Genomic DNA, 57,671 nt, shown 5'->3' with positions numbered 1-57,671 from the left:
TCGTTGATCCTGATGTCACAAGGTTTTGGCCCCTTACCGGAAAAACTCGCCCCAATCGCCCCATCTATGAGCTTTGCCTTTAATGAAGTCGGCAGTTCACCGCTGGTCGCGGGTAAGAACTCATTGCGCACGTTGGGTCAACGACTGGGCCTGGCAGCGGTTGCAGAGCAGCATATCGCTGACTTCACTCACTTTATGCAGATGGCGCGCCAACGTCTCTCTGGCGGCAGCCATGGGCCGTTACTGATGTTTTCGTTGTTGGACAGTCGCCATGCGCTGGTTATCGGCAAGGGTAGCTTGTTCCAGGATGTATTGAACGAGTTGAATATTGAAAATGCCTGGCAGGGCGCAACCAATCTCTGGGGCAGCACGGTCGTCGGTATTGAACGTTTAGCCACCATAAAACCGGGGCAGGCAATTTGCTTCGGCCATGGCGATGATGAAATTTTACAACAGGTTGCCCGTACCCCCTTGTGGCAATCAATGTCTTTTGTCCGTCAAAACCAATTACGGATACTGCCGCCGGTATGGTTCTACGGTTCGACATTATCCGCTATGCGCTTTGTTCGTCTTTTCGAGCAGGCGTGGGGTAAACCATCATGATGGTAAATACCCGACATAAAGGCTGGCTGTTACCTGCCGGGTTACTGGGCTTGCTACTGGTTATTGCGGTGGTATTGACGCGACATAACTTCAGTCAATTATTACCGCTATCGCTCTGGGCTGAGGCCCTATGGCAACCCGATTATGACGACGTGAACCAGATGTTATTCCATTACAGCCAGTTACCCCGGTTGGTGGTGGCGTTGCTGACCGGTGCTGGTTTGGGGTTGGTTGGGGTTTTGTTCCAGCAAGTGCTACGTAACCCTCTGGCTGAACCTGCCACACTGGGGGTGGCCGCTGGTGCTCAGTTGGGCCTGACTATCGCGACATTGTGGATGCTGCCTGGTGGTGAATTGACCCGCCAACTGGCCGCCATGGCGGGTGGTATCACTATTGGTATGCTGGTTTTTGGCGTGGCCTGGGGCAAACGGATGTCTCCGGTTACGCTGATCCTGGCTGGTCTGGTTCTTGGCCTTTACTGTAGTGCAGTCAGTAACTTGTTGGCATTGTTTAATTATGATCAACTACAAGGGCTGTTCCTGTGGAGTAGCGGTGCCCTGAATCAACAGGATTGGAGTACGGTGCAGTTTCTGCTGCCAAGGCTGCTGGTTACCTGTGTATTGGCCGCTTTATTGATCCGCCCGTTAACCTTGCTGGGGTTAGATGATGGCGTTGCCCGTAATCTGGGGCTAGGGTTGTCACTGGCACGTTTTAGTGCGCTGGGCTTGGCAATTTTATTTAGCGCGATGTTGGTTAATGCGGTGGGAGTGATTGGCTTTATCGGTCTATTTGCCCCTTTGCTGGCGAAAATTATCGGTGCCCGGCGATTATCACAACGCCTGATACTGGCTCCGGTGTTGGGGGCTTTGCTGTTGTGGGTAACCGACCAAGGTATTATTTGGTTGGCGCAAGTATGGCGAGAGATCCCCACCGGTGCAGCGACCGCGCTGATTGGTGCTCCGCTGTTATTATGGTTATTACCCCGCTTACACAGTGGGACTGCGCCGACGATGGATTTTGGTGACAATGTCCCCACTGAACGGCAGCATTTAGCATTATGGATAAGTGCCGGTTTACTGTTACTGCTGGCCGGATTGGCTCTGGCGCTGATGTTTGGTCGCGACCGCCAAGGTTGGCATTGGCTTGCTGGGGATGACATTCAGGCACTGTTACATTGGCGTTGGCCACGGGTAGTGGCGGCATTGGCGGCCGGTATGATGCTGGCGGTGGCGGGGACACTGATTCAAAAGCTGACGGGTAATCCGATGGCTAGCCCGGAAGTCTTGGGTATTAGCTCTGGAGCTTCTTTCGGCGTAGTGATCATGATGTTTATCGTACCGGGTAATACGTTGCTCTGGTTGCTGCCTGCCGGGAGTCTGGGGGCGGCGGTTACGTTATTGCTGATTATAGTTGTTGCCGGGCGGGGCGGGTTCTCTCCTGGCCGCATGCTATTGGCTGGGATTGCACTAAGCACCGCCTTTACCACGGTAATTACCATGTTATTTGCCAGTGGTGACCCGCGTATGCGTGGCTTGCTGGCATGGATTTCAGGTTCTACCTACTCGGTTAATGGGGAGCAGGCTGTGGCTACCGGTTTAATTGCCTTGGTGCTGATCGCATTAGCGCCGCTGTGCCGCCGTTGGTTAATGATCCTACCATTAGGTAGCGTTACCGCCAGAGCATTAGGCATAGCGCTAGCCCCCAGTCGGTTAGTGATTTTACTATTGGCTGCGACGTTAACTGCGGCGGCCACTTTGACCGTCGGGCCGTTAAGTTTTGTTGGGCTGATGGCCCCTCATATGGCCCGCATGTTGGGTTTCCGCCGCGCCATTCCACAACTGTTTATTGCCGCTATCTTAGGTGGTTTACTGATGATATTCGCCGATTGGTGTGGCCGGATGCTGTTGTTCCCAAACCAGATCCCCGCCGGACTGTTAGCGACATTTATCGGTGCACCGTATTTTGTTTATTTATTGCGTAAACAAGGGCGGTAATTCTAGATAGTCGGCAGTTGGAGGGTTGGATGCCCAGAACCTCCGTTTTGAGCGGTTCAGAGCCTCCACGGAGATTAAAGTTTGGCAAAACACCGGCGGGCAGCATCGACCGTCTTCTGAATATCCTCTTTGCTGTGCGCCACTGACATAAAACCGGCTTCAAAAGCAGATGGAGCCAGATAGATACCTTCTTCCAGCATCAAGTGGAAGAAACGCTTGAAGCGTTCAACATCGCAATTCATCACATCCTGATAGCAGGTCACGGTTTCGGCATTCGTAAAGAAAATGCCGAACATGCCGCCGACATGATTAACGACCAATGGGATATTTTCTGCTGTAGCTGCGTGCCGCAGACCGCTGGCCAATGAGTCGGTCAATTCAGTCAGGGTTTCATAGATACCCACCTGTGCAACTTCGGTCAGACAAGCAAAACCGGCAGCCATGGCGATGGGGTTACCGGACAGCGTACCGGCCTGATAAACCGGGCCTGTTGGTGCCAGCGCATCCATCACATCACGACGACCACCGAAAGCGCCTACCGGCATACCGCCACCGATGATTTTACCCAGGCAAGTTAAGTCAGGGATGACATTGTAGTAATCCTGCGCGCCAGCTAATGCAACACGGAAGCCGGTCATGACCTCATCAATAATCAGCAGTGCAGCAAATTCATCACACAGCGCCCGCAGACCTGGTAAGAACTCCGGCAGTGGTGGCACGCAGTTCATGTTACCCGCAACAGGTTCAACGATGATACAGGCGACTTCTTGCGGGTATTGCTCAAAGGCTTCACGCACAGACGCCAGATTGTTATAAGTGCAGGTCAGAGTGTGTTTGGCAAAATCAGCCGGTACGCCTGGAGAGTTTGGTTGACCAAGCGTCAGTGCGCCGGAACCGGCTTTGACCAACAAGCAGTCGGCGTGACCGTGATAGCAGCCTTCAAACTTGATGATTTTATCGCGACCGGTGAAGCCACGGGCCAGGCGAATGGCGCTCATGGTGGCTTCGGTACCGGAGTTAACCATTCGCACCATATCCATGGTGGGGACTAAGTCGGTAACCAACTGAGCCATTTTGACTTCCATCTCAGTAGGTGCACCAAAGCTCAGGCCGCGTTCAACCGCTTCAATGACCGCCTGACGAATTGCCGGGTGATTGTGGCCCAGCACCATCGGCCCCCAAGAACCGACATAGTCGATGTAGGCTGTGCCATCGACATCAAATAAATACGCGCCATCAGCACGTTCAATAAACAATGGGCTGCCACCGACACCGGTGAATGCACGCACTGGAGAGTTAACCCCACCTGGAATTAGCTGTTTTGCCTGGGCATACAGATCTTCGGATTTACTCATAAATAGGCTCCTGAATGGGTATTGGTTTACTTGGACCAAAGAACAAGGCTGTTTATTCTAAAGAACTGGCAGCGGTTATCAAATGATTGGGCATATTTAACTGTTAGCTTGCGGGATGTGCCGCAAATCGGATTTGTCGTAACTTAACGTCCTTTCTGAGTCAGGGAGGTTCATCGCTGTTTAAACAGGCGGATCATGGGGATGTAGACTAGACTCGAGCTATTATTCATTTGTTTTACTTATTATTTAACTGATAAACAGACTCATTATGACTAATGCAAAGCAATCTATGCCTGCTGAAAGTGTTACTGAACTCAAACATGGCCGTTTTATTCAAGCACTGGTTAATCGTGATAAAACGCCATTGGTCATTCTTATCATGGCCGCTGTTGTTGGGGTGGTCACCGGTTTATTGGGCGTGGCTTTTGATAGAGGGGTCGATTGGATCCAGCAACAACGGCTGGCAACCCTGGCCAAGGTGGCGGATTCTGCGATGCTAGTGTGGCCGCTGGCTTTTATCATGTCGGCGCTATTGGCGATGGTGGGGTATTTTCTGGTACGTCGCTTTGCCCCAGAGGCCGGTGGCTCAGGGATACCTGAAATCGAAGGGGCCATGGAAGAGATGCGTCCGGTGCGCTGGTGGCGGGTCATTCCTGTCAAGTTTATTGGCGGCCTTGGCACATTAGGGGCTGGTATGGTGTTAGGCCGCGAAGGGCCAATGGTACAGATGGGGGGCAACAGCGGGCGCATGATTGTCGATATCTTCCGTCTACGCAGCCCTGAAGCACGCCACTCATTATTAGCAACCGGTGCCGCAGCGGGTCTGTCTGCGGCTTTTAATGCCCCGCTGGCGGGGATTTTATTCGTTATAGAAGAGATGCGCTCACAGTTTCGCTACAGTCTGGTATCAATCAAAGCGGTGTTTGTCGGGGTGATTACCTCGACCATTGTCTACCGCTACTTTAATGGCGAACGCGCAATTATTGAGGTGGGTAAACTCAGTGATGTCACGCTCAATACCTTATGGCTTTACCTCTTGCTGGGGGTTATTTTTGGCGCCGTAGGCGTAATATTTAATGCATTAATATTCCGTACGCAGGATATGTTCATGCGTTTCCATGGTGGCGACTGGCGTAAACTGGTGCTGATTGGCGGTTTGCTGGGAGGAATGTGTGGTTTACTGGTACTGATTCATGGCGAGGCTGTGGGCGGTGGCTTTGCATTGATTCCTATTGCAGTGGCCGGTAATTTTAGTATTGGCATGCTGATCTTTATCTTTATTGCCAGGGTTATTACCACGTTACTGTGCTTTGGATCGGGTGCTCCGGGTGGGATATTTGCCCCAATGCTGGCCCTGGGAACCATTCTGGGTACTGCATTTGGTTTAACCTGTGCGCACTTTTTCCCGCAATACGGTATTGAAGCTGGGACTTTTGCGATCGCGGGGATGGGGGCACTGTTTGCCGCCTCGGTACGCGCGCCATTGACCGGATTAGTGCTGGTTCTGGAAATGACCGATAATTATCAACTTATTTTACCGATGATTGTGACCTGCTTGGGGGCAACATTGATAGCCCAGTTTATGGGAGGTAAGCCCTTGTATTCAGCTATTTTAGCGCGCACCTTACAAAGACAAGAGCAGGCCGCAGCAATGGCTGCACCGCCACAACCCGTGGTTGAAAGCGATACTCAAACAGGTAAATAATATATAACATTAGCGAGCAATACTTGAATGAACTACTCAGGTATTGGATAATCGATCCATAGATCAGGCTGCCATTGTAGTAACCTGCAACTCGAACACCGGTTGGGAGAGACGAGTATGAGCGACGAAACAGTACTGCCCCTGCAGTTTACAGAGGCGGCAGCAAAGAAAGTTAAACTGCTGATTTCTGATGAGGAAAACCCGAATCTAAAACTGCGGGTTTACATTACCGGTGGCGGATGCAGCGGGTTCCAGTATGGCTTTACGTTTGATGATAAAATCAACGATGGCGATATGACCATTGAAAAGCAAGGCGTTGAATTGGTGGTTGATCCGATGAGCCTACAATATCTGGTGGGTGGTGCGGTGGATTATACGGAAGGACTGGAAGGTTCGCGTTTTATCGTGACTAATCCGAATGCGAAAAGTACCTGTGGGTGCGGCTCTTCTTTCAGCATCTAGCGACGTTGGGAAAGACTCTCATATCTGGCACTATCGCCGTGTTAGCCGCTCAATCTGCAACTAAAATTTCTATAAAAAAACCGCAGCCTTTTTATATAGCTGCGATTTTTTTCATCTGAAAAAAGAAATGATAGCCTGGCGGCACTACCAATAACGTATTAATGCTCTATTTCAAATGTTGGCAATTTCAAGCGCCAGCGGATAGCGGCAAGTCGGATACCAAGGGTGATTGCCATGCCCAACATCATCGCCTGTTGTAATGGCATACCAAAAGTATAGAACGCCGTCGCATGGACGATGCCGCCAATGATGCAGGCGGTGGCATAAATTTCAGTACGCAGGATCATCGGGATCTCGCGGGCTAAAACATCGCGGATAATCCCGCCGCCGACACCGGTTATAACCCCCATACAGATAGCCACCAGCGGGCTGGCTTCGGCAGCAAAGGCTTTATTGACACCAATACCGACGAACACCGCCAGACCAATCGCATCAAGCACCGGCAGGATCCATTTTGGTGTCCGCCGTGGCTGCCGCACCAATAAAATAGTCGCCAGACAGGTCACCATGGCAACCACCAAATCAGTGGGATCTTTTACCCAAAATACCGGACCATTAGCTAAGGCCATATCGCGAATTGTGCCACCACCTACGGCAGTCACCACCCCCAACACCAGCACGCCAAACGGATCCATTCGTAACTTCCCCGCCAGCAATACACCAGAGATAGCAAATACCGCAGTACCTAAAATATCCAGCCAATAAACCAGCATTAATGTGACTCCGCCACGGGGGATGGAAGGCTGGCCATTTGTTGGCACAACTGTTTAGCGGCTAGCAGAATACGTGGACCAGCACGATTAAACCAGTCCTCATTAAGTGTGATGACCGGTACCGCAAGCTGAGGCCGCCAGAACGCTTTGATATTATCTACCTGAGATGGGTCACCGCTGATCACAATCACCTGTGGTTGACGTGTCATCACTTGCTCACGACTGACTTGCGGCCAGGGTACTCGACTGGCCGCAAAAATATTCTCCCCGCCACACAGGGAAACTATCTCACTTTGCAACGTATGCCCGGAGCTGGTAAACAGCGGCTGAGTACCAAATTGCAAAAAGATCCGTAAGGGCTGACTGCGGGCATTGTGGTGATGTAATTCAGTGACCTGCTGACGGAGTTGCTCAGCGGCCTGATGGGCTTGCTCAGGATGCGGGCTGTATTGCGCCAGCTTATCCAGGTCATTGGCAATCTGATCGATATTAACCGGATCAAAATAGAGGATCGGAATACCAAAGGAGGCCAGTTGATCCAGCGGGCGCTGCGGATTACCACCTCGCCAGGCAAGGATCAGATCCGGCTTTAATGCCAGAATACGCTCGACATTTACCCCTTGCCACGATGCAACATGTTCAAGCTTTTTAGCGGCTTCTGGGTAATCGGAGTAAGCACTTACTGCAACCAGTTTATCGCCTAAACCAGCGGCATAGGCCAGTTCTGTCGTACTGGGTGATAAACTGATAACCCGCTCTGCCGCCAAGGCCCGTGACATCGATAGACCCAGCGAAAATAGACCGAGCAACAATATTATTGCTGCTCTTGGCAGGATGATTGCCGTTGGTGACCGCGAGTTCATACTGAACCGCACCATTAATTGCGCTGAGCCAGTGTGGTTAACATGGCTTCTATCATTAGTGTCGACTGCTGGGCGGCGACCACCAGAAACTCTTCAAAGCTAAGGTGAGATTGCTGGTCGGCGACATCAGAAATGGCGCGAACAACAACAAACGGTGTCTTGAACAGGTAGCAAACATGGCCGATGGCGGCGGCTTCCATTTCTACTGCCGCAACTGACGGGAAGGTCGCGCGGATGCGGGCCAGAGGTGCTGCGCCATTAATAAAGGCATCGCCGCTACAAATCAGGCCGCGTACCGCATTTAAATTTAATTCTTTGATGCAATTTTCTGCTAATGCAATCAGCTCGGCATCTGCGATGAACGCGGGTGGGCACCCCGCCATTTGACCGGGTTCATAGCCAAAAGCAGTGACATCTGCATCGTGATAGCGAACTTCATTAGAAACGACGATATCGCCGACTTTCAGACCAGGGGCCAGGCCACCGGCAGAACCGGTATTGATAACGACGTCAGGCTGGCAATGTTCTAATAACAAAGTGGTTCCCATTGCCGCAGACACTTTACCAATACCCGATTTTAGCAATGCAACGTCCACGCCATTCAGTTGGCCGGTGTAAATTTCACAACCCGCCCGAGTTAAGGTTTGGCGATTTTCAATTTTATCACGTAGCAATGTGACTTCTTGTTCCATTGCACCAATAATGCCTATTTTCATATGGATACCTGCTGATTTTAAAGGATAGATTAAGCTGTAATTATCAATACACAGTTTATCAGCTAAGTGAGATCTTCGGGTAGCTAAGCAAAGATAATGCGTAATGTGCCGCAGTTGGTGCGTAATCAATTGCATCTGTTGGCAGGAGTCGGTATCACTGTTTACAGTAAATACTTAGAGGCAAATATGTCCGGGATCGACTTTAAGCAGAAAATCAGTTTTCAGCGGCCGTTTGGTAAACCCAGTTCGGCGGAAGATGAATATGAGATTACTCGAGTATTCGAAAGTGATCGCGGTCGGATTGTTAATTCTGCCGCCATTCGGCGTTTGCAGCAAAAAACGCAAGTATTTCCGCTGGAGCGCAATGCCGCAGTACGTAGCCGCTTAACTCATTCGTTGGAAGTACAGCAGGTGGGGCGTTATATTGCCAAAGAGATCCTTAATCGATTTAAACAGGATAAAAAAATCACTGCCTATGGGTTGGATAAACTGCTTGATCCCTTTGAAAGTATTGTGGAAATGGCTTGTTTGATGCATGACATCGGTAACCCACCTTTTGGTCATTTTGGTGAGTCAGCGATCAATAATTGGTTCACAAAACAGATGGATCCCAATGGCGGCGGGGCCGAGCCGCGTGGCAAGGATCACTGTCAGGTTAATGTGCTAAAGTTGCACGAGGGAGAAACTGAACTTAATCTTCTGCGCAGTAAAATTCGCCATGATCTGAGCCAGTTTGAAGGTAACGCACAAGCGATTCGTTTGGTTTACAGTTTATTAAAACTGAATCTGACCTATGCTCAGGTGGGCTGTATTCTTAAATACACTAAACCGGCTTATTGGTCCGCCGATATTCCGGCATCCCATAACTATTTGATGAAGAAACCGGGTTTTTACCTTGCTGAAGAAGCCTATGTTAAAAATTTACGCCGCGAGCTCAATATGGCGGAGTTTGACCGTTTCCCACTGACATATATTATGGAAGCCGCCGATGATATTTCTTATTGTATTGCTGATTTGGAGGATGCAGTAGAGAAAAACATTTTCAGCGCTGAGCAGCTTTATGAACATATGATGCAGGAGTGGGGGGATGTTGCTCAGGGCGATTTGTTTGATAAAGTGGTTGGCGGTGCATTTCGTCAATTAGGGCGTGAGCAAGGTCGGCGGAGTTCAGAAGATCAATTCTTCATGTATTTACGGGTCAATACCGTGGGGAAATTGGTTCCTCATGCCGCACAGCGTTTTATTGAGAATCTACCCGCCGTATTCTCCGGCTCGTTTAATCAGGCTTTATTAGAAGATGCCAGTACGGCGTGTAAATTACTGCAAATTTTTAAAAAGGTGGCAGTCAAACACGTATTCAATCATCCGGAAGTAGAACAGCTTGAATTACAAGGATATAGAGTTATTAGTGGGTTGCTTGATATTTATAGTCTACTATTAGCTATGCCACAAACGGCATTTACGCAGTTGGTGGCAGAAGACAGTCACCGTCAGTATCCCATTGAGACTCGGTTGTTCCATAAATTATCAACCAAGCATCGGTTAGCTTATGCTGAATCAGTAGAGCAACTATGTAATTTACCGCCAGAACAACATGAGATATATGAGTATTATTATCGTGCGCGCTTAATTCAGGATTATATCAGTGGCATGACCGATCTTTATGCCTATGATGAATATCGGCGTCTAATGGCTGCGGAATAGTATGTGGGAAAATTGAATTGCCTGTTTAATGAGTTGTAGTTTTGTAAAGACAGACAATATTTTTTACTATTCCGATTATTGGTTGTTTGAACTTCATCCCCCATATTTAATCTTACTGTGCAAGACGACTGTATTATTGTTACTTGGCGTTGCCGCGGCCTCGCAGTCTTGCGACTATGCTAATAACTTTGAGTATAAGTCAGTTATATACCATTTATTAACTTATTATTAATTGTATAGCGAGAATCCAAATACATGAAAAAAACAACTTTAGTGTTAAGTGCATTGGCATTGAGCATCGGTTTAGCCATGGGGCCGGTTTCTTCTGCCATTTCGGCAGAAACGGCGTCTTCCAGCAGCCAGCAGCTCCCTAGCCTGGCGCCAATGCTAGAGAAAGTGATGCCGTCCGTCGTGAGTATCAATGTGGAGGGCACGGCTCAGGTCAGTAACGCAGGTGCCGGTGCGGGGGGGATCCCACCCCAGTTCCAGCAGTTCTTTGGTGATGGCTCACCGCTCTGCCAAGACGGTTCACCGTTCCTGGGCTCCCCGATGTGTCAGGGCGGGCAGGGCGGTAAAGGTGGAGCACCAAGCAAGCAGGATTTCCGTGCGCTCGGTTCGGGGGTAATTATTGATGCTGCTAAAGGTTATGTCGTGACTAATAACCATGTGGTGGATAATGCGACCAAAATCAGCGTTAAACTGAGCGACGGCCGCAGCTATGAAGCGAAAGTGATTGGTAAAGATCCGCGTACTGATATTGCGTTATTGCAGTTGAAAGATTTTAAAAACTTGACTGCGATTAAAATTGCAGATTCCGATCAACTGCGCGTAGGTGATTATACCGTCGCTATCGGTAACCCATATGGCCTGGGTGAAACCGTAACATCAGGTATTGTGTCGGCTTTGGGCCGTAGTGGTCTGAACGTGGAAAACTACGAAAACTTTATCCAGACTGATGCCGCGATTAACCGGGGTAATTCAGGTGGTGCATTGATCAACCTGAACGGTGAACTGATCGGGATTAACACGGCGATCCTGGCACCGGACGGTGGTAACATCGGTATCGGGTTTGCTATCCCAAGTAACATGGTGAAAAACCTGACATCTCAGATGGTTGAATTTGGTCAGGTGAAACGCGGTGAACTGGGCATTATGGGCACAGAGTTGAACTCTGAGCTGGCAAAAGCCATGAATGTAGATGCACAGAAAGGGGCTTTTATCAGTCAGGTAATGCCAAAATCTGCGGCCGCCAAAGCGGGTATTAAGGCAGGTGATGTGATTGTCAGTATGAATGGTAAAGCAATCAACAGCTTCGCCGGCTTCCGTGCCGAGATTGGTACTCTGCCCGTTGGCAGTAAAATGACCTTAGGTCTGTTGCGTGATGGTAAGCCTGTCAATGTAGAAGTGACATTGGAGCAGAGCAGCCAGGCTCAGGTTGATTCCGGTAATATCTACACGGGTATTGAAGGTGCGGAACTGAGTAACTCTGATGTTAACGGTAAGAAAGGGGTGAAAATTGATAGCGTAAAAGCCGGTACCGCGGCTGCGCGCATCGGCCTGAAAAAAGGCGATATTATCATTGGGATTAACCAGCAGCCGGTTCAGAATTTGGGTGAGCTGCGGAAAATCCTCGATAGCAAACCGTCGGTATTGGCATTGAACATTCAGCGTGGTGATACTTCACTCTATTTATTGATGCAGTAACCGGCATTAATACCGTCCAAGGGGCACCGCTGTTTATCGCTGTGCCCCTTTTTATTTTCGCTGATCTACCCTAAATCGTATCCGTGTTACGCGGTTTCTAAATAGGTTTTGGCGGCATAGCGGACATTCTCTATTTCATCTAACAATTCAAGCCATTCAGGTTGTAGATCTTGTAAGTCTGCTTGCTGACGCAATTGCTGCTCAATCGTCATGCAGAGCTGCTTCAAACGTGGCACTCCGCTACATGCGCAGCTACCATGGAATTTATGGATCAGGCTCAGAATATCTGTGTCATTGCTACCGGCGAGAATAGCCTGCGTACGAGCTGTCACTTGTGGCATAAATTCTAACAACATAGTTAAGAGATCTTTGGCGAGATCCTCTTTATTTGCTGCTTGCCTGACTGCCAGTGACCAATCTATTGCCTCCTCACATTCCGATTGCGTTATCAGTTGGATATCCGCCTCCACATTGAGTGGTGGAGAACTATCAGGTTGATAACGAGATAGCGCTTGTAGCAGCCGAGCTTCATCAATGGGTTTTGCCAGATAGTCCGCCATACCCAGTTTTAATAGTTGTTCTTGCTGCCCTCTGACAGCATGAGCCGTCACGGCAATGATCGGGGTATCCAGATGATGCGACATCTGATGAATCACTTCACTGGCACGGATACCGTCAATTTCCGGCATTTGGATATCCATTAAAATGATATCCAGTGTGTTTTCGCGGGCATAGGCGATGGCTTTTGCACCACTGTCACATAACACCGTTTGTTCGACTTGCTCTTCAAGCAGGGTACCCATTAATTTCAGGTTAGCCGGGTTGTCGTCAACTGCCATCACTTTAAAGGGCAACTTAGGCAATTTATCGGGTTGCTCTGCCATCGGTAATTCACAGAGAGGTTCTTCTGATAGTAATAAAGGAATCAATCGATTAGATGATAATGGTTTGATCAGGCAGGCTTTGGCCCCTATCTGTTTAAGTTGTTCGGCCTCTACCTGTGACTGACTTGGCAATGCCAGAATAACCCGTTCAGCGATTTTCAGTGCCGCTACCAATTTATCCTGATGGACTGCCATATTATTGCGGAACGGAATAGGCACCCCAACCAGCAGGAAATCATAATGCTGTCGCGGCAGTTGCGCTAACGTCGGGCTATGGGTCACCTGCAAGGGGGTGATGCTCAGAATATCCAATGCTGCTTTTGCCGCAGAGGTATTGCGCTCAATATAGGCCAGCGTTTTCCCCTCTAAGTACGACATATCCGGATGGCGATAAGAGAGTGTTTCGTTAAGATCCAGTGTGAGGTGAAATCTAAAGGTTGAACCGCGATCTACCTGGCTGTGGAAGCTGATATCACCCCCCATCTCTTTGACCAATCTTTCGGTAATGACCAACCCAAGCCCGGTACCACCATGACGGCGGGATATACTGGCATCTGCCTGACGAAAAGCTTGGAATAACTGCGCCTGTTGGGATTCGGAAATACCGATACCAGTATCGTGAATTTCGACTACCAGTGTGACTTGTTGTGCCGTTTTTGCCTGCACGGTGATCAGAATATCGATATTGCCCTGTTCGGTGAATTTAATCGCATTACCGAGCAAGTTCGTGACAATTTGCTGCAAACGCATCGCGTCGCCGATCACCTGCTCAGGGACATCATTGTTAACCTGCAGGGTCAACTCCAGCCCTTTCTCATGGGCGGTGTGTGCCAGCAGGATCATCACTTCATCCAGAGCGCCTCGGAGTGGAAAGGGAATGTGCTCAAGGATCAGTTTTTCGGCCTCCAACTTAGAGAAGTCCAGAACATCATTAATAATACATAACAAGCTGTTGGCTGAACGCTGGATGGTTTGTAAATAGTCGATTTGCGTTGGTGTCAGTGAGGTTTTCAAGGTTTGGCGAGTAAAGCCAATCACGCCATTCAGTGGGGTTCGCAGCTCATGGGACATATTGGCCAAAAACTCAGATTTAATGCGTGCGGCTTCCTGAGCGCGCTTTTTCGCCAACCCCAGTTCGACGTTTTGTATCTCCATCTGTTCCAGGGTTTCGCGCAAGTCTGATGTGGCTTGATCGATATTTTGCTGCATCTCTTCGTGATAGGCCGTCAGCGACATGGCCATTGAGTTGATGCCGTTTTTCAGAATATTCAGCTCACCGAGCATATGCCCTTCGACCCGGCTATCTAATTGCCCACGGCGAATACGGTCCACCGTATTCACCATATTACGGATTGGACCGGTGACATCACGCATCAGACGATAAGCAAACAAAATAGCCACACACATACAGAACAGCAGTAGCAGGGTTGAAATGAAGATTTCTTTATATTGCTGCAAGCGCACGGATTGTAAATCCAAATCCATGGCGATATAGCCTAATGGCCGCTGGGTTATATCTGAGTCTGAGGCCCGGTCATTGGATAGATAGGATTCAGAAATAATAGGCATACGCATAACCAGAGAGTCGCCGCGATAAGACAGCATCAACGAATTGGGAATGGGTTCGCCTTTGGGCAACCTTAATTGTGAGGAATTGTAATTATAGTTAGATGTGACAAAAAGATTATTATCTGCGTCAAAAACTGATATTGACCGAACAATATTTGAGTGTCGGCGGTGAAGCAGATTAATCAACTGACGGACAGTATCGCGGTTGCGGAAGGTCATTCCGTATTCACTGGCGACAGCCAGCGGTTCAATAATATTAGCGCCCGAATTAACTATTTGATTTTGCAATTCATTATAACGATTAACCATAAAGGAAGTACTGAGTAACAGCCCAAGAAGCAGTGTGGGGGCCAGGATTAAAATCATCATGCGCGCGCGAAGACTGTATTTGGTCATGGTATTCCAATGTGGGAGAATTAGCCGCTGACTAAGCCGATGCTTGATCAATCAATATGACGCAATTCTACTCTCCAAACTGACGTGTGACGACCCGGCAAACGATAACAGCGATAGTTAACTCTCTTGATCCTTCAAACCGAGTCGGTCGCCAACAAGGCAACGCTATCTTTGTGCTATCAGTGTTTGTCTGCCTGTCAGTTAGGGGCATGTGGACAGGTGTTGGTCGATAATGGGTCATTGCTGGTTTTACGTCACCTTGATACATTAGACTGCCCACATCGGGCATCTTGAATCTATGGCGCTGTTGATGCAGGAGCCAGGGGTCGTAAAGTAGGGAGAAGTTATGGTTGCGGTACGAAGTGCACATTTGAATCCGGCGGGCGAGTTTGCTCTCGACGATTGGATTGCCAGTTTGGGGCTTCCCAATCCGCAGTCATGTGAGCGATTAGCCGAAACCTGGCGTTACTGTGAGCAGCAGACGCAAAACCACCCTAATGCCTCGTTGTTGTTGTGGCGCGGCCTTGAAATGGTTGAGATCCTCTCTACTCTGAGCATGGATAACGACAGTATGCGCGCGGCGCTGCTGTTCCCGTTGGTTGATGCCAATGTGGTGGACGAAGTAACTTTGACCGAGCAATTTGGCAAAGGGATTACCTATCTGGTGCACGGTGTGCGCGATATGGACGCCATCCGTCAGTTAAAGGCCACCCACAATGATTCCATGAGCTCTGAGCAAGTGGATAACGTGCGGCGTATGCTGTTGGCGATGGTGGAAGATTTCCGCTGCGTGGTCATCAAGTTGGCAGAGCGTATCGCTCATCTGCGTGAAGTGAAAGATGCACCGGAAGATGAACGGGTGCTGGCCGCCAAAGAGTGCTCCAATATTTATGCTCCGCTGGCTAACCGGCTGGGTATCGGTCAGATCAAGTGGGAGTTAGAAGACTTCTGCTTCCGCTATCTGCATCCCGATGAATATAAGCAAATTGCCAAATTACTCCACGAGCGTCGTATCGATCGTGAACAATTCATTGATGATTTCGTCGCTTCATTGCATAAAGCTATGGCGGCTGAGGGCATCAAAGCCGATATTTATGGTCGGCCGAAGCATATCTACAGTATCTGGCGCAAAATGCAGAAGAAGTCGCTGGCCTTCGATGAGCTGTTTGATGTGCGTGCCGTGCGGGTAGTGGTCGAGCGCTTACAAGATTGTTATGCCGCATTGGGGATCGTTCATACCCATTTCCGTCATTTGCCTGATGAATTCGATGATTACGTCGCTAACCCTAAACCCAATGGTTATCAGTCGATCCATACGGTAGTACTTGGCCCTAACGGGAAAACGCTGGAAATTCAAATCCGTACTCGTCAGATGCATGAAGATGCCGAACTGGGGGTCGCAGCACACTGGAAGTATAAAGAAGGTGCTGTAGCGGCGGGCCGCTCCGGCTATGAAGGGCGCATTGCCTGGTTACGTAAGCTGATTGCCTGGCAGGAAGAGATGGCCGATTCCGGCGAGATGCTGGATGAAGTGCGCAGTCAGGTATTTGACGACCGGGTGTATGTGTTTACCCCGAAAGGCGATGTTATTGATTTACCTGCCGGTTCTACACCGCTGGACTTTGCTTACCATATCCACAGTGATGTGGGGCACCGTTGCATTGGTGCCAAAATCAGTGGCCGAATTGTCCCCTTTACCTATCAGTTGCAGATGGGTGATCAGATTGAAATTATCACTCAGAAAGAGCCTAATCCAAGCCGTGATTGGCTGAATCCTAACCTCGGTTATGTCACCACCAGTCGTGGGCGCTCCAAAATACATAACTGGTTCAGAAAACAAGATAGAGACAAGAATATTCTTGCTGGCCGGCAGATGCTGGATGACGAACTGCAACATCTGGATATCAGCCTGAAAGAGGCCGAAAAGCTGCTGGTTCCGCGCTATAACATGAATTCGATGGATGAAGTGTTGGCGGCCATTGGTGGTGGTGATATCCGTCTTAATCAGATGGTGAACTTCCTGCAAGGGAAACTGAATAAGCCGACGGCAGAAGAGGCTGATTTACAAGCATTACGTCATCTGAATAATAAGCACCAATCCGCGCCACGTAACGCGAGTAAAGACAGTGGGCGTATTGTGGTCGAAGGTGTTGGTAATCTAATGCACCATATTGCTCGCTGCTGCCAGCCAATCCCTGGTGATGAAATTATTGGTTTTATTACTCAAGGGCGAGGGATATCCATTCATCGCACCGATTGTGAGCAATTGGCTGAATTGCAGTCACATGCGCCAGAGCGAATTGTTGATGCAGTCTGGGGGGAAAGTTACTCCAGCGGTTATTCTCTGGTGGTGCGGGTGACCGCGAATGACCGCAGTGGCCTGTTGCGTGATATCACCACCATTTTGGCGAACGAAAAAGTCAATGTACTGGGTGTTGCCAGTCGCAGTGATACCAAAAAGATGGTCGCAACCATCGATATGGACATTGAAATCTATAACTTGCAGGTGTTGGGCAGGGTGTTGGCCAAGCTGAATCAGTTGCCGGATGTTATTGACGCCCGTCGGCTCCACGGCAATTAAAACTATCTATAGCCAAAGTCATTGGAGTTGCAGGTAGGCGGCAAGTAAACGAATCCCGATGAGCTTACTCCGGTAAGTCATTCGGGTGAGTGAGCGCCGCTAACAACCCAGCAGCTTCAAGGACGAAGGATATAAACGGCTACTGCGCTTTGGTATATTGATATTGGGCAGTGCTCGCCCTCCTCACGTACCGGTTTTTATAAGATCAGGTGTTCGCTCCGGGGGCTGTGCGCTGGCCGCAATCAATCTGCCTGCGCTCGCTACGCCTCGAATTTTAAAAAGCAAAAAAAGTGAATGAATTCAGATGAACCAGCCAATAACTACCCCTGATACCACCGCCTTAGCTCTGCAACGTTTGCTGGATATTATGCGTACTCTGCGTGATCCGGAGCATGGCTGCCCGTGGGATCGTAAACAGACTTTTGACACGATCGCTCCCTATACATTAGAAGAAACTTACGAGGTGCTTGACGCGATTCAGCGTAAGGATTTTGACGATCTGCGTGATGAACTGGGCGATTTGCTGTTCCAGGTGGTGTTTTATGCCCAAATGGGGCAGGAGCAAGGGTTGTTTGCGTTTGACGATGTTTGCCATGCTATCAGCGATAAGCTGGTACGCCGTCATCCACATGTGTTCCCTGATGCGCCGCAAAACGCCGCAGAGGTAGCCATCGGCGGTGAGGCCGCACTGGCGGGCTGGGAATCTCGTAAAGCCGAAGAAAGGGCGGAGAAAGCGCTGTATTCGGCATTGGATGATATTCCTGATGCACTGCCGGCGCAGATGAAAGCCCATAAAATCCAGAAACGCTGTGCCTCGGTTGGGTTTGATTGGGACACCCTGGGGCCGGTGCTCGATAAAGTCTACGAAGAGATCGATGAAGTGATGTTCGAAGCGCGGCAAGCTGTCGTGGACGAAGAGAAACTGGGCGAAGAAATTGGTGACTTACTGTTTGCTACCGTTAACTTATCCCGTCATTTAGGCCATCAGGCTGAAAATGCCTTACAGGCTGCTAACCGTAAGTTTGAACGGCGTTTTCGTCAGGTAGAACAAATAGTTACGGCGTCAGGTCGAACCATGGAGAGCGCGACGCTTGATGAGATGGAAGCCGCCTGGCAGCAAGTTAAACAGCAAGAAACTGAAATGTAAGGTGTTTTAATTCATTTGACCGATGGTTGTTGAATTTTAATTGCGTTAATATATTGAATTATAACGGATCGCAAGACGATGTTCCGCGCGGTTTTGGCCGCGAAAACGGCCACTGGCGCGGAGATCATTTGTAGCGAAACCAAGGTTCGAGTATACTACTTTCCCGTCTTGGTTCTTCCATCGTCTTTAAACCTAAACTCTCAGGTTCAGCATGACAACTAATTATATTTTTGTGACCGGCGGGGTCGTATCCTCTCTGGGTAAAGGCATTGCCGCAGCCTCTCTGGCGGCTATACTTGAAGCCCGTGGCCTCAACGTAACCATCATGAAACTGGACCCGTATATCAACGTGGATCCGGGCACCATGAGCCCGACTCAACACGGGGAAGTTTTTGTCACCGAAGATGGTGCTGAAACCGATCTGGATTTAGGGCATTACGAGCGTTTCATTCGCACCAAAATGACCCGTCGTAACAACTTCACTGCTGGTCGTGTCTATTCGGAAGTTCTGCGCAAAGAACGCCGTGGCGACTATCTGGGTGCCACTATTCAAGTTATTCCTCATATCACCAATGCCATCAAAGAACGTATCATCGAAGGCGGCGAAGGCCACGATGTAGTGCTGGTTGAGGTTGGTGGCACCGTAGGCGATATCGAATCCCTGCCATTCCTGGAAGCTATTCGTCAGATGGCGGTAGATGTTGGCCGCGAGCATACTCTCTACATGCACCTGACATTGGTTCCTTATCTGGCAGCGGCCGGTGAAGTGAAAACTAAGCCAACGCAACATTCGGTAAAAGAGCTGCTTTCTATCGGTATTCAGCCAGATGTGCTAATTTGCCGTTCTGATCGTGCAGTTCCTGCTAATGAACGTGCCAAAATCGCCTTGTTCTGTAATGTGCCGGAAAAAGCGGTTATCTCACTAAAAGATGTTGATTCCATTTATAAAATCCCAGGACTATTGAAATCACAGGGCCTTGACGATTATATTTGTAAACGATTCAGCTTAACTTGTCCTGAAGCAAATCTCGCAGAATGGGAACAGGTATTATACGAAGAGTCGAACCCAGGTGGCGAAGTGACCATTGGGATGATCGGCAAATACGTAGAATTACCCGATGCTTATAAATCTGTGATTGAAGCTTTGAAGCACGGCGGGTTGAAAAATCGTCTGACGGTGAACATCAAGCTGATTGATTCGCAGGATGTTGAAACACGTGGCGAAGAGATGCTGAAAGGACTGGATGCTATTCTTATCCCAGGGGGCTTCGGCTACCGTGGGGTAGAAGGCAAGGTTCTGGCAGCAGGTTATGCCCGTGAACACAATATTCCTTATCTGGGCATTTGCCTGGGTATGCAAGTTGCACTGATGGAGTTTGCCCGCAACGTTGTGGGGATGGAAAACGCGAACTCCACAGAATTTGTGCCAGACTGTAAGTATCCGGTGGTTGCATTAATCACCGAATGGCGTGATGAAGACGGCAACGTTGAAGTGCGTACGGAAGAAAGCGATTTGGGCGGTACCATGCGTGTGGGCGGGCAGCAATGCCAGCTGACCGAGGGTAGCCTGGTACGCCAGATGTATGGCGAACCTACCATCGTTGAGCGCCATCGTCACCGCTATGAAGTCAACAACATGTTGTTGAAGCAGATAGAAGCTGCCGGAATGCGGATAGCGGGGCGTTCTGCGGATAACAAACTGGTGGAAATTATTGAGTTGCCAAACCACCCATGGTTTGTGGCTTGTCAGTTCCATCCAGAATTTACTTCGACGCCGCGTGATGGTCACCCGTTGTTCGCCGGCTTTGTGAAAGCGGCTGGTGATTATCAGAAGCGCCAGGTGAAATAAAATATTTGGTAGAAGGGGCGGCAGCGATGTCGCCCCCTCTGTCTGGAGTTTTAGTTTAACTTGTACTGAGGAAAGTCTAATGTCCAAAATCGTTAAAGTCATCGGTCGCGAAATCATCGACTCTCGTGGTAACCCAACTGTAGAAGCTGAAGTTCATCTGGAAGGCGGTTTTGTTGGTTTGGCTGCGGCACCATCAGGTGCTTCTACCGGTTCCCGTGAAGCACTGGAACTGCGTGACGGTGACAAATCCCGTTTCCTGGGCAAAGGCGTTCTGAAAGCCGTTGCTGCGGTAAATGGCCCAATTGCTCAGGCAGTTATCGGTAAAGATGCGAAAGACCAGGCTAACATCGATAAGATCATGATCGATTTGGATGGTACTGAGAACAAATCACAGTTTGGTGCTAACGCCATTCTGGCTGTTTCTCTGGCAGCGGCTAAAGCCGCAGCCGCGTCTAAAGGCATGCCTTTGTACGAGCACATTGCTGAACTGAATGGCACCCCAGGCAAATTCTCTATGCCACTGCCAATGATGAATATCATCAACGGCGGCGAACATGCTGATAACAACGTTGATATTCAAGAGTTTATGATTCAGCCCGTGGGCGCTAAAACGCTGAAAGAAGCGGTTCGCATCGGTTCTGAAGTGTTCCATACTTTGGCTAAAGTTCTGAAATCCAAAGGCATGAGCACCGCAGTAGGCGACGAAGGCGGTTATGCACCAAATCTGGGTTCTAACGCCGAAGCGCTGGCTGTTATCGCTGAAGCGGTAAAACTGGCAGGCTACGAACTGGGTAAAGACATCACTTTGGCTATGGACTGTGCGGCTTCTGAGTTCTACAAAGAGGGTAAATATGTTCTGGCTGGCGAAGGCAACAAAGCCTTCACTTCTGCAGAGTTCACTCACTTCCTGGAAGACTTGACCAAACAGTACCCAATCGTTTCCATCGAAGATGGCCTGGACGAATCTGACTGGGCTGGCTTCAAATACCAGACCGAAGTCTTGGGTGACAAAATCCAGTTGGTGGGTGATGATCTGTTCGTAACCAACACCAAGATCCTGAAAGAAGGTATCGAGAAAGGCGTTGCTAACTCAATCCTGATCAAATTCAACCAGATCGGTACTCTGACCGAAACTCTGGCGGCGATCAAGATGGCGAAAGACGCAGGTTACACCGCGGTTATTTCTCACCGTTCAGGCGAAACCGAAGATGCTACCATTGCCGACTTGGCAGTAGGTACCGCAGCAGGCCAAATCAAAACGGGTTCTATGAGCCGTTCTGACCGTGTTGCTAAATACAACCAACTGATCCGTATTGAAGAAGCGCTGGGTGACCGCGCACCATTCAACGGTCTGAAAGAAGTGAAAGGCCAGTAATTACTGCGCTTTGCCTTCGGTAAAACAGTTTGTTGATAAAACCCGCTTCGGCGGGTTTTTTTATGAGGTCAGCCCCCACTCAATCGCCCCATCATCTTGTTATCTCTTGATTTAGCGCTGCGAGATTAATCTGAATCTAACCTGTAACCCTCTTCTGACTCACATCTATAGTCCCGTGGCCGTGCAGATAATTCATCATCCGTTATCCTTAATGAGTATCTGAATGATTAGATAATAATGCATAAAGGAAGATAACCGATGAAACTGAAATACTTAACGTTACTGGCGATGCTTTTCACCGGCAGCGTAATGGCTGCCGAGGTTACCGTCACCATGAATGAAGCACTACCCGAAGGAAATGGTAAAGCATTGGGCACGGTCACCGTGACAGAAACCCCCTATGGTTTACTGTTTTCGCCCCATCTGGCCGGGTTGGTCGTGGGTATTCATGGTTTCCATCTACATGAAAACCCAAGTTGTGCACCGGGACAGAACGACGGTAAGGCCGTACCCGCGCTTGCCGCAGGTGGTCATTTTGACCCGAAAAAAACTGGAGCGCATCTGGGGCCTTATAACGACAAAGGACATCTGGGGGATTTGCCAGGATTGGTGGTGAATGCCGATGGCACCGCCAGCTATCAGGTATTAGCTCCGCGCCTGAAATCATTATCTGAGCTGAAGCAACACGCCCTGATGATCCATGCCGGTGGCGATAACTATGCCGATCATCCGATGCCATTAGGCGGTGGTGGCGCACGTATGGCCTGTGGGGTGATTGAGTAACGTACTGATACCCGCCAAACTGGCAGCCCCGTTTTTCGGAGCAATTGCCTTGCCAGTTTGGTCACAGCCAGAGAATCTGCGATAATCGCTCATTGACCCTAATAACGATGAGATACAGATGCGGTACCCGATTAATGAGATGTTCCAAACCTTGCAAGGCGAGGGTTACTTCACCGGTGTACCGGCGATCTTTGTGCGCTTGCAGGGCTGCCCGGTAGGTTGTAGCTGGTGTGATACCAAACACACTTGGGAAAAGGACGCTGATCGGGAAGTCGATATGCAACGCATTATGGTGAAAACCGCAGAAAGTGATGTCTGGGGGGAAGCCAGCGCACAGCAGTTATTAGATATTTTCTCTCAGCAGGGATATACCGCACGCCACGTTGTCATCACTGGCGGAGAGCCCGCTATTTACGACTTGTTCCCCTTAACCTCATTGTTGGAGCAGGCCGGTTATAGCTGCCAGATTGAAACCAGCGGCACGCATGATGTACGGTGTTCAGCGACGACGTGGGTGACGGTTTCGCCAAAAGTGAATATGCGTGGTGGTCTGAAAGTATTATCGCAGGCATTGCAACGCGCCGATGAGATTAAGCATCCGGTTGGCCGCATGCGGGATATCGAGGCATTAGAGGTGCTGCTTGCCACGCTGGATGATGACAAAAAGCGGATTATTGCGTTACAACCCATCAGCCAGAAAGACGACGCCACCAAGCTCTGTATTGAAACCTGTATTGCCAAGAATTGGCGGCTTTCCATGCAGACGCATAAGTATTTAAATATCGCCTGAGATGCAGGGCGTGGTAGCGCCCTGACGAATGATTACCCGCGATTTATTAGCCGCGATAAATACAACCCGCCGAACAGGTCTCTTTTACCATCACCGCGCTGAGTTCCGACAATTGAGGTTTAAGCTGTTGCCAAATCCAACTGGCCAGTACTTCGCTGGTTGGATTTTCCAAACCGGGAATATCATTCAAATAATGATGATCAAGACGTTCCCAAATCGGTTTAAATGCGGCTTTCAGCTCGGCGAAATCCATCACCCAGCCGGAGTGAGCATCAACTTCTCCGGTAACCTCGATACGGATCATAAATGAATGACCGTGCAAACGGCCGCACTTATGACCTTGCGGGACGTGGGGCAGCCGGTGGGCGGCTTCAAACTGAAAATCTTTAAATAGCGTAGTGCTCATAGTTCTGACCTTATTGACTCAAAAACCGCCGCATAGTACCGGAAAGCACCGATACTGGCTATGTTAGTCCGTAACAACTACGACTGTTCGGCCCGCTATATCGTTATTTATTCCACGTATCTTACTGATTTTTATATAAACGTAACCTCGCACGAGCCTGATGTAACCGCAAGTAAATTTTCCTAATAAGTTGAACACTTTAACTCATAGTTATTACCTGAAAAACTGCTTAGTCGTTTTAGTTATTTATTATTTCTATTGCTTCTTTAATTGTTATTATCGGGATGGTTAACCTTACAAACAATCAAGTTTTTTAGGCGCAAACTGTGCGTGGCTAAGCATAAGGGAATTCGTACTGCAATGACGACTCAGGCTCCTCCTACTTCTTTACTTCCGCTATCGCCGGAGCAGTTGGCCCGCTTGCAAACTGCGGTTAGTGAGTTTTCCCCAATCCAGATGGCATGGTTGTCCGGTTACTTCTGGGGCATGGTTAACCCGCAACCCGGCGCAGTTGTTGCTCCTGCTGTGGCAGCACCACCTGCGTTAACGATTACCCTGATTTCTGCCTCTCAGACCGGTAATGCACGGCGTTTGGCTGAACAGTTACGCGATGATCTTTTAGCGGCCAAGCTTAACGTCAATCTGGTGAATGCCGGTGATTATAAGTTTAAGCAAATTGCGCAGGAACGGCTGCTGATTATCGTTGCGTCGACACAAGGGGAGGGTGAGCCAGCAGAAGAGGCTGTTGCACTGCATAAATTCCTATTTTCTAAAAAAGCCCCAAAATTATCCGAAACCACTTTTGCGGTATTGGGCCTGGGAGATACGTCATACGAGCATTTTTGCCAGTCGGGTAAAGATTTTGATAGCAAGTTAGCCGAGCTTGGCGCTCAACGGTTACTGGATCGTGTCGATGCCGATGTGGAATATCAGGAATTGGCACAACAGTGGCGTCAGCAAGTGGTTACGGCGTTACAGGCCAGAGTTCCGACGCAATCTACGGCAGCGGCGGCAGTAACACAAAGTGGTATTGTCGATGAGATAACCTCCAGCCCTTATAGCAAGACCGCACCACTGACTGCGCAGTTATCGGTCCAGCAAAAAATAACCGGCCGTAACTCAGAAAAAGATGTGCGTCATATTGAAATTGAGTTAGGTGATTCAGGGCTACGCTATCAGCCGGGAGATGCGCTGGGGGTGTGGTTTGATAATGATCCGGCTCTGGTGGAAGAGTTGCTGGCACTATTGTGGCTTAAAGGTGACGAATTGGTCAGCGTCGATGGGCAGAATCTGCCGCTATCACAGGCGCTGCGCAGCCATTTTGAACTGACACAAAACACCACAGTGATCGTCGATAAATATGCGGCACTTTCCCGTGATGAAACGTTGATTGCATTGCTGGCAGACAAACCGGCGCTGCAACAATATGCGCAATATACTCCGATCGTAGACATGGTGCGCCAGGCTCCATCTGATCTGAATGCCGATCAACTGATGGCCTTATTGCGCCCTCTGACGCCACGCCTTTACTCCATTGCTTCCGCGCAGGCTGAGACTGAAAATGAAGTGCATATTACCCTGGGTGTGGTGCGTTATGACATTGATGGCCGCCCACGTAGCGGGGGGGCTTCAGGCTATCTGGCTGACCGCCTCGAAGTGGATGGCGATATTCGCGTATTTATCGAACATAACGATAACTTCCGCCTGCCAGCCAACCCGGAAACGCCTGTCATCATGATCGGCCCAGGCACCGGTATTGCGCCATTCCGCGCCTTTATGCAACAGCGTGAGGTCGATGGGGCTGGCGGTAAAAATTGGTTGTTCTTTGGTAACCCACATTTCACCGAGGATTTTCTCTATCAGGTTGAATGGCAACGCTATGTCAAAGACGGTTTGCTGACTCGCATTGATCTGGCCTGGTCGCGCGATCAGGCTCATAAAATATACGTACAAGATAAACTGCGTGAACAGGGCGCAGAACTGTGGAACTGGATCCAACAAGGTGCCCACATTTACGTCTGTGGCGATGCTAATCGCATGGCGAAAGACGTCGAACAGGTTTTACTGGGCGTGGTGGCTGAGCACGGTGCGATGGATACCGAGCAAGCTGATGAATATTTAAGTGAACTGCGCCTGGCGCGCCGTTATCAGCGGGATGTGTACTGATGAATGAAAAATACCCTGGGCCACTGGTGGTGACCGGTAAGCTCTCCGACGGTGAGCGCATGAAGTCAGAAAGCAATTTACTGCGCGGGACTATTGCAGAGGACTTGAATGACGGGCTGACCGGCGGCTTCAACGGCGATAACTTCCTGCTGATCCGCTTCCACGGCATGTATCAGCAAGATGACCGCGACATCCGTGCTGAACGGGTTGAACAGAAGCTTGAACCACGCCATGCCATGATGCTGCGGTGCCGTTTGCCGGGGGGGATTATTACCCCACAACAGTGGCTGGGAATTGACAAGTTTGCGGCAGACAACACGTTATACGGCAGTATCCGTATTACCAACCGCCAGACATTCCAGTTCCATGGCATTCTAAAGGGTAATGTTAAACCCGCTCATCAGTTACTTAACCAATTAGGTTTGGATGCGCTGGCAACAGCGAACGATGTAAACCGTAATGTGCTCTGTACTTCAAACCCGGTGGAGTCAGCGCTGCATCAGGAAGCCTATGAATGGGCAAAGAAGATTTCTGAACATTTGCTGCCGCGTACCCGCGCTTATGCTGAAATCTGGCTGGATGCGGAAAAAGTGGCAACCACTGACGTAGAACCTATTCTTGGCGCGACTTATTTGCCGCGTAAATTTAAAACCACAGTGGTCATTCCGCCGCAAAATGATGTCGATCTGCATGCTAATGATCTCAACTTCGTTGCCGTGGCAGAAAAAGGCAAACTGATCGGTTTTAACGTGCTGGTGGGCGGTGGGCTATCCATTGCTCATGGTGATAAGAATACATATCCACGTAAAGCGAGTGAATTTGGTTATATCCCGCTGCAACACACTTTGGCTATTGCTGAAGCCGTCGTCACTACCCAGCGTGATTGGGGCAATCGTACTGATCGTAAAAATGCCAAGACCAAATACACGCTGGAGCGTGTCGGTGTTGATACTTTTAAAGCTGAAGTTGAAAAACGTGCTGGTGTCAGCTTTGGTGCCATCAAACCCTATCAGTTTACCGGCCGTGGTGATCGCATTGGCTGGGTCAAAGGTATCGATAAAAAGTGGCATTTGACCCTCTTTATCGAAAATGGCCGCTTGCTGGATTACCCCGGCCGCAGTCTGAAAACCGGTGTGGCTGAGATTGCTAAAATCCATCAGGGCGATTTCCGTTTAACCGCCAATCAGAACCTGATTGTGGCGGGGGTGCCGGGAAAAAAGCAAGCCCGCATTGAAGCATTGGCCCGCGAGCACGGTTTGATGGATGACAGTGTTAGCCCGCAGCGCGAAAACTCCATGGCGTGCGTTTCGTTCCCAACTTGCCCATTGGCAATGGCGGAAGCTGAGCGTTTCTTGCCGGAGTTTGTGACCCGCATTGAAGGGATTTTGCAACAACACGGTTTGCCTAATGAACATATTGTCATGCGCGTCACCGGCTGCCCGAATGGCTGTGGTCGTGCTTTACTAGCTGAAGTTGGGCTGGTGGGAAAAGCGATGGGGCGCTATAACCTGCATCTGGGTGGCAACCGTGAAGGCACTCGGATACCGCGTATGTATCGTGAAAACATTACCGAAGATGAAATTCTGGCGATTACCGACCAGTTAGTCGGGCGCTGGGCTAAAGAGCGCTATGCAGATGAAGGTTTTGGTGACTTTGTTATTCGCGTCGGTGTTATTGCTCCGGTGATAGATTCAGCCCGCGACTTTTATGATGTCCAGGAGGTGGTGTGAGCCAATTCAATCTCAATGAACTTAACGCGTTGCCGAAAGCGGAACAAGCCGCGGCCTTGGCGCTGGTTAATGGGCAACTGGAGCATTTAACCGCGCAAGAGCGCGTCAGTTGGGCATTAGAAAATCTGCCCGGTGAGTTTGTGCTCTCTTCCAGTTTTGGTATTCAGGCGGCAGTTTGCTTGCATTTGGTGACGCGTCAGCGGCCTGATATCCCGGTGATCCTCACGGATACCGGCTATCTGTTTCCGGAAACCTATCAGTTTATTGATTCTCTGACTGAACAACTGCAACTTAATTTGCAGGTCTTTCGTTCCCCGCACAGCCCTGCCTGGCAAGAAGCGCACTATGGCAAGTTATGGGAGCAGGGTGTTGAGGGTATTGAACGTTATAACGATTTGAATAAAGTGGAGCCAATGAATCGGGCTTTGGCGACGTTGGGTGCTCAAACCTGGTTTGCTGGCTTACGCCGCGAGCAATCTGGCAGCCGATCACAGCTACCCGTGCTGGCGATTCAGCGTGGTGTATTCAAGTTGTTACCCATTATTGATTGGGATAACCGTCAGATTTATCAATATTTGACACAAAATGGCTTGAGCTATCACCCTTTGTGGGATCAGGGCTATTTATCGGTCGGTGATACCCATACAACCCGTAAATGGGAGCCAGGTATGAGCGAAGAAGAAACTCGGTTCTTCGGCTTGAAACGGGAATGTGGCCTGCATGAAAGCTAATGCGCATTTTTCAAACTAGCGTTGCAATGTGTGTTGCATTTGACTCCACTAGCCGTTTGAACTAAAGGTGTTAAGAGATTGACCTTTTAATTATGGTTCTGAATATATTTCTGAACCATTTTTTGCTGATATGATCTGGAACCCTAAGTCATGCTGAGTTAGCGCAGGAAAGCTAATATCAGTAAACCCAGCATTATTTAATACCAATGCCCAGTTTTCCGGAGTTAAACTCGGAGTGCCGGGGATCCTCAATTCCAGATCTTCCGCTAACCACCACCCCTCTAATAAACCGAATGTCAGGTGAGCGAATAGCTTCAGATCGATGATTTCATATAGCAGTAATAAGCCCTGTGGCTTAAGTAATATTTTTATGTGCTGTGCGCATTTTGCTATATTAGGGGTGGCATGTAAGACATTAGCGGCCAATATTATATCAAAATGATTGGGTGTATAATTTTGTGATATCGGAATGTCATTTATATTCAGTAATTGAGTGCACATATAGGGAGCTTGGGCCGTATAATTTTTTTGTGCATAGTTCAAAAATGTCTGTGAAATATCGGTGTAAACGTACTTGCTAATGTAAGGTGTGTAAGGAAGTAACTGTTTAAATAATCGGGCACTCGTTCCACCTGTTCCCGCACCTATTTCTAAGATTCGTAGTGCTTTATTAGGGTGTTCTTCCCGCAGAATTTTCACTTGGTTGATCAGTTTCTGGGCAAGAATATCACTGAAATAATTATACAAAGGGTCGTTATAGTAATACTGCCCTACCAAGTCTATTTTCCCTTGTGGGAAAAGTACTTCTGTTGCCAATATCTCACCGTTGAGCACTGCGGGTAATACTTTGATAAGATTATTAATCAGGGTGACTTGATGATATAATGGCGACTCTTGATCTGTTTTTTCACAATAAGTATTCCATTGCTCCCATATTTTGGTTCTATCTTTTTCTAATGGATTTTCATTGATTCCCTCTAAATTATTCAATAAGTATAAACTATGTTCCCACCAACGGGAATATAGTTTTTCCGTATGGGTAGGTGCTGACCATTGTAAAGAATCAAGCTGTAGCCATAATACTGAGGCCATCTGTTCATTGAACTCTATTATATCTTGCATTTTAGGGAGTGACATTAGGTCTGTTCCTCTATTCAGTGATGTATGGAATATATGTTGACATTTAATTACCTAAGGCAATATTTATCTGCTTACTGATAAACTCTCGACTAGGGATAATAAACCAGTGGTCACCGTGTGTTAAATGCTGTTTGAACGCAGCATGGGTCTGTACTTGCCATTGCGCCATTTCAGCTACCAGTGTTGATTGATCTTCAATGGCAGAGAATACAGTGATAGGGCAAGATAATGGTTCATCAGATTGGTGTTCATAACTGGTAAGGAGAGGCATATCGCGCTGCATACCAGGAACAATTTTTTTAACAAAATCCATATCACCAATAGAAGAGAATAATTCCAGTATTTTCTGTTCTGTGTTAGAACTATTCCCCTCTATACCCAATAAATTACGTTTTTTCCAAATATTGATTAATTGTGGCGCTGCTGCGGCAGATACAAATAAATGTGATAGCAGTAATCCATATTTTTTACGTAACCGGCGACATAATTCAAAAGCAATAAGACCGCCATAACTATGGCCATAGAGTGCAATATCACCCTGCCAATCATGGTGTTGGCGATCATCCTCCAACTGTGTAACTAATGCAATTTCCAGATCATCGAGCAATGGGGTTAAATGGACATAATTATTTTCACTGAGGCGATTTTCTCTCCCCGGTAATTGTACGGCCAAGACTTCGCAATCAGTGGGAGCGTTATACAAAAAATGGGCATACATACTGGCCCCAGCGCCCAGGGCCGGTATCATAAACAATTTTGTTTTTTTCAGTCGTTCATCTTTTGTTCGTGTTAGATGTACAAACCATTTATTTGAAACTTCTATACTGTCCTCAGAAGTAATACCTGAACCATCACCTTCTAGTGGTTCAGGTGCTTTTGGGGAATTTAATTCTTGTTGTAATTGGGTGGCAAGTTCCAGAATGCTTACCCCTTTTACCATCCGCATCAATGGATAACTAATTTCCAGTTTTTCCAGTATCCAGTAACGTAACTGATTCAACATTAATGAATCCAAACCTATTGCCGATAGTGATTTGCCTTGCTCAATTTTATCGACAGTAGTACCAATAATTCGAGCTAGCGCGGCGGTAAGATGTTGAACAAGATTTTTCTGTATCTCGTTAGCATCTAAACTGTGCGTTTGTTTCTGTAAGTCTGAGTCATTTGGTAATTGATTACTTTGTTTATTGGATAAATGGGCATAACGTAGATCGTTGCTGAGATGATTGAAATATGACCTAATGCGTGACCAGTCAAGATTAGCCGCTGTGCGGTTAATACTGCCATCTAATATAGTCTGCTCAATTTTCTTTAATACTTCTTGTCGGTTTATAACCAAAATACCTTTACTTTCAGTTGAGCTTATAACAGACGCCGCTGACATGCCGGCAAAATGATCAAGTAGGCCGATTTTAAGACATTGGGTGGGTAATCCAAGTAGAGAGCGGAAATATGCTAACTGCTCAAGAAACTTGTTCGCTGCGGCATAGTAACTTTGGCCGCCTATGCCCAAAATAGTAGAAATAGAGGATATCAGCAAGAAGAAGTCGAGTTGCTGATCTTTAAGTGTTTGATGTAAATTCCAGCCCCCAATAGCTTTAGCGGCGAATGCGGTGGTAAATGTTGTGCGATCCAGATTAGTGATCAGGGCATCTTGCAATATACCCGCGCAGTGGATAATGCCGGCTAATGGCCCTAATGATTTGGCAAGTTCAATGCCTTTATCTACCTCTATTGGTGAAAGTAAATCCATTTCTGGCAGTAAAATTTGTATTTGTTGTCTACGTAAGTCTTCTATCACTGTGTGATCATAAGCTGTTTTAGGCCCACTACGACTGATTAATACTAACTTTTTTGCCCCTTTATCAACTAACCATTTCGCCAGTTCAATACCCAGGCCACTGGCACCGCCAGTTATGACATAAACCTTGTCTGGGTTAAGGTGTAATTCGAGTGCAGGCAATGCCTTGATAGTATTATCTTCCATGGTGATAACAATATTACCAATATGTAAATTTAGTCTCAGAAAATTTAAAGCATCATTTAGCTCAGTTACTGAGAACTCAGTAAAAGGCATGACTTGTTGTGGAGTATTCGAGTCAAATAGTGGAATGATATCATTAAGTAACATGCGACTTATTTCTGGCTTAAGAGACATTAATTCACTGAGGTTTAATTTAAAATAAGCTATATTTTTTCCCTGGTCTTTCGAGTGTAAATTAATATCATCAGTAATATCATTTTTATTGACTTCGATAAAACGGCCAAATAAACGTAAGCATTTTAAACTTTGTACTCTTCCTTTCCCGTCCAGAGTATTAATGACGATATCAATGCCCTGATCTTGAGTATCCGTCATGATGTGCTGATAGAAATTGAGAGTATTACTGTCATAAACATGTGTAATACCAATACTGCGTAGGAAGTGTTGTTTAGCTTCAGAGTTTGCACTGGCAAAAATTTCTGCCCCCGCCTGTTGTGCCAGATAAATGGTTGCCAGCCCAGAACCGCTGGTAGCGTCATGAACCAGTATGCGCTCTCCCTGTGTAATTTTGGCCAGCATATAAAGACAATAATAGGCTGTCAGATAAGTGAAAGGCAGTATAGCCGCTTGTATGAAGGTTAAGCTCTTTGGTTTATGGGCTACACAGTGTTCTGGTATCACCACCATACCCGCGATACTATTCGATGTGAGGGCGATAACCTCATCACCTTGTTTGAATCCGTTGACTTGCGTGCCAATGCGTGTCACTACTCCGCTGCCCCCTTCTTGAGCTTGCAGTTGGCCGCACCATTTTTGGCTATTCAATGAGCTAGCCTTAATGGCTATTTCAATCTCATTTTCCAGTAGCGCAGATGGGATAACTTGATGCAGTGTAAATAAGTTATCAGGTGTTATAGTTAAAGCTTGGTAATAGCTACCACAGGCGTTTAAAATTTTAGAAACATTTTTTTGTGTAACTTCTGGTTTAATTCTTTCCATATGTTTAACAAATATTTTATCATCACGCAGGGCAAATTCAGTTTCATTGATAGCGCTATTTTTTGATGTAACAATAGATGCCAGAGAGCGAAGCTCAGTCATGTTTCCCTGACCTAAATCGATAACTTTATTAATTGCTAGTGGATACTCAGTAGTCATTACATTGTTTAAAGCAGATACTGGTGATTGGGCTAAGTTAATATTTTTATCTTCAGGTGTAACATATTCTGAATGGGTGTTTATTATCCAGGAAATTACTTCCAATTCATTTTTTATTATTGCATGGTTGATATTGGATAATTTCCAGATCAGCGTCTCAACAGATTTTTCAATGTTAGATTCACCCGTTTGTGATAGAGGGAGAGTAATTATTATTTTATTAATTATAGGATGGGATGATTTTATTTGTCTGATTATTTCAAGAACATCTTGTCGGTTCTGTAAGTCAACTTGCCAGGTGAAATCTGCTAATTCGCCAAGTGAAATTACGTTGGTTCCCGACTCGGCTAATATCTTCATTAATAAACTATGGTCATAGCCATTATCACCAATAATCAATATCTCTTCATTTGATTTTTGTTTTACTTCCAAGTTTAAATTTTCAGCATGCTGCCAATAGTGTTCATAACAGTTGTCATAATATATGTTATCTTCATATATGTGCATTTCTGATGCGTTTTTCATGCGTAACCCAATGGTTTCAGAAACAACAGTACCTAATTCATCAAATACTATTATATCTCCTTGTAGGAATTGTTCATCGCTTTGAGTAATAGAAAGATAACTCCATACCTCTTGTCCGTGTGGCTGTTGGAAAAAAGTATAACGCGCCACACAAATTGGCAGATAAATATCTATTTTCTGATTGGCTGCATCACTACGAGCAGAGAATATAAGGTGCCAGCACGCGTCTAATAGTGCGGGGTGTGATAAATAACGTTCAATTCCATATTGTAAGCTTTCGGGTAACACAATTTTTGCCAGAGCCTTCCCAGGGGAAGTCCAAATATTCCGGATAATTTTAAAGGTTGGCCCATAGGCCAAACCTGAGTGTTTCAATGCGTTATACATTGGTTGTACTGGCATGAGGTTATTGACTTCATGTTGCACGTTAGCCAATAAAATAGTGGGAGGAGATGGTTTTTCATCAAGATAATTCATCTGGCCATAGGAGTGTTTAACCCATGTGCTATCTGGTTTGCTATGGTCATAACTCATTAGACAGTAGTGGCCTTCCGCGGAATAAATTTCTAGTTTAATTTCGGGGGGGTCTCCTTCTTCAGGTAGGAGTAATCCATTTTCGAAATTAATATTTTCCAGATAGCTGAATGCGTTACCAACGGCTTTTTGGGCTGCGGCGTTAGCCAATTCCAGATGCCCAGTGCCGGGGAATAAAATCAGGTCATTGACTCGGTGATCATTAAGATAAGGCTCTGCGTGACGATCAAGAGAAATGCTAAATATATGCTTATCCTGGTTTATGCCGGAGCTTTGATGGTGAGTAATTAAAGGATGTAATTGACGATTAAGACGCCGCTCTTGATGAAGATGACCCTCACTCCAAAATGGCTTCTGCTGCCAAGGGTAATGGGGTAAATCATACAAACGATTAGCTTTTGGACAAATTTTATGCCAGTCCATCGGGTAACCCATAATTTGCAGTGCGGCCAAAGTTTGTTTAAACCGTAATGGTTCATCCTCCTGACGGCGGATGGAGGGGAATATCTGCGCATCTGAATTGAGTGCGATAAATAAGTCTTTAGCACCACTGCTTAATACCGGATGTGGGCCAATTTCAATAAAAGTATCAAAACCATCAGTAAGCATCTGTGTTAGCGCGGCAGTAAAATAAACAGGATCACGTAAATTGTGATACCAATATTCACTGTCTAAATGGCAACCATTTTCTTGCTTACCTGTTACCGTAGAGTAAAAGAGAGAATGTGCTGCTGTTGGTGTGAGCTTCTCGAGTGAACTCAGTAGCTTCTCTTTCAGAGGTGCCATATGATGGGAGTGGTAGGGGGCATCAATTTTAAGAAAACGGTTAAAAATATTTTGTGTCTCTAGATGCTCAGCAATGGCATTTAGTGGTTCTTCATCACCGGATAAAATGATACTTTCCGGGCCATTGATTGCGGCAATGGAGACTCTGTCTTTGATTAGTGCGATCAGGGCTTCAGCTTTTTCCTGAGTGATACCCACTGCCAGCATTTTCCCTTTACCAACAGTGAGATGTTGGTAAAGGCTACGATAAAATATAACCTCTGTTGCTTGTTCAAGTGTGAGTGCTCCAACTGCATAGGCGGCAGCAACTTCCCCGATGGAATGGCCGACAATCCCGGCGGGGACCACGCCATTATGTTGCCATAACTTAACCAGTGCTATTTGCAGGGCCATGATGGCCGGCTGGGCAATTCGTGTATCGCTAATCCGTGATTCAGCTTCAGGACGCGTCATCTCTTCCAGTAGTGAGCAACCACTGATATTACGAAATATTTTATCTATACTTTGGATAGTATAGCGGAACACCGGTTCTGTTTTGATTAGCTGGCAACCCATGGCAAACCACTGTGGGCCTTGCCCGGTAAAGATAAAAGCTAGCCGTGGTTTTTTATCCCATACCTGCCCATATTCAACTCCATTAAGAACATCGCCATTGAGGAATGCCGTAATTTTTTGTTGTAAGTCTTGAATGCTACCAGTGGCGATGGCAATTCGGTGATGCAATGCAGAGCGATGCTGACCTATGTTAAAACAAAGGTCATTTAAATTGACGTTAGCGGTTGCCAGATAATGCAAATAGGCTTGTAAATAGGCTTTCAGTGCTTCAACTGTTTGAGCGCTACACGTAAATAGATTTATTACCGGAGGGATATCTTCTGCCTGCTGTTCACCGAGGATGATGTCAGTATCAAGCCGGTATTCTTCAACAACCACATGGGCATTAGTACCTCCAGCACCAAATGCATTGACGCCGCCTATACGTGTACTGCCATCCGTTGGTGCAGGCCATTCCTGAGTTTGACTTACCACTTTCAGGCGCCAGTTTTCGAAATCAATCGCAGGATTTCCTTTATGGAAGTGTAAATTCCCTGGGATCTGTTGGTGGTGCAGACATAAGGTGAGTTTAATTAAACCAGTAATTCCTGAAGCCCCTTCAAGGTGGCCAAGATTACTTTTTACTGAACCAATAAGCAGAGGTTTATCAATAGGGCGATCACTAAAGATATTAGCAAAAGCCTGTGCTTCTTGCGGGTCCCCTATTATTGTTCCCGTACCATGTGCTTCAATAAATTGTACATGGCTGACATTGACTCCAGCATCTTGATAAGCTGCCTGTAACAGCGATGTTTGGGCGCTGGCATTAGGGACAGTAAAGCCTGCGGATGTGTAGCCATCCGAATTGCAGGCAGTGCCACGAATAAGCGCATAGATTTTATTGCTGTCAGTTAATGCTTGTGACAGCGGTTTCAGATAAACCAAACCAGTCCCTTCGCTACGAACATAACCATTGCTGCTTTCATCGAAGGAGTGACAACTACCATCGCTACTCAGGAAATTACCCTTCGATAACATAATGGTGAGTGCAGGATTTATGTTGATATTGACTCCACCGGCAATAGCGCAATGAGCCTCTTGATGCCAAATGCTCTGGCAGGCCAGATGCACTGCAACCAATGAGGACGAACACGCGGTATCGAGACTGATACTTGGCCCTCTAAGGTCAAAGAAATAGGAAATTCGGTTGGCAAGTGAGGTTAGAGAGGTTCCCATTGCTGAGTGTGGTGTAATGTAATATCGGTTATCGGGGGAGCTCAGAATATCTTGATAATCATTAGCAAAAGATCCTATATAAACTGCTGTTTTTGAACCACGCAATGCATCTAATCTATCTCCTGAATCCTCTAGCGCTTCGAAAGCTGTTTGCAGTAAGAGCCGCTGTTGCGGATCAATATTCTCGGCCTCCCTGGGGAATATGTTGAAGAATTCATTATCAAACATATCAATGTTATCAATAAATCCACCGCGGGCAACTTTTGTTTTTCCGGCTTTATTGGGGGCTGGGTCATAATATTCATCTATATTCCAACGGTTTTTCGGTATATCTGTGATTCCGTCTATCTGTGCTAATAAAATTGACCATAAATCATTAGGGGAATAAACATTACCAGGTGTTCTACAACCTATGCCAATAATTGCAATGGGCTCTTTGTGGTTTGACATGATATCACTCCATAGTGATCTTTATGTATGGCTGGGAAGCATTTGTTAACATTGCTTTGTTAATTATTTATATGGCTTAATTATTTTTTTGTTAAATTAACTTGTGGATCTTATTATAGATGAAAATGTATTTTTGTATTTATTTATGGTTGGATTATTTTAAATTTGTAATTAATGTAATTGGCGTAATTAATAATATGTATATTGTTAATGTATTATTTATATGGAGTAATATAAAGTCACCTCTGATTTTTCAGAGGTGACTTCTACGTTGTATTCTTTGGTGTGGTTGTCCTTTCTCAGAGATTAATCACCAAGTTGGGGATGCTGATAGCTCTCGCTTTTATTAACCATTAGCGGATAATTCGCGCCCGCGCCCGCGCCCGCGCCCGCGCCCGCGCCAGTTCAGCCAGAAACTGACTGCGATTTTTATAACCACGATGTTTCGCAAAGCCAATATTATTTTTTATCTGCGACTAACCCCTGTACCAAGGGCAGCAGTATTTTCACACTATCGTGTGTGCGTTGACTGATCCTACCCGGCAAGTACTTATCCAGATAATTTAAATTATCTAACGGGCTTTGGTGGCGGGTTATGCCTTGGGGAAAGTGGTGACTAATGGCTCGTTGCTGGCAGCCATCCTTGTTACCCAAAGTGTAATTGCTGGCTTCGACGGATAACACCGGTAATCCGGCGGTATAGAAGACATTTTTATCCGCCCGGCACGGAGATGCTACCTGACTTTTTACGGTAGCAGCAGTAATGCCATAGCGGCGTGCCAACGTTAGTGCTTGCTCCTTTGCTGCGATGGCTGCGGGCTGGTTACTGGCGTTAAAGTAGAGGCGGTCACCAGTAATCAGGCTATCTACATTGATTACCAGTAGCGTGTTGGCCTTCTCTGTTTTGCTCATCCGTTGTAAATAGTTCTCTGCCCCCTGTGCACCAATTTCCTCGGCGCTGAGTGCCACAAAACGCAAATCATAGCGCAGTGGTATATCTTTAAGGTGCTCTGCCAGTTCCAGCATCACACCCACGCCTGATGCATTGTCATCGACACCTTGCAGTGTCAGTCCACCAAGATTTTTATCCAAATCATGATCACTTTGCGGCGTATAGGTATCAAAGTGCGCCATGATAATGATCTGTTTCTGGTCATTTGCTTGACTGATCGCATCGTTTTTATTTGGCGATATATTTTTATTCAGTAAGGTGCTGCGAGCGGCAATTACCGAGGTGGCACTCAGTGTCCGCCAACTTTGTTTGCCATTTTTACTGGTGTACAGATAACGGGTATTGAAACCACGTAAGTTGCTTTGATAACCCATCTGCTGAAAACGGTGATTGATATATTCGGCTGCCAGTAGTTCGGCTGGGTTGCCCGCCATACGGCCAGGGAAGTAGGTGCTGAGATGGCGAATTTGCTGCTCAGCGATTTGACCAAGAGCAGGATTGGATGCTGCATGTAGCGGCAAAACGGAACTGAAACATAGGGTGAATAGTGCCCACTTTAGGTGACGGCGGGAAAACATACCGAAATATCCTTGTTTATAGTCTGCGCAATACCTGTTGGCATGGTATATCCATCATACTTCGAGTTGCATGTGCGTTGGCCGCCTTCATTCACCCCTGTCACTTACCAATGTAAGCTCATGGGGACTCACTCAGTTGCCGCCTTCCTGCCACTCGAATTATTTAGCAGATAGTATGAAACTCTCCGGAGAAATAGACAATTCGTATACTTCCTAAAGTACAGAATTTTATGTCAACAAATAAGAAAGTTGCCCACAATGGTCATTGGCAAACATAGCTGCAAGCCATATGGTTACGCCTATATATCATTATGGAACTTGTAATTACTTTTCGTCATTTCATAAGGCCATGGCCCCCCCCTATAGTCACCCTACGCTTTATCATGTAATCGAAGGACGTTGTGGACTATCTACCTCTATTTGCCGACATGAAAAAACGCCCGGTGTTGGTTGTTGGCGGCGGCGAAGTTGCGGCGCGAAAAATTGAATTACTCCACCGCGCGGGTGCACAGGTGCGGGTAGTGGCGCAGACTCTTTCATCTGAACTTGAACAACAACATCAGGATGGCCGTATTAACTGGCAGGCATTGGTTTTTTTGCCCGAACAGTTGGATGACGTATTTCTGGTGATTGCTGCCACTAACGATACCGTGCTGAATGCGGCTGTTTTCGCCGCGGCAGAACAGCGGCACATTCTGGCGAATGTGGTTGATGACCAACCTCGCTGCTCGTTTATCTTCCCGTCGATTGTTGATCGCTCCCCACTGGTCGTGGCGATTTCCTCTGCTGGCCAGGCTCCAGTACTGGCGCGTTTACTGCGTGAGAAGCTAGAAGCTTTGTTACCTGGTAGCCTGAGCGACATGGCCGCTGTTGCCGGGCGCTGGCGTGGACGGGTCAAACAGCAGATTGCCACCATGGGAGAGCGCCGTCGTTTTTGGGAAAATGCCTTCAGTGGCCGCTTTGCCAGCCTGATCAGCCGTGGCCAGTTGGCACAGGCAGAAGACGAATTACAACTAGCGCTGGAGGGTCAGCGTAGCACTCAGGGCGAGGTTGCCTTAGTGGGTGCAGGCCCCGGTGACCCCGGTTTATTGACCTTACGTGGTCTACAAGTCATTCAACAGGCTGATGTGGTGCTGTATGACCATTTAGTCAGCCCGGAAGTTTTGGATTTGGTTCGGCGTGATGCTGAGCGCATCTGTGTCGGCAAACGGGCGGGTACTCACTCGGTGTCGCAGGAGGAAACCAATCAATTGCTGGTTACTCTGGCACAGCTTGGGAAACGGGTGGTGCGGCTGAAAGGCGGTGATCCGTTTATTTTTGGTCGTGGTGGTGAAGAGTTACAAGTTGTGGCGCGTGCTGGTATCGCGTTTCAGGTGGTACCAGGGGTGACGGCAGCTAGCGGGGCGACAGCCTATGCCGGTATTCCACTGACTCACCGTGACTACGCGCAGAGCGTGACCTTTATTACTGGGCATTGTCGCGCTGACGGTGGCGATTTAGATTGGCAAGCACTGGCCCGTGGCCGTCAGACCTTGGCGATTTATATGGGAACCGTAAAAGCGGCTGAGATAAGCCGACAGTTGATAGCCCATGGGCGGGCAACTACCACCCCCGTGGCGGTTATTGGCCGGGGAACTCGTGCGGACCAACAAGTCCTGACCGGTACCTTGGCACAGCTTGAATCACTCGCACATCAGGCACCTACACCCGCACTGCTGGTTATCGGCGAAGTGGTGGATTTACATCACCAAATAGCCTGGTTCGGGCAACAATCGCAGACTGAACAGGCCATCAGCCCGTCAGTCGTGAATTTGGCATAAAGGATCTGTTATGGACGAAAAACGACTCACTCATTTGCGGCAATTGGAGGCGGAAAGCATCCATATCATCCGTGAAGTGGCCGCCGAATTCGGTAACCCGGTGATGCTCTATTCCATTGGGAAAGACTCTTCTGTAATGCTACATCTGGCGCGTAAGGCATTTTTCCCCGGTAATTTGCCATTTCCGTTGCTGCATGTGGATACCGGTTGGAAATTCCGCGAGATGTATGAATTCCGCGACCGTACAGCCAAAGCATTTGGCTGTGAATTACGGGTTCATCGCAATCCGGAAGGCGTGGCAATGGGCATCAATCCGTTTGTCCACGGCAGTGCCAAGCATACCGATATCATGAAAACCGAAGGTTTAAAGCAGGCGCTGAACAAATACGGTTTTGATGCGGCTTTCGGTGGCGCACGGCGTGATGAAGAAAAATCGCGCGCCAAAGAGCGTATTTATTCGTTCCGCGACCGTTTCCATCGCTGGGATCCAAAAAACCAGCGGCCAGAACTGTGGCACAACTATAACGGCCAGATTAACAAAGGCGAAAGTATCCGCGTATTCCCGCTGTCTAACTGGACTGAACTGGATATCTGGCAATATATCTTCTTGGAAAAGATCGACATTATCCCCCTGTATCTGGCAAAACCTCGTCCGGTGGTTGAACGTGACGGCATGTTACTGATGGTGGATGACGATCGTATCGACTTACAACCCGGTGAAGTTATTACTCAGAAAATGGTGCGCTTTCGTACCTTGGGCTGCTGGCCACTGACGGGCGCGGTAGAGTCCGAGGCAGAAACCTTGCCCGCCATTATTGAAGAGATGCTTATTGCCACTACCAGTGAACGCCAGGGTCGAATGATCGACCGCGATCAATCCGGCTCCATGGAGCTTAAAAAGCGTCAGGGATATTTCTGAGGAGCGTCCGATGAGCACGAAATTACAAGACCAACCTGTGGTCGATGATCAATTTGTTGCAGGTAATCCGTCAGTTTCAGAACACAAGTCGATGATTTTACAGAACACCTCCATCGCCGAGCAGATTGCCAACGAGGGGGGGGTGGAGGCTTACCTGAACGCACAGCAGCATAAAACCATGTTGCGTTTTCTGACCTGCGGCAGTGTCGATGACGGTAAGAGCACCCTAATCGGCCGATTGCTGCATGATACCCGCCAGATCTACGAAGATCAGTTATCCACGCTGCACACTGACAGTAAGCGGATTGGCACTCAGGGTGAAAAGCTGGATTTAGCATTATTGGTGGATGGCTTGCAGGCTGAGCGTGAGCAGGGCATTACCATTGATGTAGCTTATCGTTACTTCTCGACTGAAAAACGCAAATTTATCATTGCTGACACTCCGGGGCATGAGCAATACACCCGTAATATGGCCACCGGTGCTTCTACTTGTGACCTGGCGATTTTATTGATCGATGCCCGTAAAGGGGTATTGGATCAAACCCGTCGTCATAGCTTTATCGCGACCTTACTGGGTCTCCGCCATTTAGTGGTGGCGGTGAACAAGATGGATCTGGTGGGTTATCAGGAAAGCGTCTTCGAACAATTTAAAGCCGATTATCTGAGTTTTGCCGAGCAGCTACCGACCGATCTCGATATCAAGTTTATCCCGTTATCTGCGCTGGATGGCGATAATGTGGCATCACCGAGCGAGAAGATGAATTGGTATTCCGGGCCAACATTACTTGAAGTGCTGGAAAGCGTTGATGTGGTTAATGCCAGCCGCCAGCAGCCACTGCGCTTCCCGGTGCAGTATGTTAACCGGCCAAATCTGGATTTCCGTGGTTATTCTGGCACCTTGTCTGCCGGTGTGGTGCGGGTTGGGCAGAAAGTAAAAGTACTGCCTTCCGGTGTGGAGTCTAGCGTTGCACGAATAGTCACTTTTGATGGTGATTTGACCCACGCTATCCCTGGGGAAGCGATTACTCTGGTGTTGGCTGACGAAGTCGATATCAGCCGTGGCGACTTATTGGTTGATGCCAGTGAAACGCTGAAAACGGCCCAGAATGCACTGGTGGATGTGGTCTGGATGGCGGAACAGCCACTGGTGGTTGGGCAAAGTTATGACATCAAAGTGGCTGGGAAAAAGACCCGCGCGCGCGTGGAAAATATTCAATATCAGGTGGAAATCAACTCACTGACCCAACGCGTGGTAGAAAGCCTGCCGCTTAATGGTATTGGCTTAGTTGAACTGGCATTTGATGAACCGCTGGTACTGGATAGCTACCAACGTAATCGCGATACTGGCGGCCTGATATTTATTGATCGCTTGAGTAATGTCACGGTTGGTGCGGGTTTGATCCGTGAAACGTTGGAATCGGTTTATCCGGAAAACACTGAATTCGGTTCATTTGAGTTGGAACTGAATGCGCTGGTTCGTCGTCACTTCCCGCATTGGGGTGCGCGCGATTTGTTAGGGGGTAAATAACGTGCAGGTTGATCCGGTGGAAATCTATAACGTGAACATTCATGAGCAGGACGCTCTACCCGCTGATGAGAATATCGTCTGGCATCCTCATGCGGTTACCCGACAAGATCGTGAGCAGCAACACGGCCATCAGGGGGTCGTGCTGTGGTTTACCGGGTTGTCCGGTTCAGGGAAATCTACCCTGGCCGGCGCGCTGGAACAGGCACTTTTTGCTCGCGGTGTTAGTACTTACTTACTGGATGGCGACAATGTACGCCATGGCTTATGCCGTGATTTGGGCTTTTCTGATGCTGACCGGCGCGAAAATATTCGCCGGGTGGGGGAAGTGGCTAAACTAATGGTGGATGCCGGTTTGGTGGTACTGACGGCGTTTATCTCCCCTCATCGGGCTGAGCGGGAAATGGTGCGGAATATGCTGTCATCGGGCCAGTTTATCGAGGTGTTTGTTGATACGCCGCTGGCAATTTGTGAGGCTCGTGACCCTAAAGGCTTATACAAAAAAGCCCGTGCCGGTGAGCTGAAAAACTTCACCGGTATCGACTCCGTTTATGAATCACCGGAACATTCTGATGTTCATTTGCAGGGTGAACAATTAGTAACAAATTTGATTGAACAATTGTTAGACGTACTGCGTGGTCGCGCTATTATCAAATCCTAATATACCCGTCATACTTCAAGCTGCATGTGCGTTGGCTGCTTTCGCTCACCCGAATCACTTACCTGAGTAAGCTCATCGGGATTTGCTCAATTGCCGTCTTCCTGCAACTCGAATTATTTTGGGTATAGATACTTATAGCTGCTGGTAAAACGCCCTTAGAGCGTGCCGGTATTAAACTGTGCCCACGGGATTTCTATGCAGAATATCACCCAAGTTACTCTCGACGAACAGCGGGAAAGCGATGAGCCGTCGTACTCCTTTCTTGGCGGAGTCACCGGTTTTGTTTTCTATTGGCTGGCGTTCGCGATCCCTTTCTTTGTCTACGGCCCGAATACCGTTTTCTTTCTGTTGTACACTTGGCCGTTTTTTTTGGCGTTGATGCCTGTTTCAGTGCTGATAGGCATTGCACTGAGTCTGCTATCACGCGGTAATCTGTTGCCCGCCATTGGGGGAACCGGTATCGCCGTGGTGTGCTTATTCTGGATGCTGTTTTCATTTCTTACCGGTTGGTGAGCACTGACCAACTAGCATCGCCTGCCGTTTTTCTTTATCCCCACCGTTTTTTTGCATCGTTAATGGCTGCATTAAGTAGATAGGTGTATTGAGGGAGTTCTGCCTCTGATTCAACTGAAATGGTCGCGGCAGAGGCCGAGTCTCAGAGATGTTGCCGTTGCTCGTAATAGCTGATGCGTTCCACTTTTTCTGTTGAACCGCCCCCATCGAACTCAGAATCAAGCCAGGTATCAACCAGGACTTTGGCTAACTCAATCCCGATAACGCGTGCTCCCAGGCAGATGATCTGTGCGTTATTACTTTTTCTGGCCCGTTGAGCTGAAAAGGTGTCATGGCATTGTGCTGCACGAATGCCCAGAACTTTATTGGCCGTGATGCTCATTCCAATACCGGTTCCACAGATAAGAATTCCGCGTTCATGCTTTCCATCCTTAATTGCCTGAGCCACCTGAACGGCGATATCTGGATACAGGGTGGGTTCGCGTTGTTGATCACAACTGTAATCAATCACGGTAATGTTTTTGCCTTGAAGAAAGGTAAGGATCTGATTTTTCATATCAATAGCCGCATCATCACAGCCGATTGCAATAGACAACATATTTCACCCCTTAGCAAATTGAACGGTAATCCGATTAATCACTTTTATTACCGTTGCATATTGTTATCTAGCTAATTACTTGATGATCCGCATCGGCAAACCGATAAAGTTCCACCTTACAAAAGTTCATCATGCATTCATTTGTTTATCATATTCAATCTTTTCATATGTTCAGTCAATAAACTTATGATCAATTTTAAATGATTTATTGTGTTAACAGGACTTCTGATAAGTTTTTGAGTGAGTGTTTAATCTCTCACATAAACAAGGGTTATTACCTGTTGGTTTTTATTCATGATCTCCCTCACAGCCTGAACATTTTTTAATAGCCGAAAGCCGGTGCTTAATCATACTGTTCAATAGTACATGTAAGTATCTTATGTTCATCTGGTGTTTGTGATGAATTTAAATAACTAACAAAAATAGTCGTTGAAGGAGTTAATCATGCATAACGAAAGTTCTAAAGATGCTCGGATGCTTGCAGGTATTCCAGAAAAAATGCGTGCAGTTGTTGCCTATGGACCGGGAGATTATCGGCTTGAGATAGTCCCGGTTCCAACCATTGATGCTAAAGAGATTTTGGTTAAGGTTGAAGGTTGCGGTATCTGTGCCGGGGATACCAAAGCTTTTAGCGGTGCCCCCAGTTTCTGGGGCGATGATAAACAGCCTCCTTATATCAAAGCTCCGATGATCCCCGGTCATGAGTTTATCGGTCACGTTGTTGGCTTGGGGCTTGAAGTTGAAGGGTTTAAGTTAGGCGATCGGGTGACCTCTGAACAAATCGTTCCTTGCTGGGAGTGCCGGTTCTGCAATCGTGGTCAGTACTGGATGTGTGAAAAACATGATCTCTACGGTTTCCAGCACAACGTTAATGGCGCGATGGCTGAATACATGAAATTCACCAAAGAGGCGATTAATTACCGCGTTCCGGACGATCTTCCACTGGAAAAAGCCATTCTGATCGAACCCTATGCGTGTTCTTTTCACGCCGTGCAGCGCGCGAATATCAAACTCGGTGATGTGGTGGTTCTTGCCGGTGCGGGGACGTTAGGGTTGGGGATGGTGGGGGCCATCAAAAAGTCAGGTCCCGGTAAACTTATCGTCTTAGACCTGTCTGATGATCGCCTGGCACTGGCGAAGGAGTTTGGTGCTGATTTGGTGCTTAATCCAGCCAAGGATGACGTAATTTCCATTATTAAAGAAATGACCGATGGCTATGGCTGCGATATCTACATTGAGGCTACTGGAGCACAAAAGGCGGTAGAGCAAGGATTAACGTTGCTCCGCAAGTTGGGCACTTTTGTTGAGTTCTCGGTATTTAAAGAGCCGGTGACTGTCGACTGGAGCATCATCAGTGACCGCAAAGAACTGGATATTCTGGGGTCACATCTTGGGCCTTATTGCTACCCATTGGTGATTGAAGGTATCCGTAACGGTGACCTGCCTACCGAAGGCGTCGTGACGCATATTCTGCCGCTGGAGAGATTTGCCGAAGGTTTTGATCTGGTCACAAAAGGTATCGGTTCACTTAAAGTCGTTCTCGATCCCAATCTGAGGTAATCAGCGTGTCTGCTTTTGAATCGGGTGGTACGCATCCGCCTGATTCGACGTCATTAGGGTGGATGCTGATAAATAACCTCGATGAATAAGACAGATATAAATTGATATTAATCATTGCGTTATTATCAAACCATAGGTGATGCACCATGTTAAACATGTTGGTTAAAAGGATAGGGCTGCCTAAGAAAATATTATTAGGTTATATCGGCGTACTGATATTTATGGCCGGAGAAGGTCTGGAGCAAAGTTGGCTATCCGATTTCATTATTCAGCGTGGTCTGACAGTTGAAGAGTCTGGTCTGATGTTCAGTGTGTACGGCTTTGCTGTTGCTATTGCTGCATGGCTTTCCGGCGTATTGGCGGAAATGTTTACCGCTAAAAAAGTGATGGCCGCCGGTGTGGTTATTTTCTTGATAGGTTCAGTGCTGTTTTTATCGGTCGGCTTACCCAGTAATAACCTGTCAATTATGGTTCCGACCTATGCGTTACGTGGGCTTGGCTATCCTTTATTCTCTTATGGTTTTTTAGTCTGGATTGCCTATGAAGCGCCGAAAGCCAAGCTGGGCTCGGCGGTGGGTATTTTCTGGTTTGTATTTACCGGTGGCTTAAGCGTTCTTGGTGTGTTCTACGCCAGTATTGCACTGCCGTTGTTAGGTGAAGTGAATACGCTGTGGAGTGGTATTGTTTTTGTGTTGATCGGGGCAGTTATCGGCCTGATGTTGAGCAAAGACAGCAACGTCACTGCGCTAACGGATGGCCCACCTAAAACCTTCTCTTATCTGTTCAAAGGGGTATCGATAGCCTTTGAAAATTACAAAATCGGGTTGGGTGGCATAGTTCGTACCATCAACCTGTCATTCGCTTTTGGTTTGATCGTTTTTCTCCCGACTTATCTACAGGACGTTATTGGTTTTACCCGTGACCAATGGTTGTCTATTTATGCCTTTATGTGGACCGTCAATATTGTCTTCAACTTATTGTCCGGGGTGATCAGCGACCGGTGTGGCTGGACTAATACGGTTATGTGGTTCGGTTGTGTGGGCAGCGCCATCTGTGTCCTGTTGCTTTATTACGTCCCGACCTACTTTGGTGTTGAAGGTTATCGCTATACCCTGCTGGCTGCGGGTGCTCTGGGCGCATGTTTTGCCGGATTCGTTCCCTTGTCAGCCATTATGCCAAGCCTTGCGCCAAATGATAAAGGTGCTGCTATGTCGGTGTTGAACCTTGGTGCCGGGCTTTGTGCCTTCGTCGGGCCACTGATCGTCACTCTCTTTATCACTCCTTTAGGCATTGAAGGCATCATTTGGTTGTTCTCTGGGCTATACATTCTCGCCGCCATTCTGATGAGGTTTGTCACCTTGCCGGTAGCTAGCCCTGATGAGTTATTGAAAGAACATGATCAGGCTTATGAGGTTAAGGAAACGCTGTAATCCAGGGGGTTATCGCCCGATAAATATTGATAGCCAGAGAGTGACTGAAAAGGAACTTAAAACATGAAAAGTGAATATAACGGGTTCAGTGTTGATTTTTCTCTGCAAGGTAAAGTTGCCGCAATTACTGGCGGGGCGGCGGGTATCGGTTACGCCATTGCCGAGCTCTATCTGGCTAAGGGGGCGAAAGTCATCCTGATTGATCGCGCCGATAACGTCGCCGAGGTAGCAAAGCAGTTAGATGGCGAGAATGCGAGTGGATTGCATTGTGATGTCAGTGATAGCCAATCAGTTAAGAAGGTGGTCGCCAAGGCCATTAATACCTTTTGTCAGTTAGACATTTTGGTCAATTGTGCCGGGATTGTGGCGCTGGATCCGGCAGAAAAGGTGAGCGAGCAAGATTGGGATAGGACTATCGATGTCAATCTGAAAGGTGTTTTCCTCATGAGCCAGGAAGTGGGGAAACATTTCATTGCACAGGGTCATGGCAAAATCGTTAATTTGGCCTCTCAGGCTGGGATTGTCGCGTTACACAACCACTTGTCCTATTGCACCAGTAAAGCTGGGGTTATCGGCATGACTAAAGTGCTGGCGTTAGAGTGGGGGCCGTTAGGCATACAAGTTAATGCTATTTCACCAACCGTGGTATTAACCGCGTTGGGTCAGAAGGCTTGGTCAGGTCAGGTGGCTGAAGAGATGAAACTGAAAATTCCTACCCGCCGTTTTGCCGATCCAGCCGAAGTGGCTGCCTGTGCATTGTTCCTGGCCAGTGACGCGGCCAACATGATAACCGGTGCAAATATGGTGATTGATGGTGGGTATACCATCCAATAGTTCTCGACGAGTCATATCGTGTTGCATCAGGATTTCTATCTATTTTCTATTCCAAGGAGATTGTCATGAATAGAATTATTAATGACCCCGACCACGTTGTTGAAGATGCTATCAAAGGCTATCTGGCGGCTTACCCGCACTTCTTTGCTAAAACGGATCATGAGAAAGTGTTGAAACACCCCGAGGCTCCCTATAAAGGGAAGGTTGGTGTTGTCACCGGGGGAGGGTCTGGCCATGAGCCGGCATTTTTAGGCTATATCGGTAAAAATATGCTGGATGCTGTCGCTATTGGTGAGATTTTCTCCTCACCCGCTGCCGGCGCATTTTTAGCTGCATTTAAAGCCGCTGATGGTGGTGCGGGCGTGGCTTGTCTGTACGGTAATTATGCCGGGGACAATATGAACGTCAAAATGGCGACCAAAAAAGCTGAAGCTCTGGGGATAAAGGTCAGAACTGTCGTCGCCAATGATGATGTGGCCTCTGCACCAGTGGCAGAAAAAGAGAAACGCCGTGGGGTGGCCGGTGAAATTTTCATGTGGAAAGTAGGTGCGGCGGCGGCAGCTCAAAATTATGGATTAGACGCGGTTATCGATGTCGCGCAAAAAGCGATTGATAACTGCCGTTCGGTGGGCGTGGGCTTAACTTCATGTACCATTCCGGCGGTGGGTAAACCTAATTTCCATATTGAAAATGGCATGATGGAAGTGGGAATTGGTCATCATGGTGAGCCGGGCATTCGGGTTGAGCCATTACAACGTGCGGATCAGATTGCCAAAACCATGGTGGATATCGTGGTCGGTGATAGGCCTTTTGTTAAAGGCGATAATGTGGCTGTTTTGATCTCCGGTTTAGGGGCAACCCCTGCCGTTGAGTTGTATATCTATTATGCTGAAGTGGCCAAATTATTAGCGGAAAAGGGGATAAAAATTTATCGCCCTTATATTGGTCATTATTTTACTTCTTTGGACATGATGGGGGTCACGCTGACATTAATGAAACTGGACGATGAATTAAAGAATTTGATTGACGTACCCACTCATTCATTAGGCTTAACGCAGGTGGAGTAAGGGATGATGAACGTATTTTGTATCAAAGACGGCACCCCGATTGTTGAAGACTTGGTGGCGACAATTATCGCCAATCGAGATTATCTGAGTGAGATAGATGGCGCTATTGGTGATGGTGACCACGGTATTAATATGGCCAAAGGCTTCAATATTTGTGCCGATAATATAAAAGGTAAAAATCTGACGGTGTCTGAGGCGCTGGATGTGCTGTCTGATTCTTTGATGGAAGGTATTGGTGGTTCGATGGGGCCGCTTTATGGCAGCATTTTTATGGGTATGGCGGATAGCGTTCGCCACTGCGATAAAATAGATGCCACTGCATTTAGCGCCATGTTGAGAGGCGGGCTTTCCTGCTTGCAGGATGTCAGCGATGCCGGTGTGGGGGATAAATGCATTATGGATACGCTAATTCCGACGGTCGAAGCCTTTGAACTGGCGCAGCAACAGAATAAATCTTTCGTTGAGTCACTTCATCTTATGAAAAGTGCTGCGCATACCGGACGCGACTCTACCGTTGATTTAGTCGCCAGGATTGGCCGGGCAAGTCGTTTGGGTGAGCGTTCTCGGGGGGTTTTAGATGCGGGCGCAACATCATGTTGTTTAATATTGAGCCAATTGGCTGATTCGGTAGAGCAACGGTTGATATCGTGAAAATCTGGACAGAACACGGAACCCAGAGACTGCGGTCAGCAGAGATGCTGGCCGCAGATCCTTCACGCCCAGCTCAGGGTTGATGCTGGATCATTTTCAAAATAGTGCGCGCATTTGATGCGCTGGTGGCAATAATATCAATCGCACCGGTGCGTAAGGCACCCAGAATAGCCAATGCTTTGGTACTTTCAGCGGCGATAGCGATAACGCAAGGGATCTGGCGCAATTCTTGGGTACTGATACCGATAACCCGATCGTTCATTACGGTATTGGCTGGCTGACCTTGGGCGTCAAAAAAATCGTACCCTGCGATTTCACCGGTCACACCTTGATGCAGACTGGCATCGACAATTTCTTGCGGTGTGAACCAGCCCAGTTTCACCATATAGCTGTTTTCGTTCATATCACCAATACCGACAAGTGCGATATCGGCCTTTCTGGCTCGGTCGAGCGTTTCTTTGATGGTTCCATTTTGCATAAAGGCTTCTTTTAATGCACGGTTTTCCACATACGCGGGTGCATAAAGGCTTTCACTGGTACCACCAAATTTTTTAGCCAAACGTCGGCTGATATGGTCGGCATTAATGGCGTCACCAGGGCGATGTGTTCCCCCAATGCCACAGATAAATTTACAGTGCTTTTCCGGAACGATACTGACATGGTCGGCGATGGCCGCGATATTACGCCCCTGTCCAACGGCTAATACTGTGTTGTCTTTTAAATTTGTGGCCAGATAGGTGGATACCAACGAGGCCACTTGACGTCGCTGTTCGTCTTCATCTTGATAATCCAACGCAATCAGTGCTCGTTTCAAGCCAAAATGCTCAATAAGTTGCTGTTCAAGGCGGGTGCTAAACACGGGGTGGTAACGTACTGTAATCTCAACAATGCCTTCGGCTTTTGCCCGCTTAAGCAACCGACCCACTTTAATTCTTGAAATACCAAACTTATGTGCAATCTCTTCCTGAGTCATTTCATCTTGGTAATAAGACACGGCAATTTCAGTTAACAATTCATTGTCTGCTGGCATGGTCTGTTTTTCCATCGGTTTTGCCCCGGCAAAATAAGAATCGGTATCTTTGACAGTTCTAACTGAATACATAAAATTCAGAATTATCCTGTCGAATGGGGTGAAATATTAGAACATTTGTTTAATATAGTGAACAGATAAAAATCCGTATCCCTTGGTATATTCCCTTTTTTACGTAGAAAAAGACGCTTGAATGAGAATGGGAGGTTGGAATAGGGTGTTAATTCATTTTATAACTTGTTTTTCTTTTTATTATTCTTGATTTTTTACTCAGAAACACAAACAAAAGCTCACTTAATGATCATCTGTTTTGGCGTATTCGGACGGGACAATACCCGCTAGATTCATTAAATGAAGCGAGCAAAAGTAGAGTTATCATTTGGCCGCTAATCGACCTTAATTACGACTTTATGGCCTATTTCTGTTGCAGAGTGGAGTCCGATGAAAAGTTGTGGGATGATTAGGCAGTTTTTGGGGGGCGGGAATGGGAAAACTTACACTACTATTACTGGTTTTACTTGGCTGGCTACAGTATTCGCTGTGGTTGGGTAAGAATGGTGTTCATGATTTTGTTCGGGTTAAGGATGACGTATCTCTCCAAGAGGTCAATAACAGTAAACTGAAAGCCCGGAACGATCAGCTATTTGCTGAAATTGATGATTTAAACGGTGGTCAAGAGGCGATCGAAGAACGCGCACGTAACGAACTGGGTATGATTAAACTCGGCGAAAATTTCTATCGTCTGGTTCCTGACCAATCCAGACGTAATGCGGGTCTTCCTTCGTCGCAAAATAACGCGCAACAATAAATAATGAATCATTTTGTAGCCTCTATTCCTGACGTTATTGCGCCTGAAGTTATTGCAATAGTACCGGCGGCAGGTATTGGCAGCCGTATGCAGGCTGATTGCCCTAAACAGTATTTAACTGCTGGGGGCAAGACAATCATTGAACATGCGATTCTTTCTTTGCTGAGTCACCCACGGATCCAGCAAATTATCGTGGTGATACATCCTCAGGACGCACAGTTTTCAACGCTACCTATCGCGCAAGACCCTCGTATCAGTATTGTTCACGGTGGTGAACAACGGGCTGATTCCGTAATGGCTGGCTTGCAACATGCAGGGCAGGCCAAATGGGTGCTGGTCCATGATGCAGCTCGCCCCTGTCTGCATCTCGACGATCTGGATAAATTGTTATCGATCATTGGGAATAGCAAAGTCGGGGGTATTTTGGCCGCACCGGTGCGGGATACCATGAAACGTGGTGCAGTTGGCATTCAGGCCATTGCCCATACCGTCGATCGTCAGGACTTGTGGCATGCCCTTACACCTCAACTTTTCCCGCTTGAATTATTAAAAGTGTGCTTATCCCGTGCCCTGCAAGACGGGGCAGTGGTCACCGATGAGGCCTCTGCGCTAGAGCATTGTGGTTATCATCCGATATTAGTTCCTGGCCGTTCGGATAATATCAAAGTGACGCGTCCGGAGGATCTGGCGCTGGCAGCGTTTTATTTAACCCAACGACAATACCCAAAGTAACCGGTGTTGTAGCTAATACGGCTGCGGCTGCAAGTAAGCAGGGTATTATAAGGAGCGCAATTAATGCGAATCGGTCATGGTTTCGATGTTCATAAATTTGGCGGTGAAGGCCCACTGATTATTGGTGGCGTGCGTATCCCCTACGAGCAAGGTTTGTTGGCGCATTCTGATGGTGATGTCGCATTACATGCGGCTACCGATGCACTGTTGGGTGCGGCTGCATTAGGTGATATCGGCAAATTATTCCCCGACACCGATGCGGCATTTAAAGGTGCCGATAGCCGTGGTCTACTGCGTGAAGCTTACCGCCGTATTCTGGCGAAAGGTTACAAATTGGGTAATTTGGATATTACGATTATCGCCCAGGCCCCCAAAATGGCCCCCCACATTCCGCAAATGCGCGTTCATTTGGCGGAAGACCTACAATGTCATATGGATGATATCAATGTAAAAGCCACCACGACTGAGCAGCTTGGTTTTACCGGCCGTGGTGAAGGCATTGCATGTGAAGCGGTGGCACTGTTAGTTAAAGCATCACAAGGCTAAGGCATAAATATGGACATGGAAAATCTAACCTGGCTTCACGGCAAACCCAACGCGAGCGGCATTTTAAAAGCTAATCCGGAAGATTTTGTGGTGGTCGAGGATCTGGGTTTTGAACCGGATGGTGAAGGCGAGCATTTGCTGGTTCGGATCCGCAAAAATGGCTGTAATACCCAGTTTGTCGCTGACTATCTGGCGCGCTTTGCCAAGATTCATCCGCGCCTGGTGAGTTATGCGGGCTTGAAAGATCGTCATGCCGTCACTGAGCAGTGGTTCTGTTTACACCTGCCGGGCAAAGAAGCACCGGATCTCGCCACCTTCGAACTGGAAGGGTGTGAAGTGCTGGAGTCTGTGCGCCAGAAAAGAAAGCTGCGTATCGGCTCACTGAAAGGCAATGCCTTTACCTTGGTGTTGCGCCACATAACGGCGCGTCAGGACGTAGAACAACGATTGCAGCAGATAGCGGCAGATGGCGTGCCTAACTATTTTGGTAGCCAGCGCTTTGGCCGTGGTGGCAACAATCTAGTGCAGGCTCGCTTGTGGGCCAATAACGAAATCCGGGTCAAAGAGCGCAGTAAACGCAGCTTTTACCTGTCAGCCAGCCGTAGCGCAATGTTCAACCTGATTAGCAGCCATCGTTTGGCACAACAGCAAGCCACTACGGTACTGGAAGGCGATGCCTTGCAGCTATCGGGTCGCGGTAGCTGGTTTGTCGCCGTAGCCGATGAATTAGCCGCGTTACAGCAGCGTGTTGATGCTGGTGAACTGAATATTACTGCTCCGCTACCGGGTGATGGTGAGTTGGGAACTCAGGGCGAGGCACTGGCTTTCGAACTGGCATGTTTGGCGGATCAAACCGATTTACTGGCTTTGATTAAGCGTGAACGTGTGGAAGGGGTACGGCGGGCTGTGCTGCTGAAACCACAGAATATGGCGTGGAATTGGTGGGATGATGTGACCCTTGAACTCTGCTTTTGGTTACCCGCCGGTAGCTTCGCCACCAGTGTGGTACGGGAAATCATGAATCAGGATAATGCTGATGCTGCGGATCTTGCTGAGTAATGACGATGGTATTTCTGCACCGGGCATACAAGTGCTGGCGGGGGCATTGCGCGAGTTCGCACAGGTACAAATCGTTGCTCCAGACCGTAATCGCAGTGGTTCTTCCAATGCATTGACATTGGATAGCGCATTGCGCATCACCACATTATCCAATGATGATATCGCCGTACAGCAAGGGACACCGACAGATTGTGTCTATTTGGGCGTCAATGCGTTAATGCGCCCCCGGCCCGACATTGTGGTTTCTGGTATCAATGCTGGCCCGAATCTGGGTGATGACGTTATCTATTCGGGGACGGTGGCGGCAGCCATGGAGGGGCGGCATCTCGGTTTCCCTGCCTTGGCCGTCTCGCTTAATGGTCATCAGCATTATGATACGGCAGCGGCGATAACTTGCCGTATATTAAGGGCGTTACACCATAAACCGTTGCGTACAGGTAAAATACTGAATATTAATGTACCTGATTTACCTTTATCTGAGATTAAAGGTATGCGGGTAACACGTTGTGGTAGCCGCCATCCGGCAGAGCAGGTATTTTGTCAGCAGGATCCTCGAGGGCAGGATCTTTATTGGATTGGGCCCCCAGGAGAGAAGTTTGATGTCGCGCCGGACACTGATTTTGCTGCGGTAGAGCTTGGTTATGTTTCTATAACGCCACTTCAGGTCGATTTAACTACTTATGCGGCGCAAGATGTGGTTGAAAACTGGTTAGCCAACATTACGGGTTAGCCAACATTGAGGTTGACGGGGAATGGTAAATAAACGCATGCAGACATTGTTGATGCAGTTACGTCAGCAAGGTATTCAGAACGAACGCTTGTTACAGGCGATCGAAGCGGTGCCGCGCGAGCGTTTTGTTGATGAAGCGTTGGCCCATAAGGCCTATGAGAACACAGCTCTGCCTATAGGTTCAGGGCAAACTATCTCTCAGCCTTATATGGTGGCGCGGATGACAGAGTTGTTGCAATTGACACCGACTTCTCGGGTATTAGAGATCGGTACCGGTTCTGGGTATCAGACCGCTATTTTGGCGCATTTAGTCGAACATGTATGTTCAGTCGAACGAATCAAAGGGCTACAGTGGCAGGCAAAACGTCGCCTGAAACAGCTGGATCTGCATAATGTCTCGACCCGCCATGGTGATGGTTGGCTCGGTTGGGCATCACGCGGGCTATTTGATGCGATCATTGTGACAGCGGCTCCGCCCGAAATTCCGAGTGCGTTACTTGAGCAATTGGATGAGGGGGGAATATTGGTTCTTCCGGTTGGGGAACAGGCTCAAACATTGAAATGTGTGCAGCGTCGTAACAATGAATTCCAGATTGAGACTGTAGAGGCCGTGCGTTTTGTTCCTTTGGTTAAAGGCGAGTTGGCCTGAATAAATGTCGTTATTTCAGCCCTCATCTTGCACTACATCAGAGAAACGATAGTTTGTGCCAAAGATCGACCCAAAATCAGTAACATAAATTTTATGGTATGGCAGGCGTGGTATTGATAGCATGCGCGCATCTGTATTGAATATATCGCTTATTATTGCTGTCATGGGGGAAGCATGAGCACGGGAAGCCCAATGATTACATTACGCCGGGTAGCGGCATGTACGGTTATGAGTTTGTGGTTGGTTGGTTGTAGCAATGATAATTCAACATCTGCGCCAATCAGCAGTGTCGGTGGTGATCGTTCAGGTACCATGCTAAGTGGATCGGATACCAACAGTTCGGGTAACCGAATGGTTTATAACCGTAGTTATGACAATATTCCCAAGGGAAGTTACAACGGTAATACTTATACCGTTAAGCGTGGTGACACGCTGTTTTATATCGCCTGGATAACCGGGAATGACTTCCGTGATCTGGCAGCAAAAAACAATATTGCTGAACCATATAGCCTGAATGTGGGGCAATCTATCCAGTTGGGTAATGGAACTGGCGGTGGGATGTTAGCTGCGACCGATGCCACATCAGGTGGAATCGCAAAACCGCCGGCAAATATTCAGAACACAACTACAACGGTTGATTCTCAATCAACTAGCGCGTATTCTGGAAGCTCGGGTAAACAGAATGTTGGTAAAATGTTACCAGCGTCAGGCGCTGTTGTCGCTACAACCGCACCTGTTATCGCGCCAAGCAGTCCCATCAGTGAGCCAACCAGTAATGGTGGTCCAGTCAGTAGCTGGAAGTGGCCAACTGAAGGTAAAACGAGCGATAGTTTCTCTGCTTCCGAAGGGGGCAATAAAGGGATTGATATCGCCGGTTCTCGTGGGCAACCAATTTTCGCTACAGCAGATGGGCGAGTTGTGTATGCCGGGAACGCACTGCGGGGTTACGGTAATCTAATCATCATCAAACACAATGATGATTACCTGAGCGCCTACGCTCATAACGATACAATGCTGGTCCGGGAACAACAAGAAGTGAAGGCGGGTCAAAAAATAGCAACCATGGGTAGCACCGGAACCAGTTCAGTTAGATTGCATTTTGAAATTCGTTACAAGGGGAAATCCGTAAACCCGCTGCGTTACCTTCCGCAGCGATAGATTGGGCAGAGTACGTTGTATTCTGTTCGCCGGATTCACGGGTAGGAGCAGCATATGAGCCAAAATACGCTGAAAGTTAACGAGTTACATGAAGATGCTGATTTTGATGAAAACAGTACGGAAACTGAAATTTTCGATGAAAAAGCATCAGTAGACGATGAACCCACCGAAAGCGAGTTAGCAGAAGATGAGCTGTTGGCGCAAGGTGTTACCCAGCGGGTGCTGGATGCGACACAGCTCTACCTTGGTGAGATTGGTTATTCACCACTGTTAACCGCAGAAGAAGAAGTTTATTTTGCCCGACGTGCATTGCGCGGAGATGTATCTTCACGTCGGCGTATGATCGAAAGTAACTTGCGGTTGGTGGTGAAGATCGCTCGCCGTTACAGTAATCGCGGCTTAGCGCTGCTGGATCTGATTGAAGAGGGTAACCTTGGTCTTATCCGTGCGGTGGAAAAGTTTGATCCTGAACGCGGTTTCCGTTTCTCCACTTATGCCACCTGGTGGATCCGTCAGACGATTGAACGGGCAATAATGAATCAAACCCGTACTATTCGTTTACCTATCCATATCGTCAAAGAATTAAACGTTTATCTGCGTACAGCCCGAGAACTTTCCCATAAATTGGATCATGAGCCGAGCGCAGAAGAGATTGCTGAGCAACTCGACAGGCCGGTTGATGACGTGAGCCGTATGTTACGCCTTAACGAACGTATCACGTCTGTTGATACACCTTTAGGCGGCGACTCAGAGAAAGCCTTGTTAGATATTCTGTCTGACGAAAATGAAAATGGTCCGGAAGATACAACGCAAGATGACGATATGAAGCAAAGTATCGTTAAATGGTTGTTTGAATTGAATGCAAAACAGCGTGAAGTACTGGCCCGTCGTTTTGGCTTGTTAGGATATGAAGCGGCAACCCTGGAAGATGTTGGCCGTGAGATTGGTTTGACACGAGAACGTGTCCGCCAGATTCAGGTTGAAGGTTTACGTCGTTTGCGGGAAATTCTGCAAACACAAGGTTTGAGTATTGAAGCCTTGTTCCGCGAATAAAGAGACCCGCTATACTTCGCGTTACATGTGCGTTGGCTGCCTTAATTCACCCCCGGTCACCTACTTAGGTAAGTTTCTGGGGATTTACTCGGTGGTCGCCTTCCTGCAACACGAATTATTTAGGGTATCGACAGTTATCCCTATCAAATAAAAAAGCGGTGAACA

General features: G+C 47.7%; 44 protein-coding genes (1 of these 44 only partly in view). 33 read left to right on the top strand and 11 right to left on the bottom strand.

The window, feature by feature from the left end:
• Together fhuD and fhuB are read left to right on the top strand one after the other, a co-directional pair.
• A protein-coding gene (fhuD, locus tag AEP37_RS11425) for a Fe(3+)-hydroxamate ABC transporter substrate-binding protein FhuD (protein ID WP_235801326.1) crosses the window boundary here: on the top strand, positions 1 to 603 show its 3' portion. 309 nt of this gene lie to the left of the window's left edge; 603 of the gene's 912 nt are visible here — the last part of the coding sequence; its start codon lies beyond the left edge, outside the window; it ends in the stop codon at positions 601 to 603.
• A complete protein-coding gene (gene fhuB / locus AEP37_RS11420) occupies positions 603 to 2,597 on the top strand; it encodes a Fe(3+)-hydroxamate ABC transporter permease FhuB (protein WP_408068328.1) in 1,995 nt (664 codons plus the stop codon). The genes fhuD and fhuB overlap by 1 nt, the downstream gene beginning before the upstream one ends.
• Before the next feature lie 74 nt (positions 2,598 to 2,671).
• Here the strand turns inward: fhuB and hemL are convergent, their stop codons facing one another.
• Complete coding sequence (gene hemL, locus AEP37_RS11415; RefSeq protein ID WP_049613411.1) at positions 2,672 to 3,952, bottom strand: glutamate-1-semialdehyde 2,1-aminomutase; 1,281 nt, start codon at positions 3,950 to 3,952, stop codon at positions 2,672 to 2,674.
• Between the two features lie 268 nt (positions 3,953 to 4,220).
• On the opposite strand from hemL, the gene clcA reads away from it, so the two are divergent.
• Positions 4,221 to 5,657 carry a H(+)/Cl(-) exchange transporter ClcA gene (clcA, locus tag AEP37_RS11410; RefSeq protein ID WP_049613409.1) on the top strand — a complete coding sequence of 479 codons (1,437 nt, stop codon included), beginning with the start codon at positions 4,221 to 4,223 and terminating at the stop codon, positions 5,655 to 5,657.
• Between the two features lie 117 nt (positions 5,658 to 5,774).
• Positions 5,775 to 6,119 (top strand): iron-sulfur cluster insertion protein ErpA, encoded by a 345-nt coding sequence (gene erpA, locus AEP37_RS11405; RefSeq protein WP_049613407.1) that lies wholly within the window; start codon positions 5,775 to 5,777, stop codon positions 6,117 to 6,119.
• A 158-nt stretch (positions 6,120 to 6,277) separates the two neighbouring features.
• Here the strand turns inward: erpA and AEP37_RS11400 are convergent, their stop codons facing one another.
• Genes AEP37_RS11400 through mtnN form a run of 3 tightly spaced genes read right to left on the bottom strand, consistent with a single transcriptional unit; the run spans position 6,278 to position 8,471 of the window.
• Complete coding sequence (locus AEP37_RS11400) at positions 6,278 to 6,892, bottom strand: TRIC cation channel family protein (protein WP_049613405.1); 615 nt, start codon at positions 6,890 to 6,892, stop codon at positions 6,278 to 6,280.
• Positions 6,892 to 7,755, bottom strand: a complete 864-nt coding sequence (gene btuF, locus AEP37_RS11395; protein ID WP_408068327.1) for a vitamin B12 ABC transporter substrate-binding protein BtuF — start codon at positions 7,753 to 7,755, stop codon at positions 6,892 to 6,894. Before btuF ends, AEP37_RS11400 begins: the two co-directional genes overlap by 1 nt.
• Positions 7,756 to 7,769: 14 nt before the next feature.
• Positions 7,770 to 8,471, bottom strand: a complete 702-nt coding sequence (mtnN, locus tag AEP37_RS11390; RefSeq protein ID WP_049613401.1) for a 5'-methylthioadenosine/S-adenosylhomocysteine nucleosidase — start codon at positions 8,469 to 8,471, stop codon at positions 7,770 to 7,772.
• 186 nt (positions 8,472 to 8,657) lie between these two features.
• Between mtnN and dgt the strand changes: the two genes are divergently transcribed.
• Together dgt and degP are read left to right on the top strand one after the other, a co-directional pair.
• Positions 8,658 to 10,175, top strand: coding sequence for a dGTPase (dgt, locus tag AEP37_RS11385; protein ID WP_049613437.1), 1,518 nt, complete (start codon positions 8,658 to 8,660; stop codon positions 10,173 to 10,175).
• A 255-nt stretch (positions 10,176 to 10,430) separates the two neighbouring features.
• Positions 10,431 to 11,879 carry a serine endoprotease DegP gene (gene degP, locus AEP37_RS11380; RefSeq protein ID WP_049613399.1) on the top strand — a complete coding sequence of 483 codons (1,449 nt, stop codon included), beginning with the start codon at positions 10,431 to 10,433 and terminating at the stop codon, positions 11,877 to 11,879.
• A gap of 86 nt (positions 11,880 to 11,965) precedes the next feature.
• Here degP and barA read toward each other — a convergent pair whose 3' ends face one another.
• The gene (gene barA, locus AEP37_RS11375) at positions 11,966 to 14,728 is read right to left on the bottom strand and encodes a two-component sensor histidine kinase BarA (protein ID WP_049613397.1); all 2,763 of its coding nucleotides are present in this window, start codon (positions 14,726 to 14,728) and stop codon (positions 11,966 to 11,968) included.
• A gap of 346 nt (positions 14,729 to 15,074) precedes the next feature.
• Here barA and relA point away from each other — a divergent pair, with 346 nt between their 5' ends.
• From relA to queE, 6 genes are all read left to right on the top strand, one after another.
• The gene (relA, locus tag AEP37_RS11370; RefSeq protein WP_049613394.1) at positions 15,075 to 17,309 is read left to right on the top strand and encodes a GTP diphosphokinase; all 2,235 of its coding nucleotides are present in this window, start codon (positions 15,075 to 15,077) and stop codon (positions 17,307 to 17,309) included.
• 304 nt (positions 17,310 to 17,613) lie between these two features.
• Entirely contained in the window at positions 17,614 to 18,456 is an 843-nt protein-coding gene (gene mazG / locus AEP37_RS11365; RefSeq protein WP_049613393.1) for a nucleoside triphosphate pyrophosphohydrolase, read from the top strand.
• Between the two features lie 211 nt (positions 18,457 to 18,667).
• Positions 18,668 to 20,305 carry a glutamine hydrolyzing CTP synthase gene (gene pyrG, locus AEP37_RS11360; protein ID WP_049613391.1) on the top strand — a complete coding sequence of 546 codons (1,638 nt, stop codon included), beginning with the start codon at positions 18,668 to 18,670 and terminating at the stop codon, positions 20,303 to 20,305.
• A gap of 79 nt (positions 20,306 to 20,384) precedes the next feature.
• Entirely contained in the window at positions 20,385 to 21,680 is a 1,296-nt protein-coding gene (eno, locus tag AEP37_RS11355; protein WP_049613390.1) for a phosphopyruvate hydratase, read from the top strand.
• 258 nt (positions 21,681 to 21,938) lie between these two features.
• Positions 21,939 to 22,463, top strand: a complete 525-nt coding sequence (gene sodC / locus AEP37_RS11350; RefSeq protein ID WP_049613388.1) for a superoxide dismutase family protein — start codon at positions 21,939 to 21,941, stop codon at positions 22,461 to 22,463.
• A gap of 118 nt (positions 22,464 to 22,581) precedes the next feature.
• The gene (gene queE / locus AEP37_RS11345; protein ID WP_049613387.1) at positions 22,582 to 23,253 is read left to right on the top strand and encodes a 7-carboxy-7-deazaguanine synthase QueE; all 672 of its coding nucleotides are present in this window, start codon (positions 22,582 to 22,584) and stop codon (positions 23,251 to 23,253) included.
• A 46-nt stretch (positions 23,254 to 23,299) separates the two neighbouring features.
• Here the strand turns inward: queE and queD are convergent, their stop codons facing one another.
• Complete coding sequence (gene queD / locus AEP37_RS11340; RefSeq protein WP_049613386.1) at positions 23,300 to 23,659, bottom strand: 6-carboxytetrahydropterin synthase QueD; 360 nt, start codon at positions 23,657 to 23,659, stop codon at positions 23,300 to 23,302.
• A gap of 360 nt (positions 23,660 to 24,019) precedes the next feature.
• Between queD and cysJ the strand changes: the two genes are divergently transcribed.
• The 3 genes from cysJ to AEP37_RS11325 are packed head-to-tail and all read left to right on the top strand — an operon-like array spanning position 24,020 to position 28,286.
• Positions 24,020 to 25,825 (top strand): NADPH-dependent assimilatory sulfite reductase flavoprotein subunit, encoded by a 1,806-nt coding sequence (gene cysJ / locus AEP37_RS11335; protein ID WP_049613385.1) that lies wholly within the window; start codon positions 24,020 to 24,022, stop codon positions 25,823 to 25,825.
• Positions 25,825 to 27,555, top strand: coding sequence for an assimilatory sulfite reductase (NADPH) hemoprotein subunit (cysI, locus tag AEP37_RS11330; RefSeq protein ID WP_049613384.1), 1,731 nt, complete (start codon positions 25,825 to 25,827; stop codon positions 27,553 to 27,555). The genes cysJ and cysI overlap by 1 nt, the downstream gene beginning before the upstream one ends.
• Positions 27,552 to 28,286: a phosphoadenylyl-sulfate reductase gene (locus AEP37_RS11325; protein ID WP_049613383.1), complete on the top strand. Its 735-nt coding sequence runs from the start codon at positions 27,552 to 27,554 to the stop codon at positions 28,284 to 28,286. The genes cysI and AEP37_RS11325 overlap by 4 nt, the downstream gene beginning before the upstream one ends.
• A 90-nt stretch (positions 28,287 to 28,376) precedes the next feature.
• On the opposite strand, the gene AEP37_RS11320 is transcribed toward AEP37_RS11325, so the two are convergent.
• The 3 genes from AEP37_RS11320 to AEP37_RS11310 all read right to left on the bottom strand — a co-directional run bounded on the left by AEP37_RS11320 (position 28,377) and on the right by AEP37_RS11310 (position 38,163).
• Positions 28,377 to 29,423: a class I SAM-dependent methyltransferase gene (locus AEP37_RS11320; RefSeq protein WP_049613381.1), complete on the bottom strand. Its 1,047-nt coding sequence runs from the start codon at positions 29,421 to 29,423 to the stop codon at positions 28,377 to 28,379.
• 46 nt (positions 29,424 to 29,469) lie between these two features.
• Complete coding sequence (locus AEP37_RS11315; protein ID WP_072086290.1) at positions 29,470 to 36,633, bottom strand: type I polyketide synthase; 7,164 nt, start codon at positions 36,631 to 36,633, stop codon at positions 29,470 to 29,472.
• Between the two features lie 459 nt (positions 36,634 to 37,092).
• The gene (locus tag AEP37_RS11310) at positions 37,093 to 38,163 is read right to left on the bottom strand and encodes an aminopeptidase (protein WP_049613378.1); all 1,071 of its coding nucleotides are present in this window, start codon (positions 38,161 to 38,163) and stop codon (positions 37,093 to 37,095) included.
• 401 nt (positions 38,164 to 38,564) lie between these two features.
• Between AEP37_RS11310 and cysG the strand changes: the two genes are divergently transcribed.
• The 5 genes from cysG (at position 38,565) to AEP37_RS11285 (ending at position 43,601) form a co-directional block, all read left to right on the top strand.
• On the top strand, positions 38,565 to 39,983 hold the full coding sequence (cysG, locus tag AEP37_RS11305) for a siroheme synthase CysG (RefSeq protein ID WP_049613375.1): 1,419 nt from the start codon (positions 38,565 to 38,567) through the stop codon (positions 39,981 to 39,983).
• A gap of 10 nt (positions 39,984 to 39,993) precedes the next feature.
• On the top strand, positions 39,994 to 40,902 hold the full coding sequence (cysD, locus tag AEP37_RS11300) for a sulfate adenylyltransferase subunit CysD (RefSeq protein ID WP_049613374.1): 909 nt from the start codon (positions 39,994 to 39,996) through the stop codon (positions 40,900 to 40,902).
• Between the two features lie 10 nt (positions 40,903 to 40,912).
• Positions 40,913 to 42,430 carry a sulfate adenylyltransferase subunit CysN gene (cysN, locus tag AEP37_RS11295; protein WP_049613373.1) on the top strand — a complete coding sequence of 506 codons (1,518 nt, stop codon included), beginning with the start codon at positions 40,913 to 40,915 and terminating at the stop codon, positions 42,428 to 42,430.
• 1 nt (position 42,431) lies between these two features.
• Entirely contained in the window at positions 42,432 to 43,088 is a 657-nt protein-coding gene (cysC, locus tag AEP37_RS11290) for an adenylyl-sulfate kinase (RefSeq protein WP_202905464.1), read from the top strand.
• 195 nt (positions 43,089 to 43,283) lie between these two features.
• On the top strand, positions 43,284 to 43,601 hold the full coding sequence (locus AEP37_RS11285) for a DUF3561 family protein (RefSeq protein WP_049613372.1): 318 nt from the start codon (positions 43,284 to 43,286) through the stop codon (positions 43,599 to 43,601).
• A 142-nt stretch (positions 43,602 to 43,743) separates the two neighbouring features.
• Here AEP37_RS11285 and rpiB read toward each other — a convergent pair whose 3' ends face one another.
• Positions 43,744 to 44,199, bottom strand: a complete 456-nt coding sequence (rpiB, locus tag AEP37_RS11280) for a ribose 5-phosphate isomerase B (RefSeq protein ID WP_049613371.1) — start codon at positions 44,197 to 44,199, stop codon at positions 43,744 to 43,746.
• Between the two features lie 444 nt (positions 44,200 to 44,643).
• On the opposite strand from rpiB, the gene AEP37_RS11275 reads away from it, so the two are divergent.
• The 5 genes from AEP37_RS11275 (at position 44,644) to dhaL (ending at position 49,741) form a co-directional block, all read left to right on the top strand.
• A complete protein-coding gene (locus AEP37_RS11275) occupies positions 44,644 to 45,759 on the top strand; it encodes an MDR/zinc-dependent alcohol dehydrogenase-like family protein (protein WP_049613369.1) in 1,116 nt (371 codons plus the stop codon).
• Between the two features lie 146 nt (positions 45,760 to 45,905).
• Positions 45,906 to 47,189 carry an MFS transporter gene (locus AEP37_RS11270; protein WP_049613367.1) on the top strand — a complete coding sequence of 428 codons (1,284 nt, stop codon included), beginning with the start codon at positions 45,906 to 45,908 and terminating at the stop codon, positions 47,187 to 47,189.
• 63 nt (positions 47,190 to 47,252) lie between these two features.
• Positions 47,253 to 48,023, top strand: coding sequence for an SDR family oxidoreductase (locus AEP37_RS11265; protein WP_049613365.1), 771 nt, complete (start codon positions 47,253 to 47,255; stop codon positions 48,021 to 48,023).
• A gap of 65 nt (positions 48,024 to 48,088) precedes the next feature.
• Positions 48,089 to 49,090, top strand: a complete 1,002-nt coding sequence (locus AEP37_RS11260; RefSeq protein WP_049613363.1) for a dihydroxyacetone kinase subunit DhaK — start codon at positions 48,089 to 48,091, stop codon at positions 49,088 to 49,090.
• Between the two features lie 3 nt (positions 49,091 to 49,093).
• Positions 49,094 to 49,741 carry a dihydroxyacetone kinase subunit DhaL gene (dhaL, locus tag AEP37_RS11255; protein WP_049613361.1) on the top strand — a complete coding sequence of 216 codons (648 nt, stop codon included), beginning with the start codon at positions 49,094 to 49,096 and terminating at the stop codon, positions 49,739 to 49,741.
• A gap of 73 nt (positions 49,742 to 49,814) precedes the next feature.
• Here the strand turns inward: dhaL and AEP37_RS11250 are convergent, their stop codons facing one another.
• Entirely contained in the window at positions 49,815 to 50,786 is a 972-nt protein-coding gene (locus AEP37_RS11250; RefSeq protein ID WP_049613434.1) for a sugar-binding transcriptional regulator, read from the bottom strand.
• Between the two features lie 469 nt (positions 50,787 to 51,255).
• On the opposite strand from AEP37_RS11250, the gene ftsB reads away from it, so the two are divergent.
• The 8 genes from ftsB to rpoS all read left to right on the top strand — a co-directional run bounded on the left by ftsB (position 51,256) and on the right by rpoS (position 57,506).
• Complete coding sequence (ftsB, locus tag AEP37_RS11245) at positions 51,256 to 51,579, top strand: cell division protein FtsB (protein WP_049613359.1); 324 nt, start codon at positions 51,256 to 51,258, stop codon at positions 51,577 to 51,579.
• 3 nt (positions 51,580 to 51,582) lie between these two features.
• On the top strand, positions 51,583 to 52,311 hold the full coding sequence (gene ispD / locus AEP37_RS11240) for a 2-C-methyl-D-erythritol 4-phosphate cytidylyltransferase (RefSeq protein WP_049613357.1): 729 nt from the start codon (positions 51,583 to 51,585) through the stop codon (positions 52,309 to 52,311).
• A gap of 63 nt (positions 52,312 to 52,374) precedes the next feature.
• Positions 52,375 to 52,857, top strand: coding sequence for a 2-C-methyl-D-erythritol 2,4-cyclodiphosphate synthase (ispF, locus tag AEP37_RS11235; RefSeq protein WP_049613356.1), 483 nt, complete (start codon positions 52,375 to 52,377; stop codon positions 52,855 to 52,857).
• Positions 52,858 to 52,866: 9 nt separating this feature from the next.
• Positions 52,867 to 53,916, top strand: a complete 1,050-nt coding sequence (gene truD / locus AEP37_RS11230) for a tRNA pseudouridine(13) synthase TruD (protein ID WP_049613355.1) — start codon at positions 52,867 to 52,869, stop codon at positions 53,914 to 53,916.
• Positions 53,894 to 54,646 carry a 5'/3'-nucleotidase SurE gene (gene surE, locus AEP37_RS11225; RefSeq protein ID WP_049613353.1) on the top strand — a complete coding sequence of 251 codons (753 nt, stop codon included), beginning with the start codon at positions 53,894 to 53,896 and terminating at the stop codon, positions 54,644 to 54,646. The genes truD and surE overlap by 23 nt, the downstream gene beginning before the upstream one ends.
• Positions 54,647 to 54,668: 22 nt before the next feature.
• Positions 54,669 to 55,295: a protein-L-isoaspartate(D-aspartate) O-methyltransferase gene (locus AEP37_RS11220; RefSeq protein WP_049613352.1), complete on the top strand. Its 627-nt coding sequence runs from the start codon at positions 54,669 to 54,671 to the stop codon at positions 55,293 to 55,295.
• A 192-nt stretch (positions 55,296 to 55,487) separates the two neighbouring features.
• Positions 55,488 to 56,453 (top strand): murein hydrolase activator NlpD, encoded by a 966-nt coding sequence (nlpD, locus tag AEP37_RS11215; RefSeq protein WP_049613350.1) that lies wholly within the window; start codon positions 55,488 to 55,490, stop codon positions 56,451 to 56,453.
• 54 nt (positions 56,454 to 56,507) lie between these two features.
• The gene (gene rpoS, locus AEP37_RS11210) at positions 56,508 to 57,506 is read left to right on the top strand and encodes an RNA polymerase sigma factor RpoS (protein WP_049613348.1); all 999 of its coding nucleotides are present in this window, start codon (positions 56,508 to 56,510) and stop codon (positions 57,504 to 57,506) included.
• Positions 57,507 to 57,671: the final 165 nt, after the last annotated feature.

The organism is Yersinia pekkanenii, assembly GCF_001152565.1.
Lineage (GTDB): Bacteria > Pseudomonadota > Gammaproteobacteria > Enterobacterales > Enterobacteriaceae > Yersinia > Yersinia pekkanenii.
This window is presented reverse-complemented; position numbering and strand designations above follow the sequence as displayed.

Excerpts from the sequence above, each read along its gene's own strand:
- nlpD (WP_049613350.1), top strand. The coding sequence starts at position 55,488 with ATGATTACATTACGCCGGGTAGCGGCATGTACGGTTATGAGTTTGTGG.
- ispF (WP_049613356.1), top strand. The coding sequence starts at position 52,375 with ATGCGAATCGGTCATGGTTTCGATGTTCATAAATTTGGCGGTGAAGGC.
- dgt (WP_049613437.1), top strand. The coding sequence starts at position 8,658 with ATGTCCGGGATCGACTTTAAGCAGAAAATCAGTTTTCAGCGGCCGTTT.
- clcA (WP_049613409.1), top strand. The coding sequence starts at position 4,221 with ATGACTAATGCAAAGCAATCTATGCCTGCTGAAAGTGTTACTGAACTC.
- pyrG (WP_049613391.1), top strand. The coding sequence starts at position 18,668 with ATGACAACTAATTATATTTTTGTGACCGGCGGGGTCGTATCCTCTCTG.
- AEP37_RS11220 (WP_049613352.1), top strand. The coding sequence starts at position 54,669 with ATGGTAAATAAACGCATGCAGACATTGTTGATGCAGTTACGTCAGCAA.
- AEP37_RS11270 (WP_049613367.1), top strand. The coding sequence starts at position 45,906 with ATGTTAAACATGTTGGTTAAAAGGATAGGGCTGCCTAAGAAAATATTA.
- fhuB (WP_408068328.1), top strand. The coding sequence starts at position 603 with ATGGTAAATACCCGACATAAAGGCTGGCTGTTACCTGCCGGGTTACTG.
- cysD (WP_049613374.1), top strand. The coding sequence starts at position 39,994 with ATGGACGAAAAACGACTCACTCATTTGCGGCAATTGGAGGCGGAAAGC.
- cysJ (WP_049613385.1), top strand. The coding sequence starts at position 24,020 with ATGACGACTCAGGCTCCTCCTACTTCTTTACTTCCGCTATCGCCGGAG.
- AEP37_RS11315 (WP_072086290.1), bottom strand. The coding sequence starts at position 36,633 with ATGTCAAACCACAAAGAGCCCATTGCAATTATTGGCATAGGTTGTAGA.
- mazG (WP_049613393.1), top strand. The coding sequence starts at position 17,614 with ATGAACCAGCCAATAACTACCCCTGATACCACCGCCTTAGCTCTGCAA.
- barA (WP_049613397.1), bottom strand. The coding sequence starts at position 14,728 with ATGACCAAATACAGTCTTCGCGCGCGCATGATGATTTTAATCCTGGCC.
- sodC (WP_049613388.1), top strand. The coding sequence starts at position 21,939 with ATGAAACTGAAATACTTAACGTTACTGGCGATGCTTTTCACCGGCAGC.
- eno (WP_049613390.1), top strand. The coding sequence starts at position 20,385 with ATGTCCAAAATCGTTAAAGTCATCGGTCGCGAAATCATCGACTCTCGT.
- degP (WP_049613399.1), top strand. The coding sequence starts at position 10,431 with ATGAAAAAAACAACTTTAGTGTTAAGTGCATTGGCATTGAGCATCGGT.
- AEP37_RS11400 (WP_049613405.1), bottom strand. The coding sequence starts at position 6,892 with ATGCTGGTTTATTGGCTGGATATTTTAGGTACTGCGGTATTTGCTATC.
- truD (WP_049613355.1), top strand. The coding sequence starts at position 52,867 with ATGGACATGGAAAATCTAACCTGGCTTCACGGCAAACCCAACGCGAGC.
- AEP37_RS11265 (WP_049613365.1), top strand. The coding sequence starts at position 47,253 with ATGAAAAGTGAATATAACGGGTTCAGTGTTGATTTTTCTCTGCAAGGT.
- AEP37_RS11275 (WP_049613369.1), top strand. The coding sequence starts at position 44,644 with ATGCATAACGAAAGTTCTAAAGATGCTCGGATGCTTGCAGGTATTCCA.
- queE (WP_049613387.1), top strand. The coding sequence starts at position 22,582 with ATGCGGTACCCGATTAATGAGATGTTCCAAACCTTGCAAGGCGAGGGT.
- ispD (WP_049613357.1), top strand. The coding sequence starts at position 51,583 with ATGAATCATTTTGTAGCCTCTATTCCTGACGTTATTGCGCCTGAAGTT.
- cysI (WP_049613384.1), top strand. The coding sequence starts at position 25,825 with ATGAATGAAAAATACCCTGGGCCACTGGTGGTGACCGGTAAGCTCTCC.
- AEP37_RS11310 (WP_049613378.1), bottom strand. The coding sequence starts at position 38,163 with ATGTTTTCCCGCCGTCACCTAAAGTGGGCACTATTCACCCTATGTTTC.
- btuF (WP_408068327.1), bottom strand. The coding sequence starts at position 7,755 with ATGAACTCGCGGTCACCAACGGCAATCATCCTGCCAAGAGCAGCAATA.
- AEP37_RS11250 (WP_049613434.1), bottom strand. The coding sequence starts at position 50,786 with ATGGAAAAACAGACCATGCCAGCAGACAATGAATTGTTAACTGAAATT.
- ftsB (WP_049613359.1), top strand. The coding sequence starts at position 51,256 with ATGGGAAAACTTACACTACTATTACTGGTTTTACTTGGCTGGCTACAG.
- erpA (WP_049613407.1), top strand. The coding sequence starts at position 5,775 with ATGAGCGACGAAACAGTACTGCCCCTGCAGTTTACAGAGGCGGCAGCA.
- dhaL (WP_049613361.1), top strand. The coding sequence starts at position 49,094 with ATGATGAACGTATTTTGTATCAAAGACGGCACCCCGATTGTTGAAGAC.
- AEP37_RS11285 (WP_049613372.1), top strand. The coding sequence starts at position 43,284 with ATGCAGAATATCACCCAAGTTACTCTCGACGAACAGCGGGAAAGCGAT.
- AEP37_RS11320 (WP_049613381.1), bottom strand. The coding sequence starts at position 29,423 with ATGTCACTCCCTAAAATGCAAGATATAATAGAGTTCAATGAACAGATG.
- mtnN (WP_049613401.1), bottom strand. The coding sequence starts at position 8,471 with ATGAAAATAGGCATTATTGGTGCAATGGAACAAGAAGTCACATTGCTA.
- rpiB (WP_049613371.1), bottom strand. The coding sequence starts at position 44,199 with ATGTTGTCTATTGCAATCGGCTGTGATGATGCGGCTATTGATATGAAA.
- cysN (WP_049613373.1), top strand. The coding sequence starts at position 40,913 with ATGAGCACGAAATTACAAGACCAACCTGTGGTCGATGATCAATTTGTT.
- AEP37_RS11260 (WP_049613363.1), top strand. The coding sequence starts at position 48,089 with ATGAATAGAATTATTAATGACCCCGACCACGTTGTTGAAGATGCTATC.
- queD (WP_049613386.1), bottom strand. The coding sequence starts at position 23,659 with ATGAGCACTACGCTATTTAAAGATTTTCAGTTTGAAGCCGCCCACCGG.
- rpoS (WP_049613348.1), top strand. The coding sequence starts at position 56,508 with ATGAGCCAAAATACGCTGAAAGTTAACGAGTTACATGAAGATGCTGAT.
- hemL (WP_049613411.1), bottom strand. The coding sequence starts at position 3,952 with ATGAGTAAATCCGAAGATCTGTATGCCCAGGCAAAACAGCTAATTCCA.
- relA (WP_049613394.1), top strand. The coding sequence starts at position 15,075 with ATGGTTGCGGTACGAAGTGCACATTTGAATCCGGCGGGCGAGTTTGCT.
- surE (WP_049613353.1), top strand. The coding sequence starts at position 53,894 with ATGCTGCGGATCTTGCTGAGTAATGACGATGGTATTTCTGCACCGGGC.